Here is a 49,215-nt window from a genome sequence, read left to right on the forward strand (position 1 = left end):
CGGGTACTCCGAGCCACGATGAAGCCACATGCCCGCTGACATTGCTCTTCGGGCATGAAGGCTTCCGGCGGACGTTTGTACGGATGGCGGCGGAGTAAGCCCACAACCCCAGAGAGATCGCCGAGCTGATCCTTGATCTCTTCGTGGCGCGCGCCGTCCCTGTACCGGACTCCGTTCGGGACCGAGTGGAGGCCTGTACGGACCGGGAGCATCTGAAGACCTGGGCCGAGCGGGCGGTCTGCGCGACGCACGCGGGTGACGTGTTTGTGGACGCCGCCGACCGGTACTGAACAGCCGTCGGCGTTCCTTGGGCCGCCTCAGCGGTTGATCGACTGGATCTCCTGGACGTTCATGTCCTGGGTTGTTTCGAGGGCGACGCCGGGGAGGCCGTCGCCGGTGCTGTCGCTGCCCTCCCCGGTGATCCGCCAGGTGATGCTGCCCGAGGTTGTGTGGGGAATGTGACGAGTGTGGCTTGGCGGGTGTGAACGGCGTGGATCCTGCTGAGGCGATCCGTAATGACACAGGCGCAACCCCGGCTTAACAGACAGGTGGTGAGGAAGCGGGCGAGGGCTGGGATCTCGAATCCACTCCGACCTTCGACGTTGTCAGTGGGAGTCCATAAGATCTCTGTAGGCTCAAAAGCTCTCCTCGGACCTCCTCAGACCTCCTCGTCCAACTCCACCCCGCTGCCTCCACCCACAACCCAGGACACCCGCCATGCCGCGACGCACCACCTCCAGCCCGACGGGCCCGCGGAACCGGACGCCGCAGCCCCTGCCTCGGCGTAGGCGTACGTTCGGGGACTTTGTGAAGGCGTTCCTCGCGTTCATCGCCCTTGTGGTGCTGCTCGTCGGGGTGCCGTTGGCGCTGGCGACGCTCGGGTGGCCGTTGCCCAATGGGGCGCCCTCGCTGGACTGGTTGCAGCGGGAGATCAGTGTCGACACGTTTCTCAACACTCTGACCGTCGTCGTCTGGTTCGCCTGGGCGCAGTTCACGGCCTGTGTGCTCGTCGAGATGAAGGCGGCGCTGTCGGGGGTCGGGCTGCCGGGGCGGGTGCCCGGTGCCGGGCCCAGTCAGTTGCTGGCCCGGCAGCTTGTTGCCGCGTTGCTGTTGGTCGGAGCTACGGCTGCCAGCTTCGCGCCCGGGTTGTCGCAGCTCGGACAGTCGCTGGAAGGGAACCAGAAGCCGACCGTCGCCGCGGCCGAGCAGACGCCGGGTGGGCTGTTCAGCCAGCAGCAGGAGGCCGCCGCGCAGACGGCCGCCGCGCTCGCCGAGCAGGCCGCGCAGGCGCAGGCCGACGCGCGGGCCGAGAGCGGTTCGCAGGCCAAGAGCGGGGATACGAAGTACTACCGGATCCAGCCGCCCGAGGGGCGGCACCATGACTCGCTGTGGGAGGTGGCCGAGCGGCATCTCGGGGACGGGCGCCGGTACAAGGAGATCTTCGAGCTCAACAAGGACCGGGTGCAGCCCGACGGTTCACGGCTGTCCGAGGCGAGTCTGATCCGGCCCGGCTGGATCATGGAGATGCCCGGCGACGCTCGTGGCGGCGAGCTCGTCGAGATGCCCGACGAGGCGCCCAAGGTTTCGGAAGAGGTCCGGCAGCAGATCGCCGATTACGCCAGGACCGGGGATCAGCAGCAGGGGAGCGGTGGTCAGCAGGGCGGCGGGTCCGGTCAGCAGGGTGGTGGTGATCGCGACAACGACACCACCCGGATCTCGCTTCCCCAGCAGCGGACCGACGGGGATCAGCGGCAAGGCGGGCACCAGCATCAGCAGGAGTACGTCTCCTCCGGCGCCGATGACCAGGGCTTCTCCTTCGGGCTGCCCGAAGCCCTCGTCGGCGCCCCCCTCCTCGCCGCCGGGCTCCTCGGTGCCCTCGGCCGCCGGCGCCGTCAGGCCCTGTGGCAGTCGGCCCTCGGCTCGGTCGGCGGGCGGCGTGGCATGGAGCCGCCGACGCCCACCGGGCCCGCCGCCGACGCCCAGGACGCGCTGCTGGTCGGGGCCGACCCCGAGGGCGTACGACTGCTGGACCGGTCGCTCCGCGGGCTCGCCGCCGCCCTCGCCGCCGAGTCGCGGCCCTTGCCGACGGTGTACGCGGCCTGGATGAGCAACGGCGACCTGCACCTCCAGCTCGCACAGCCGGCCGGGAAGCCGCCGGCGCCGTGGCAGTTGGGGCAGGACCAGACGTTCTGGATGCTCGCGCGGACCGACGCCGAGCGGTATGAGGACGTCGATACGGCCGCTCCGTACCCGGGGCTCGTCAGCCTCGGCACCATGGAGGAGTCCCGGCTGCTCCTCAACCTCGAAGCCGTGCCCGGCATCGTGTCGCTCAGCGGCAGTGAGCGGGACCGGGCCGGCGTCTTCGCCTCCGTGGCCGCCGAGTTGGCGACCAACGGCTGGTCCGACCGCATGACGATCACGCTCGTCGGCTTCGGACAGGACCTGACCCCGCTCGCGCCGAACCGGCTGCGCCACCTCGACGGCATCGAGGACCTGATCGAGACCATGGAGGCCGAGACCCGGCAGCGGCGCGGAGCGCTGGGGGCCGCCGGGCACGACAGCGTCCTCACGGGCCGTACGGGGCCCGCCCAGCACACCCGCTGGGCCCCGCACCTCGTGCTGCTCGCCGCCCAGCCGTCCGCCGAGGACGCGGTCAAGCTGGCCGAACTCGCCGCCGACGCCGGCCGGTTGGGCATCGGCTACCTCGTCGGCACCGAGACCGGCGATCTGCCGGGCGCCGCCTGGGAGATGGAGATCAGCAGCGACGGCAAGCTCCGCGCGCCGCTGCTCGGCCTCGAACTCGACGCACAGCTCCTGCCCGTCGCCCAACAGCGCGCCGTCGTCGAGCTGTTCGTCCAGGCCGACCCCGAGCGTGACCCCGACGGGCCGACCCACACCCCGCCGTTCCTCGTCGACATCAGCGAGCAGGGGCGCCCGGCGGTGTACGCGCGCCTCGTGGGGCCGTACGAGATCATCGGGCTCGACACGCCCGACGGCGAGCGCAGCCCGCTGATGCACGAGGCGCTGGCGCTGCTGCTCCTGCACCGCGAGGGCGTGCACCCGCGCGTGCTGGCCTCCGCGCTGTGGCCGCGAGGCGTGACCGACGACGTACGGGACGCGCTCGTGGAGCGGTTGCGGCAGTGGCTGGGCAACGACCCGGACGGGACGCCGCGGCTCGGCACCGACGAGACCGGGCGGCTCACCCTCGCCAGGTCGGTCGTGTCCGACCTGGACGTGCTGCGGTCGCTGTACCACGAGGCGACCCAGGGCCGGGGCGTCGACAGCCGTGCCGTACGAGGACGGCTGCTCACCGACGCGCTCGTGCTCGTACGCGGCCCGCTGCTCTCCGACCGGGCCCAGGGCCGCTACACCTGGCTCACGCACGAGATCATCGACGCCCAGCTCCCGCTGCTCGTCGCGGACATCGGGCTCGCGCTGTCGGCCTTCCACCTGGAGAAGAACCGCGCGGAACAGGCCATCGAGGCCCTGAACGCCGCCATGAGCTCCGCCCCCGCCGACGAGCGTCTGTGGAACGAGCTGCTCCGCGCCACCCACGCCACCGGCGACACCGCCCGGCTCCAGCGGCTCGCCGCCGACCTGGTCGCGCGCAGCGGCGCCCGCGGGCTGCCGCCCCGGACCGAGGCCCTCCTCGACGAGCTGCTCCCGGCCTGGCGCAGCGCCGTGGCCGCCACCGGATGAGCGACCTGCTCATCGCGGCCGTCGCCGCCCTGTGGGGCGCAGCCGCGGGCACGCTCGTGCCGAGGGCCGCGTACCGGTTCTCCGTCGAACCGGAGGAGGAGTGGAGGGATGCCTGCCCGAACGGCCACTCGATCACCGGCCGTCCGGTCGAGGGCATCGGTGGTGGCCTCGGTCGCGGCTGGCTCGGGTGGGCGCGGTGCGGGGCCTGTGGGCAGTCGTACGGTCCCGGGACGGCTCCCGTGGCCGTGGCGACCGCCCTCGTCTGCGCTCTCCTCGCCCCCGCCACCGGCCCCCGCCCCGAGCTCGCCGTGTGGCTGCTGCTCGCGCCCGTCGGGGTACTGCTCGCCGTGGTGGACTTCCGGGTGCAGCGCCTGCCGGACGCGCTGACGCTGCCGCTCGCGGGTGCCGCGCTGGCCCTGCTCGGGGTGGTCGCGTTCGTGCCGGAGCACCTGGGGGAGTGGCTCACCGCGCTGCTGGGCGCGTTGGCGCTCGGGGCGGCGTACTTCGTGCTTTTCCTCATCAACCCGAGCGGCATGGGCTTCGGTGATGTGAAGCTCGCGCTCGGGCTCGGGGCCGTGCTCGGGTGGTACGGGTGGGGGACGGTGGTGCTGGGGACGTTCGCCGGGTTCCTGTTCGGGGGGTTGTACGGGCTCGGGCTCGTCGTCGTACGGAAGGCAGGACGGAAGACGTCGATGCCGTTCGGTCCGTTCCTGATCGCAGGGGCGTATGTGGGGCTGCTGTTGGGGGCGTACGCGGCCTGACGTCGGGTGATCGAGTCGCCTGGCGTACGCTGACATGGTCCGTCCACAGCCCTTGTGCGAAACAGCCCTTATGCGAAAGGGAACGCCCGGTGACCGAGAAGGCCGACCTTCAGCCCATCCTCGACCGTGCCGCCGCCGGTGGGCGGATCACCCCCGAAGAGGCGCTCGACCTCTACCGCGACGCGCCCCTGCACGCGCTGGGCGCCGCCGCCGACGCCGTACGACGCCGGAAGTACGCGGGCGTCGAGCACATCGCGACGTACATCATCGAGCGGAACATCAACTACACGAACGTCTGCGTGACGGCGTGCAAGTTCTGCGCCTTCTACGCGGCGCCGAAGGACAAGGCCAAGGGCTGGACGCGGGACCTGGACGACATCCTGCGGCGGTGCGCGGAGACCGTCGAACTCGGCGGTACGCAGATCATGTTCCAGGGAGGCCACCACCCGGACTACGGCGTCGAGTACTACGAGCAGCACTTCGCGGCGATCAAGAAGGAGTTCCCGCAGCTCGTCATCCACTCGCTCGGCGCGTCCGAGGTCGAGCACATGGCGCGGATCTCCAAGGTGAGCGTCGAGGAGGCGATCACCCGCATTCACGCGGCCGGGCTCGACTCCTTCGCCGGTGCCGGCGCCGAACTGCTGCCCGCGCGGCCGCGCAAGGCCATCGCTCCGCTGAAGGAGAGCGGTGAGCGCTGGCTGGAGATCATGGAGACCGCGCACCGGCTGGGTGTGGAGTCCACGTCCACCATGCTCATGGGGACCGGCGAGACCAACGCCGAGCGCATCGAGCACCTGCGGATGATCCGTGACGTGCAGGACCGGACGGGCGGCTTCCGCGCCTTCATCCCGTACACCTACCAGCCCGAGAACAACCACCTCAAGGGCCGTACGCAGGCCACGATCTTCGAATACCTGCGCATGATCGCCCTGGCCCGTCTCTTCTTCGACAACGTCCGGCACATTCAGGGCTCGTGGCTGACGACCGGCAAGGAGATCGGGCAGTTGTCGCTGCATTACGGGGCGGACGACCTCGGGTCGATCATGCTGGAGGAGAACGTCGTCTCCTCCGCCGGCGCCAAGCACCGGTCCAACCGGCTGGAGATCATCGACCTGATCAGGAAGGCCGGTCGGGTCCCGGCCCAGCGGACCACGACGTACGAGCACATCGTCGTCCACGACGACCCGGCGGACGACCCCGTCGACGACCGCGTGGCCTCGCACATCTCGTCGACGGCCATCGAGGGCGGCACCGCCCACCCCGAGCTGCAGATCATCGCCGCCAACTGAGGCCCTTTTGCTGACCGTTCACACAGACGCCCGAGGCTGGGCGTTCGCCGTCGAGGGGGCGTGGATCGCCGCTGTCGGCCCCGTGGACGAAGTGCTCGCCGACCGTCCGCGGGCGCGGGTGCGGAAGTGGCCCGGCATCCTCACGCCCGGACTGGTCAACCTGTACGGGCCCGAGCTGCTGGAGCAGACGTACCATCCGGACCCGCGCGAGGCCGACGAGTTGGGCACCGAGCCGCTGACCGGGGACGCGCTCACGGCGCTCGCCATGGACGACGCCCGCTGGGGCGCGAGCGCCCGGCGCGGGGCGCAGCGGATGCTGGCGCACGGCACGGTCGCGGTGGCCGGTGCGCCCGGTCACCCCGCCGTACAGGACGCCGTACGGCGCTCCGGGCTGGGGATCGTGGGCCGGATCGGGAACCCTGGCGGAGTTCCCGCGCTCGACCCGTACGCCTCGGGTGTGCCGGTGGAGTTCGCGCGGCCGCGCGAGCCCGGCTCGGCGGCCCGGTTCGCCGTGTTCGACGTGCGGGACGAGGCCGGGCTCGCGGAGCGGAGGGCGGGGACGTGCGTGGCCACCGTGCTCGACGGTCGGCTGGTGTACCGGGGTCGGTAGTTCCGGTGGGTTGAGGACCTGGCCGTAGGGAAAATGGGCGGAGGACCTGGCTGTAGGGAAGAGGCGGCGGCTCCGCCCGTCGGGCATCGGCTCATCCGGTCAGGCACCGGCTTCTCCGGTGAGGCCGCGGCTCCTCCCCCGAGGCCGTACTGCCACAATGGGCCCGTGACCCGCGCATCCCTGGACAAGCAGCCGCACGAAGTCGCCTCGATGTTCGACGACGTGGCGGAACGGTACGACCTGACCAACGACGTGCTCTCCCTCGGCCAGGACCGGCGATGGCGCAAGGAGGTCGGCAAGGCGGTCGACGCGCGCCCCGCGCAGCAGATCCTGGACCTCGCGGCCGGTACGGGGACGTCGTCGCTGCCGTTCACGCGGGCGGGCGCGTACGTCGTGCCCTGCGACTTCTCGATCGGGATGCTCCAGGTCGGCAAGAAGCGCCAGAGCTGGATGCCGTTCACCGCCGGTGACGCGACGAGGCTTCCGTTCAAGGACGACACCTTCGACGCGGTGACGATCTCCTTCGGGCTGCGGAACGTGCACGACACGGACACCGCGCTGCGCGAGATGTACCGGGTCACCAGGCCCGGCGGGCGCGTCGTGATCTGCGAGTTCTCGCATCCGACGTGGGCGCCGTTCCGGACCGTCTACACCGAGTACCTGATGCGCGCGCTCCCGCCGGTGGCGCGGGCGGTGTCGTCCAACCCCGACGCGTACGTCTACCTCGCCGAGTCCATCCGCGCCTGGCCCGACCAGCCCGCCCTGGCCGAGCGGCTGCGGAAGGCGGGCTGGGGGAAGGTGGCGTGGCGGAACCTCACGGGCGGGGTGGTGGCCCTCCACCGGGGCTTCAAGGCGAGCTGAGGACGGCGTACGGGTCTTCCGGTGGGTCGAGTTCGCGCTCCAGCCCGCCCGGCGGCGGTCCCGTCCGGCGCGGCTCGCGCACCCCGGAGCCTCCGCCGCCCTCTCCGTCGGGCGGCAGGTCGAACCACACGGTGACGACGGCGCCGCGCGGCACCTCGACGCCGGGCAGCGGGTACTGCCGTACGACGTGGTCGAGCACGACATCGCGGAAGTCGGGCCGGTCGGGCGCGGCCAGCAGCACTCCGCGTGCCGCGGCCGTCTCGCGCGCGTCCATGGCCATCAGTCCGACCAGCCGCGGCACGCGCACTTCGGGTGTCTCGGGTGTCATGCGCACAGACGGTCACCCCCAGCGGTATCGGAAGGGTAACCGTCGGAGGGTGCCGCTCGGAAGCGCTGAGTGGCGATCCGCGGTGAACCGCTACTCAGCGTTACAGATTCAGTCGGTAGCGGTGCCCCACCTGCTGCGAGGTCGGCGTGGTGAACTTCTCCTCGAGCTTCATGCCGAGGCGCCGGGTGACCGCGATGGAGCGTTCGTTGCGGGAGTCGACCATGGCGATGACCGTGCTCACGCCCGCCTGTCTCACCCGGTCGAGGGTCATCAGGGCGGCGGCGGTGACGTACCCCTTGCCCCACTGCGGTCGGGCGAGCCGCCAGCCGATCTCGATCTCGCCCACCGGGCCCCAGTCCTGCGGCCACGGCTGGGCGCCCGTGAAGCCGATGACCTGGTCGTTCTCGTCGAGCATGGTCCACAGGCAGAAACCGCGCTCGGCGTCGTTGCGGCGCTGGCGGGCGGTGAGCTCCTCGTAGACGGACAACTCTGCGGCCTTGCCCCCGTGGAACTCCATGACATCGGGGTCGGCGAATATCCGGTGCCAGGCCAGGGCGTCCTCGTCGGTGGGGACGCGCAGCCGTACGTCGGGGAGAGCTCGGTTCACAGGGGCAGCCCTTCAGCCGGGTGATCGGTACCGCTGAATAGACTGCCCATGTCCCGTGCCCGTCAGCACGTTGATTTCGAGTTTCAGTACGCCTATTTCGAGACTTGGGGAGAACCCGTCGTGACCGAGCCCCAGCCCCTTACCGAACACACCGCCGATGTGATCGTCGTCGGGGCCGGGCCAGCCGGTTCCGCCACCGCGTACTACCTGGCGAAGGCCGGGCTGGACGTACTCCTGCTCGAAAAGACCGCGTTTCCTCGGGAGAAGGTCTGCGGCGACGGCCTCACGCCCCGCGCGACCAAGCAGCTGGTGTCCATGGGCATCGACATCTCCGAGGAGGCCGGCTGGCTCCGGAACAAGGGGCTCCGCATCATCGGCGGCGGTGTACGGCTCCAGCTGGACTGGCCGGATCTCGCCTCCTACCCGGACTACGGACTCGTCCGCAAGCGCGACGACTTCGACGAACAGCTCGCCCGGCAGGCGCAGAAGGCGGGCGCGCGGCTGTACGAGCGCTGCAACGTCGGCGCCCCGGTCGTCGACGACCGCACGGGCCGCATCACGGGCGTCCACGCCAAGCTGGGCGACTCCGGGGACAAACGGGAGGTCACCTTCCACGCGCCCCTCGTCGTCGCGGCCGACGGCAACTCCTCCCGCCTCTCCCTCGCGATGGGCCTGCACCGCCGGGAGGACCGCCCGATGGGCGTCGCGGTGCGTACGTACTTCACCTCGCCCCGCCACGACGACGACTACCTCGAATCCTGGCTGGAGCTGTGGGACCGCCGGGGGCCGGGCGAGGACCGCCTCCTTCCCGGCTACGGCTGGATCTTCGGCATGGGCGACGGCACGTCGAACGTCGGCCTGGGTGTCCTCAACACCTCCGACTCCTTCAAGGAGCTGGACTGGCGCGAGGTCCTGAAGGCCTGGTGCGCGTCGATGCCGGAGGAGTGGGGGTACACGCCGGACAACATGACCGGCCCGATCCGGGGCGCAGCCCTGCCGATGGCCTTCAACCGCCAGCCGCACTACACGAAGGGGCTGCTGCTGGTCGGGGACGCCGGCGGCCTGGTCAACCCCTTCAACGGCGAGGGTATCGCGTACGCCATGGAGTCCGGCCAGATCGCCGCCGACGTCATCGTCCAGGCGCACGCCCGGGCGACTCCGGCCCAGCGGGAGATGGCCCTCCAGCGCTACCCCCGCGTCCTCAAGGACACCTACGGCGGCTACTACACGCTGGGCCGCGCCTTCGTGAAGCTGATCGGCAACCCGAAGGTCATGAGGGTGGCCGCCGAGCGCGGTCTGACCCACCCCATGCTGATGAGGTTCACCCTGAAGCTCCTCGCCAACCTGACGGACCCGACGGGCGGCGACGCGATGGACCGGATCATCAACGGGCTGAGCAGGGTGGCGCCGAAGGCGTGATCGTCAGGGGCCGGTGGTCCTTCCGGGGCAGATGATCCCTCAGGGACCACTGATCCTTCAGGCCGGTGATCCTTCAGTGCCTGGGCACGGGCCTCGTTCCGCGTCGATGGGCGCCGCTTCTTCCTCGGGGAGCGGCGCCCACGGCGCTGCCCGGGGACCCTCAGGCCACGCGACGTCGGGCGCGGCTACCCGCTGAGCTCGGCCTCCTTCGCCACCCGCCGCGCGAACACCCGCTCCCGGCGGTCCTCCACCTGTCGCAACGCGTCCCGCCGTTCGCGCTTGGACAGCCGGTCCAGGTACACATACCCGTTGACGTGGTCCGTCTCGTGCTGGAGGCAGCGGGCGAAGTAGCCGGTGCCCTCGATGACGAGGGGGCTGCCGTCCTTGTCGTACCCGCGGACGACGGCACGGTCGGGGCGCGGCACCTCCATCAACGCCCCCGGGACGGACAGACAGCCCTCGGGCTCGTCGAGCAACCGCCGCCCCGCCACGTCGAGTTGGTCCAGCACCGGGTTGACGATGTGGCCCACGTGCCGGACGCCCTCGTCGTCCGGGCAGTCGTAGACGAAGAGCCGCAGGTCCACGTCCACCTGGTTCGCCGCGAGGCCGGCGCCGTCGGCGACGTACATGGTCAGGAACATGTCGTCGATGAGCGCGGCGAGTTCGGGTCCGAACTCCGTGGCGTCCCGGCACGGCTTGTGCAGCACTTCCTCACCGACTTCCGTGATCCGCCGCACCCTTCCACCCCGGGCCTCCGGCGGCAGCGCGGGGTACGAGTCGACGGGCTTTCCCTGTACGAAGACGGAGGGCATCGCGAATTCCTCACTCACTCTCGGGTGTTCTTGTGGTGTGAGGATGCTGTGGGTGACCGACGTGCAACCTTCCGTACTGTCGTGCACCTTCCTAACCTCACGTAACCATGACAACAGATCACACGAGAGCCACAGGGACCGTTCACGAATCCGAGCGCCCGAACCCCGCCCCCACACGCCGCCGCTTCCTCGCCGGAACCGCCGCGGCCGCCGCCGCCACCGGTCCCCTCGCCTTACTGCCGACCGCCCCCGCGTCCGCTGACGGCAAACGCGTGGCCGTGCTCGGCGGCGGCGTCTCCGGGCTCAGCGCCGCCCACGAACTGGCCGAACGGGGCTACGCCGTCACCGTCTACGAGTACTACGACGTCCTCGGCGGCAAGGCCCGCTCGATGGACGTCCCCGGCACGGGCGAGGGCGGCCGTAAACCCCTCCCCGGCGAACACGGCTTCCGCTTCTTCCCCGGCTTCTACCGGAACCTCCCGGACACGATGCGCCGCATCCCCTTCCCCGGGAACCCGGACGGAGTCCGCGGCAACCTCCGCAGCGGCACCGAGGCCCTGTTCGCCCGCGCATCAGTGAGTGAGGCGCTCCGTAGGCGAACGAACGAAGAAAATGGGGTCGGCCGCCCCGACCTGCACTTCCCCCTCCGCCGCCTGACCACCCCGCCGGCCCCCGGCGACATCACCCCGATCTGGATCCGCGACCAGCTCCTCTCCGTCCTGGACCTGGGCACCCGCCTCCCCGCCCACGAGGCCCTGTACTTCGCGAACCGTCTCCTGGTCCACCTCACCAGCTGCGACGCCCGCCGCGAGGACCAGTGGGAGAAGACCTCCTGGTGGGACTTCATCCGAGCGGAACAGATGAGCGAGGAGTACCGGACGGTCCTCGGCACCGGCCAGACCCGCAATCTCGTCGCCACCCGCGCCGAGGTCGCCTCCACCCGCACCGTCGGCCGCGTCATCATCGAGGCCCTGCTGCTGTGGGGCCTGCTCGGCCGCGGCATGGACGGCCCCGACGCCGACGTCGACCGCGTCCTCAACGCCCCCACCAGCGAGGCCTGGATCGACCCCTGGGCCGCCCACCTGCGCTCCCTGGGCGTGGAGTTCGTGACGAGCACACAGGTGAGGGAGGTCCTGTACGGGGGCGGCCGCGTCACCGGCGTACGGGTCTCCGCGCCCGACGGCAGCGACGTACGCACCATCACGGCCGACCACTACGTCTCCGCGCTGCCCGTCGAGCACGCCCGCACCACCTGGGGCCCGGCCCTGCGCGCCGCCGACCCGCAGCTCGCCAGGTGCGACGCGCTGGAGACGGACTGGATGGTCGGGATCATGTACTACCTGCGCACCCCGACCCCCGTCGTCCACGGCCACATCAACTGTCTCGACTCACCCTGGTCGGTGACCGGCATCGGGCAGGCCCAGTTCTGGGACGTACGGGACTTTCCGGCGGACTACGGCGACGGGCGTGCCCGTGACTGCCTCTCCGTGATCATCTCCGAGTGGGACAAACCCGGGATCCTGTACGGCAAGACAGCCCGTCTGGGGGTACCCCCTCTGGGGGAGCACCAAGGACGAGATCGTCGCCGAGTGCTGGGCCCAGCTGAAGGACGCGCTCAACGACTCCGGCAGAACCACGCTCACCGACGACGACCGCCTCGGCTGGTTCATGGACCCGGCGGTGACCGGCCTGGGCGGCCCGGACCCGCAGAACCGCGAACAGCTCCTCGTCCACCCCACGGGCACGCTCTACAACCGCCCCACGGCGAGGACGGCCGTCCCGAACTTCTTCCTCGCCGGCGACTACGTCCGCACGGATGTGGACCTCGCGACCATGGAGGGCGCCAACGAGTCCGCACGGCTGGCCGTCAACGCGATCCTGGACGTGGACGACTCGGACGCCGAGCGCTGTGAGGTCCGGGAGCTGTTCCGGCCCCCGGAGATGGAGCCCCTGAAGCGCGTCGACGAACTGCGCTACAAGCTCGGCCTGCCGAACACCTTCGACCTGGGGTGAGCCGACGGGGTTGAGTGGCCCGCGCTGAGCGGCCCCGGCTGAGCGGCTCGGGGTGAGTGGCCCGGGCTTGGCTCTCGGGGCTGAGTGGCTCGGGCTGAGCGGCTCGGGTTTGGTCGCCAGGGTCGGGGCACGCCGGAGAGCCGCTGTCCCGCATGGGGGAGCGGCTCTCCGGAAAGCGACCGAGCGACCGAGCGGCCGTGCGTCAGAGCACGCGCACCGCGCCCGAAGCCGGGTAGCCGGAGAGGTCCTGGATCACGACGCCCTTGCCGGGGTTGGCGGCGTCGAGATACTGGCCGGCTCCGATGTAGACACCCGTGTGGTACGCGGAGCCCTTACCGCCCCAGTACAGGATGTCGCCGACCTGGAGGTTGGACAGCGAGACCTCGGTGCCGGCCATCGACTGGTCCTGCGAGACCCGCGGCAGGTCCACCCCGACCTGCTTGAACGCGGCCTGGACGAGGCTGGAGCAGTCCCAGGCGTCGGGACCGGTGGCGCCCAGGACGTAGGCGTCGCCCACCTGCGCCTTGAGGAAGGTGATGACCGTCGCGACGCTGCCGCTGGCCGGGGCGGCCACGGAGGTCGACGTCGATGTCGATGTCGTTGTCGTTGTCGGGGCCGACGTGGAGGTGGAGGTGAGGGTCTCCCGCTCGGCGGCCCGCGCGGCGCGCTCGGCCTCCGCCTTCCGCTCGGCCTCGGCGGCGGCCTTCTTCCGGGCCTCCTCCTTCTTCGCGGCGGCGAGGTCCTTCTCGGCCTGCTTGGCGGCCTCCGCGGCGGCCGCGTCCCGCTCGGCGTCCAGCTGGTACTTGGCCGCCGCCTGCTGCGTGGCGTCCGCGGACTGGGCGGTCTGCGCGGCCAGGTCGGCCGTCAGGGTGGGCAGTTCGAGCGTCTGCGTCACAGGCTCGGCAGCGTTCGCCGAACCGGCCGCCGTGGCCACTGCCAGGGTGCTGAGGACGCCACCGGCAACGCCGGCACGCATCGAGGTGATCGACGCGCTGCGCCGGGGCTTCCGGTGGCTGCGTATGTGAGCGGTGTGGGACATGAGTCCAACCGGTATCAGGGGCTCCTCCATACCTACAAGAAACGTGTGGTGCGCCACAGTTGTTCAACAGGAACCCCAAATCTTGTGTGCGTCACTCTTTATTGACGCCGTAAGGGGCATTGCGGACATTGTCGATCAGGCCTGTGATCACGGTCTTTCGTTATTACGTCCGGATTGCCCCGCGCTTACCACTGGTTGAGACGGGTGGCCAAGCCCGGTTCATATGGTCTCGCTCCGGTGTGGTGCAGGTCACGGAACGGTCACCTTGGTGTGCGCGCGTCGCGTGTGATCCCCGGGGGCTCCTTGCTCGCGGGGCGCTCGTGAATACGTGCACGCGTCCACATCCGCTGTCGCGGCTCCCTCTGATGTGTGAACGCCTCCTGTACCAAGATCCTTTGGCCGGTGCCAATTTGCATGCAGGGGAACCCTCTTGATATTGAGACGCCTCTCCTTGGTGAGCGCTGACCAGCACTGACGAGCGGAAATGTCACTTCTGGTGATCAGTCTGACGCTTCGCGTGCGAAGGTTGCCGCTCATCCGACTTCATGATCCTTCGTCAGGTGGTGGAGATCACAAAGTCCTTGCTGTACCCCGTGTCGCAGATCACAGACCGGCGGGCATAGGATGCGGAGCAGTTGGGCTTGTGACCTGCTTCACATGTTCGCGATCTTCGTCGAGACGGGCGGGGTTCGCGCGACAGGGGGCGGAGCGCGGGCCGGACGCAACCGCCAGCAGTCAGTGCCGACTGAGAGGAGCGAGGAGCGGTGAACGCGTATGTGCCCATCCTCGTACTGGGAGCCCTCGGGGCAGGCTTTGCGATCTTCTCCGTGATCATGGCCACGCTGATCGGCCCGAAGCGATACAACCGGGCCAAACTCGAGGCCTACGAATGCGGTATCGAGCCGACCCCCACGCCGGCCGGCGGCGGGCGCTTCCCCATCAAGTACTACCTGACGGCGATGCTCTTCATCGTCTTCGACATCGAGATCGTCTTCCTCTACCCCTGGGCCGTCTCCTTCGACGCCCTGGGTGTTTTCGGGCTCGTGGAGATGCTGCTCTTCGTGCTCACCGTCTTCGTCGCCTACGCGTATGTCTGGCGACGCGGCGGCCTGGAATGGGACTGAGGGGCCTTTAAGCATGGGACTCGAAGAAAAACTGCCGAGCGGATTCCTGCTGACCACCGTCGAGCAGGCCGCGGGCTGGGTGCGCAAGTCGTCCGTCTTCCCGGCCACCTTCGGCCTCGCCTGCTGTGCCATCGAGATGATGACCACGGGCGCGGGCCGCTACGACATGGCGCGCTTCGGCATGGAGGTCTTCCGCGGCTCACCGCGCCAGGCGGACCTCATGATCGTGGCCGGGCGGGTCAGCCAGAAGATGGCGCCGGTGCTGCGGCAGGTCTACGACCAGATGCCGAACCCCAAGTGGGTGATCTCCATGGGGGTCTGCGCCTCGTCCGGCGGCATGTTCAACAACTACGCCATCGTCCAGGGCGTCGACCACGTCGTCCCGGTCGACATCTATCTCCCCGGCTGCCCGCCGCGGCCCGAGATGCTCCTGGACGCGATCCTCAAGCTCCACCAGAAGATCCAGACCTCGAAGCTCGGCGTGAACGCCGAGGAAGCGGCCCGTGAGGCGGAGGAAGCGGCGCTCAAGGCACTGCCCACCATCGAGATGAAGGGGCTGCTGCAGTGAGCGACGCCAACGGCACCAACGGGCCCAACCCCGAGAAGGACCTCTCCGCCTCCAACCTCCCCGGCCAGCGGGGCGAGGGCGGCGAGGAGATCCGCGTCCAGCGCGGCATGTTCGGCGCCAACAACGGCGGCGACACCTCCGGCTACGGCGGTCTGGTCCGCTCCATCCGGCTCCCCGGAGCGACCAGTCGTCCCTACGGCGGCTGGTTCGACGAGGTCGCCGACGAACTCGAAGGGGCCCTGGAGGAACAGGGACTCGTCCCCGAGAACGTCATCGACAAGACCGTCGTCGACCGCGACGAGCTCACGTTCCACATCGAACGCGAGTACCTGGCCGCCGTCGCCCGGACCCTGCGCGACGACCCGGCCCTGCGCTTCGAGCTGTGCACCGGCGTCTCCGGCGTCCACTACCCGGGCGACAAGGGCCGCGAGCTGCACGCCGTCTACCACCTGCGCTCGATCACCCACAACCGGCTGATCCGCCTCGAAGTCTCCGCCCCCGACGCCGACCCGCACATCCCGTCGCTCGTCCCCGTCTATCCGACGAACGACTGGCACGAGCGCGAGACGTACGACTTCTTCGGCATCGTCTTCGACGGCCACCCGGCGCTGACGCGGATCATGATGCCGGACGACTGGCAGGGCTTCCCGCAGCGCAAGGACTACCCCCTCGGCGGCATCCCCGTCGAATACAAGGGCGCCCAGATCCCGGCTCCGGACCAGCGGAGGTCGTACTCATGACTACATCGCACGCCTCCCCTCGTGAGACCACGGAAGGCACCGTCTACACGGTCACCGGCGGCGACTGGGACGAGGTCGTCGAGTCCGCGGCCCGCGCCGACGACGAGCGCCTGATCGTCAACATGGGCCCGCAGCACCCCTCCACCCATGGTGTGCTCCGGCTCATCCTGGAGATCGACGGCGAGACCGTCACCGAGGCCCGCTGCGGCATCGGCTACCTCCACACCGGCATCGAGAAGAACCTCGAATACCGCACGTGGACCCAGGGCACGACCTTCGTGACCCGCATGGATTACCTCATGCCGTTCTACAACGAGACGGCGTACTGCCTCGCCGTCGAGAAGCTCCTCGGCATCGAGGACCAGATCCCGGACCGCGCCACGATCATGCGCGTGCTCCTGATGGAGCTGAACCGGCTCTCCTCCCATCTGGTCGCCATCGCCACCGGCGGCATGGAGCTGGGCGCCACCACGATCATGATCTACGGCTTCCGTGATCGTGAACTCATTCTCGACATCTTCGAGTTGATCACCGGCCTGCGGATGAACCACGCGTACGTCCGGCCCGGCGGACTCGCCCAGGACCTGCCGCCCGGCGCGGTCGACCAGATCCGCGAGTTCATCAAGAAGATGAAGAAGAACCTCCCCGAGTACGACAAGCTCGCCACCGGGAACCCCATCTTCAAGGCCCGCATGCAGGACATCGGCTACCTCGACCTGGCCGGCTGCATGGCCCTCGGCGCCACCGGCCCGATCCTCCGCGCGACCGGCCTCCCGCACGACCTGCGCAAGACACAGCCGTACTGCGGCTACGAGACGTACGACTTCGACGTCCCGACCGCCGACACCTGTGACTCCTACGGGCGCTTCCTGATCCGCCTGGAGGAGATGCGCCAGTCCCTGCGGATCGTCGAGCAGTGCCTGGACCGGCTGGAGCCCGGCCCGGTCATGGTCGCCGACAAGAAGATCGCGTGGCCCGCCCAGCTCGCCCTGGGACCGGACGGACTGGGCAACTCCCTGGACCACATCAAGAAGATCATGGGCACCTCCATGGAGGCCCTGATCCACCACTTCAAGCTGGTGACCGAGGGCTTCCGCGTCCCGCCGGGACAGGCGTACGCGGCGGTCGAGTCGCCCAAGGGCGAGCTCGGGGTGCACGTCGTGTCCGACGGAGGCACCCGCCCCTTCCGGGTCCACTTCCGCGACCCGTCCTTCACCAACCTGCAGACCATGGCGGCGATGTGCGAGGGCGGCCAGGTCGCCGACGTCATCGTCGCCGTCGCGTCCATCGACCCCGTGATGGGAGGCGTCGACCGGTGACCACCACTCCCGAGGGTGTCAGCCTGGGCATGCCCCAACTGCCCGCGCCCGACTACCCGGACGACGTTCGAGCCCGGCTGGAGAGGGACGCGCGCGAGATCATCGCCCGCTACCCGGACTCCCGCTCGGCCCTGCTGCCGTTGCTGCATCTCGTGCAGTCGGAGGAGGGCCATGTCACCCGCACCGGCATGCAGTTCTGCGCCGATGTGCTCGGCCTGACCACGGCGGAGGTCACCGCGGTCGCCACCTTCTACACCATGTACCGCCGCAAGCCGAGCGGCGACTACCAGGTGGGCGTCTGCACCAACACCCTGTGCGCGGTGATGGGCGGGGACGCGATCTTCGAGGCGCTCCAGGACCACCTGGGCGTCGGCAACGGCGAGACCACCGACGACGGCAAGGTCACCCTGGAGCACATCGAGTGCAACGCGGCCTGCGACTTCGCGCCGGTCGTGATGGTCAACTGGGAGTTCTTCGACAACCAGACCGTGCAGAGCGCGAAGCAGCTCGTCGACGACCTGCGCGCGGGAGCGCAGGTCGAGCCCACACGCGGCGCCCCTTTGTGCACGTTCAAGGACACCGCACGGATCCTGGCGGGCTTCCCCGACGAGCGGGACGGGGCCGTCGAGGCCGGCGGAAGCGCGGGACCCGCCTCGCTGATCGGCCTCCGCCTGGCCAAGGGAGAGACCGCACCCGCGCGCGTGGTGCACCCCAGGGGCGCGGGCGGACCCCAGGACACGCCGCGGGACACGGTGCACGAGCCGTCGCCCGCCGAGCACCTGAGCTCGCACGACGCGCCACAGGACACGTCGGCCTCCGACCCGGCCCACCCGGCGGGTCCCGTCGCCGAGGAGGGGGAGTGATGACCGTGGCAGCCGAGATCAAGAACACCAGCCCCGAGAAGCTGCTCACACCCGTGCTGTCGGCCTTCTGGGACGAGGACAGGTCCTGGACGCTGGACGTCTACAAGAGGCACGAAGGATACGAGGGGCTCCGCAAGGCGCTCGCCATGTCCCCGGACGACGTCATCGCGTACGTCAAGGACTCCGGGCTGCGCGGCCGCGGCGGCGCGGGATTCCCGACGGGAATGAAGTGGCAGTTCATTCCCCAGGGTGATGGAAAACCACACTATCTAGTTGTCAACGCCGACGAGTCGGAGCCCGGAACCTGCAAGGACATTCCGCTCCTCTTCGCGAACCCGCATAGCCTCATCGAGGGCATTGTCATCGCGTGTTATGCCATCAGGTCTTCGCATGCCTTCATCTATCTGCGTGGTGAAGTCGTCCCCGTGCTGCGGCGGTTGCACACGGCCGTGACTGAGGCCTACGCGGCGGGCTACCTCGGCAAGAACATCCTGGGCAGCGGACTCGATCTCGAACTCACCGTGCACGCGGGCGCGGGCGCGTACATCTGCGGTGAGGAGACCGCACTGCTCGACTCGCTCGAAGGCCGCCGTGGTCAACCGCGGCTCCGTCCCCCTTTCCCTGCTGTCGCGGGCCTCTACGCGTGCCCGACTGTGGTGAATAACGTCGAATCGATCGCGTCGGTTCCCGCGATTATGAAGAACGGCAAGGAATGGTTCAGGTCGATGGGAAGCGAGAAGTCGCCCGGCTTCACGCTCTACTCCCTCAGCGGCCATGTCGCCGGCCCCGGCCAGTACGAGGCGCCGCTCGGCGTCACGCTCCGCCAGCTCCTCGACATGAGCGGCGGCATGCGCCCCGGACACCGCCTCAAGTTCTGGACGCCGGGCGGCTCCTCGACCCCGATGTTCACCGACGAGCACCTCGACGTCCCTCTTGACTACGAAGGAGTGGGTGCCGCGGGTTCCATGCTCGGCACCAAGGCGCTCCAGTGCTTCGACGAGACCACCTGCGTCGTACGGGCGGTCACCCGCTGGACCGAGTTCTACGCCCACGAGTCCTGCGGCAAGTGCACGCCCTGCCGTGAAGGGACGTACTGGCTCGTGCAGTTGCTGCGGGACATCGAGGCGGGCAAGGGCGTCATGAGCGACCTCGACAAGCTGAACGACATCGCCGACAACATCAACGGCAAGTCGTTCTGCGCCCTCGGTGACGGCGCCGCCTCGCCGATCTTCTCCTCGCTGAAGTACTTCCGAGAGGAGTACGAGGACCACATCACGGGCCGCGGCTGCCCCTTCGACCCCGCCAAGTCGACGGCTTGGGCGGACAAGCACACGGAGGTGAACGCATGACAGTACAGCAGTCTGACAGCGGCTCCGCCGCGGGCAAGCGCGCCTCCGGAGGTGGGGAGGCGGCGGTTCCGCCGGAAGATCTCGTCTCACTGACGATCGACGGCGCCGAGATCAGCGTGCCCAAGGGCACCCTGGTCATCCGGGCCGCCGAACAACTCGGCATCGAGATCCCCCGGTTCTGCGACCACCCTCTCCTCGACCCGGCCGGCGCCTGCCGCCAGTGCATCGTCGAGGTCGAGGGCCAGCGCAAGCCCATGGCGTCCTGCACGATCACCTGTACGGACGGGATGGTCGTCAAGACTCACCTCACCTCGCCCGTCGCGGAGAAGGCCCAGAAGGGTGTGATGGAGCTTCTGCTCATCAACCACCCGCTGGACTGCCCGGTCTGCGACAAGGGCGGCGAGTGCCCGCTGCAGAACCAGGCCATGTCGCACGGCCACGCCGAGTCCCGCTTCGAGGGCAAGAAGCGGACGTTCGAGAAGCCCGTCCCGATCTCCACGCAGGTGCTGCTCGACCGCGAGCGGTGCGTGCTGTGCGCCCGCTGCACCCGGTTCTCCAACCAGATCGCGGGCGACCCGATGATCGAACTGCTCGAACGGGGTGCGCTCCAGCAGGTCGGCACCGGCGAGGGCGACCCCTTCGAGTCGTACTTCTCCGGGAACACCATCCAGATCTGCCCGGTCGGCGCGCTGACCTCGGCGGCGTATCGCTTCCGCTCCCGCCCCTTCGACCTGGTCTCCTCGCCGTCCGTCTGCGAGCACTGCTCCGGCGGCTGCGCCACGCGCACCGACCACCGGCGCGGCAAGGTCATGCGGCGGCTCGCGGCACACGACCCCGAGGTCAACGAGGAGTGGATCTGCGACAAGGGGCGGTTCGCGTTCCGGTACGCGCAGAAGCCGGACCGGCTGTCGACGCCTCTCGTACGCAATGAGGACGGCGTCCTGGAGCCCGCGTCCTGGCCGGAGGCCCTGGACATCGCCGCCCGGGGGCTCGCCGCGGCCCGCTCCAGGGCCGGTGTCCTGACCGGCGGCCGGCTCACCGTCGAGGACGCCTACGCCTACAGCAAGTTCGCGCGCGTGGCCCTCGACACGAACGACATCGACTTCCGCGCGCGCGTGCACAGCAGCGAGGAGGCCGACTTCCTCGCCGCCCGGGTGGCGGGACACGGACGGGACCTCGACGGTACGGGCGTCACGTACGCCTCCCTCGAGAAGGCGCCCGCGGTCCTGCTGGTCGGCTTCGAGGCCGAGGAGGAGGCGCCCGGCGTCTTCCTGCGGCTGCGCAAGGCGTGGCGTGGGCACGGACAGAAGGTGTTCGCGCTCGCCACGCACGCGACCCGGGGCCTGGAGAAGGCCGGCGGCACGCTGCTGCCCGCCGCGCCCGGCACCGAGACGGAGTGGCTGGACGCCCTCGCGAGCGGGGTCGGCCTGGAGGAGGACGGCGCCAGGGCGTCCGAGGCGCTGCGCACCCAGGGCGCGGTCATCGTCGTCGGGGAGCGGCTGGCCGCCGTGGCGGGCGGGCTCACCGCCGCCGCACGGGCCGCGTCCGCGACCGGGGCAGAGCTGGTGTGGATCCCACGCCGGGCCGGGGAGCGCGGCGCCATCGAGGCGGGCGCGCTGCCGTCGCTGCTGCCGGGCGGGCGCCCGGCCACCGACCCGCGCGCGCGGGAGGAGGTCGCCGCCGCCTGGGGGGTGGCCGAACTCCCGCACCGCTACGGCCGCGACACCGGCCAGATCGTCGAGGCCGCCGCCGGCGGTGAGCTGCGGGCGCTCCTGGTCGCCGGTGTGGAGGTCGCCGACCTTCCCGACCCGGCACGCGCGCGTGAGGCGCTTTCCGAGGTGGGCTTCCTGGTGTCGCTGGAGCTGCGGCCCGGTGAGGTCACCGAGCACGCGGACGTCGTCCTCCCGGTCGCCGCGGTCGCCGAGAAGGCAGGCACCTTCGTCAACTGGGAAGGCCGGGTACGGCTGTTCGAGGCCGCGCTCAAGCCCGACCAGATGACGCGCCGCCTGGCACCCGCCGACGCGCGCGTCCTGCAGATGCTGGCCGACGCGATGGACGTCCACCTGGGGCTGCCCGATCTGCGCACCGCGCGCGTGGAGATGGACCGTCTCGGGGCGTGGGACGGGCCGCGCGCCACCGAGCCCCTGGAGAGCGCGGGACCGCTTCCGCGCCCCGCCGCCGGGGAGGCCGTACTGGCCGGACACCGGCTGCTGCTCGACCAGGGCCGCCTCCAGGAGGGCGACGACGCGCTCGCCGGGACCCGGCACGCCGCACACGCGCGCGTGTCGGCCGCCACGGCCGCCGAGGCGGGCGTCAAGAACGGCGACCTCCTGGCGGTGACCGGGCCCCAGGGGTCCGTTGAACTCCCGTTGCAGATCACCGAGATGCCCGACCGCGTGGTCTGGCTCCCGCTGAACTCCGCGGGAACGGGCGTCGCCTCCGACACCGGGGCGCTGCCCGGCGCCCTCGTCCGCATCGGCCCGGCGACCCTCGCCCCCGAAGCCCAGAAGGAGGTGGAGGCGTGACCATGGAGTACCTCGCCGCTGAAGACCTCTCCATGTTCGGCCGCGACCCGTGGTGGCTGGTCGTCATCAAGGCGGTCTTCTGCTTCGCCTTCCTGATGCTGACCGTGCTCTTCTCCATCGTCTGGGAGCGCAAGGTCGTCGCCTGGATGCAGTTGCGCATCGGCCCCAACCGGCACGGCCCCTGGGGCATGCTCCAGTCGCTCGCCGACGGCGTGAAGCTGATGCTCAAGGAAGACGTCATCGTCAAGCGCGCGGACAAGGTCGTCTACGTCCTCGCACCGATCCTCGCGGCCATCCCGGCCTTCATGGCGATCGCCGTGATCCCCTTCGGCCCGGCCGGCAACGAGGTCTCGATCTTCGGCCAGCGCACCACGATGCAGCTCACCGACCTGCCGGTCGCGATGCTCTACATCCTGGCCATCGGCTCCGTGGGTGTGTACGGGTTCGTCCTGGGAGGCTGGTCCTCGGGATCGACGTACCCGCTGCTCGGCGGCATCCGCTCGTGTGCCCAGATGATCTCGTACGAGATCGCCATGGGCGTGGCCTTCGCCTCGGTGTTCCTCTACACCGGGTCGATGTCGACCTCGGCGATCGTCGAAGCCCAGCAGGACCGCTGGTACATCCTGCTCCTCCCGGTCTCATTCCTCATCTACATGGTGACGATGGTGGGCGAGTCCAGCCGGGCCCCCTTCGACATGCCGGAGTCCGAGGGCGACCTGGTCGGCGGCTTCAACACCGAGTACAGCTCCATCAAGTTCGCGATGTTCATGCTCTCCGAGTACATCCACATGATCACCGTGTCGATGATCGCGGTGACGCTGTTCCTCGGCGGCTGGCGGGCCCCCTGGCCCATCAGCACCTTCTGGGAGGGCGCGAACCACGGCTGGTGGCCGATGCTCTGGTTCGTCGTCAAGCTCCAGCTGCTGGTCTTCTTCTTCATCTGGCTGCGCGGCACGCTCCCGCGCGTCCGCTACGACCAGTTGATGAAGCTCGGCTGGAAGGTCCTCATTCCAGTCTCCGTGGCCTGGCTGATGCTCGTCGCGACCGTACGGGCCATGCGGAACGAGAACTACAACTTCTCCGAGATCGCGCTGTACATCGGCGGCGGCGTCCTCGTCCTGCTCCTCCTCTCCTTCGTGGCGGACATGTTCCGCGAACGTCGAGAAGCGCAGCAGCAGAAGCCCGCCGAGCCCGCCGCCTTCGACCCGACGGCCGGTGGATACCCCGTACCGCCGCTGCCCGGACAGACCCTGCCGCCCGTGCCGCGCAGGCGGCCACGGCGCGAGCGGGAGCTGATTGTCAGTGGTGGGCCCGATACTGACAGTGACGGATCTTCGAGTGGGAGGGAGGCGTCCGATGGCTGATGAGCCGAAGGAGACCAAGCCGGGTTTCCAGAACCCCGTCGCCGGCTTCGGCGTGACCTTCAAGGCCATGTTCAAGAAGCGGCTGACCGAGCAGTACCCGGAGCAGCACAAGACCACCGCACCGCGGTTCCACGGCCGGCACCAGCTCAACCGCCATCCGGACGGCCTGGAGAAGTGCGTCGGCTGCGAGCTGTGCGCCTGGGCCTGCCCCGCCGACGCCATCTACGTGGAGGGCGCGGACAACACGGAGGAGGAGCGCTACTCGCCGGGCGAGCGGTACGGCCGCGTCTACCAGATCAACTACGCCCGCTGCATCCTGTGCGGCCTGTGCATCGAGGCGTGCCCCACGCGCGCGCTCACGATGACCAACGAGTTCGAGCTGGCCGACTCCAGCCGCGCCGACCTCATCTACACCAAGGAGCAGCTGCTCGCCGGACTCGAAGAGGACATGGTCGACACACCCCACGCGATTTACCCCGGCATGGACGAGCAGGACTACTACCGGGGGCTGGTCACCGAGGCCGCGCCCGGCACGGAGCGCCAAGCCGCCGTTTCCAAGGGCGAGATGCCCTTTGAAGAGGGGGTGGAGGCATGAGCGCACAGCTCGCGGCGTACTCCACCTCCACAGGCGAGGCCTTCCAGTTCTGGGTGCTCGGCACTGTCGCCGTGATCGGCGCCCTGGGTACCGTCTTCATGAAGAAGACCGTGCACAGCGCGCTCTGCCTCGCCGGGACCATGATCATTCTGGCGGTGTTCTACCTCGCCAATGGCGCCTACTTCCTCGGCATCGTGCAGATCGTCGTCTATACCGGCGCGATCATGATGCTGTTCCTGTTCGTGGTGATGCTCGTCGGCGTCACCGCGGCGGACTCGCTGAAGGAGACCATCAAGGGGCAGCGCTGGCTGGCCCTGCTGTGCGGTCTCGGCTTCGGCATCCTGCTGACCGCGGGCATCGGCAACGCCTCGCTCGCGGAGTTCAACGGCCTCGCGCAGGCGAACGCGAACGGCAACGTCGAAGGCCTCGCCGCCCTCATCTTCACGAAGTACGTGTTCGCCTTCGAGGTCACCGGCGCCCTGCTCATCACGGCCGCCGTCGGCGCCATGCTGCTCACCCACCGCGAGCGCACCGAGCGCGCCAAGACCCAGCGCGAGCTGTCCGAGCAACGCGTACGGGACGGAAAGCACCTGCCGCCGCTGCCGGCGCCCGGGGTGTACGCGCGGCACAACGCGGTGGACATCGCCGGCCTCCTCCCGGACGGCACCCCGTCCGAGCTCACCGTCAACAAGACGCTGCGGGAGCGCGGCCAGATCCGCGACGTGTCCACCGAGGCGCTGAACGACCTCAAGGCCCTGGAGCAGCGCGCCGAGGACCGCCTGGAGCGGACGAACTCCGGGGAGGGGTCGAAGTGAGTCCCGTCAACTACCTGTATCTCGCCGCCCTGCTGTTCACGATCGGCGCCACCGGCGTACTGATCAGGCGGAACGCGATCGTGGTGTTCATGTGCGTCGAGCTGATGCTCAACGCCTGCAACCTCACGCTCGTCGCCTTCTCCCGGATGCACGGCAACCTCGACGGCCAGATCATCGCCTTCTTCACGATGGTCGTCGCCGCCGCGGAGGTCGTGGTCGGGCTCGCGATCATCGTGTCGCTGTTCCGTTCCCGCCACTCGGCCTCGGTCGACGACGCCAGCCTGATGAAGCTCTGAGGGGTCGCTGAATCGTGGAGAACCTGATTGCGCTGCTGGTGGCGGCGCCTCTGCTCGGAGCGGCCGTCCTGCTGTGCGGCGGACGGCGCCTGGACGCCGTCGGCCACTGGATCGGCACCGCCCTCGCGGCCGTCTCCTTCGTCCTCGGCGTCGTCCTCTTCGCCGACATGCTCGGCAAGGACGCCGAACACCGGGAAATCGGCCAGCACCTGTTCAGCTGGGTGCCGGTCGAGGGCTTCCAGGCGGACGTCGCCTTCCAGCTCGACCAGCTGTCGATGACGTTCGTCCTGCTGATCACCGGCGTCGGCTCGCTCATCCACCTGTACTCGGTCGGGTACATGGAGCACGACGAGCGCCGGCGCCGCTTCTTCGGCTATCTGAACCTGTTCCTCGCGGCGATGCTGCTGCTCGTCCTCGCCGACAACTACCTGCTGCTGTACGTCGGCTGGGAGGGCGTCGGCCTCGCCTCGTACCTGCTGATCGGCTTCTGGCAGCACAAGCCCAGCGCCGCCACCGCCGCGAAGAAGGCCTTCCTGGTCAACCGTGTCGGCGACATGGGTCTGTCGATCGCCATCATGCTGATGTTCACCACCTTCGGGACCTTCGCCTTCGGGCCGGTCCTGGAGTCCACCGGTGAGACCGGCGAGGGCACACTCACCGCGATCGGCCTGATGCTGCTGCTCGCCGCCTGCGGCAAGTCCGCCCAGGTGCCGCTGCAGTCCTGGCTCGGGGACGCGATGGAGGGCCCGACCCCGGTCTCGGCCCTCATCCACGCGGCGACCATGGTGACCGCGGGCGTGTACCTGATCGTCCGCTCCGGGGCGATCTTCAACGCGGCGCCCGACGCGCAGTTGGTCACCACGGTGGTCGGCGCGGTCACGCTGCTCTTCGGTGCGATCGTCGGTTGCGCGAAGGACGACATCAAGAAGGCCCTCGCCGGGTCGACGATGTCGCAGATCGGCTACATGATCCTGGCCGCCGGCCTCGGCCCCATCGGCTATGTCTTCGCGATCATGCACCTGGTGACGCACGGCTTCTTCAAGGCCGGGCTCTTCCTCGGCGCCGGCTCGGTCATGCACGCCATGAACGACGAGGTCGACATGCGGAAGTACGGCGGCCTGCGCAAGTACATGCCGGTCACGTTCGTCACCTTCGGCCTCGGCTACCTCGCCATCATCGGCTTCCCGGGCCTGTCCGGCTTCTTCTCCAAGGACAAGATCATCGAGGCGGCCTTCGCCAAGGGCGGCACCGAGGGCTGGATCCTCGGCGGCGTGGCCCTGCTGGGCGCGGCCATCACGGCGTTCTACATGACGCGCGTGATGCTGATGACGTTCTTCGGAGAGGAGCGCTGGCGAAACCAGCCCACTCCCTCCCCGGCCGAGCCGAGCGTGGAGCCCGCCGCCGAGACGCGCGGTGAGCACGCTGAACCGCACCCGCACGAGTCGCCCAGGGTCATGACGATCCCCATGATCCTGCTGGCCTTCGGGTCGGTGTTCGCCGGCGGCCTGTTCAGCGTCGGCGACCGGTTCATCCACTGGCTGGAGCCCGTCACCGACCACGCGCACGGGCACCCGCCGGTCAGCGCGCTGACGGTCACGCTCTCCACGGTGGCCGTGATGGTCATCGGCGTCGGCCTGGCCTACGTCCAGTACGGGCGCCGTCCCGTACCGGTCGTCGCCCCGCGCGGGTCGCTGCTCACCCGGGCCGCCCGGCGCGACCTCCTCCAGGACGACTTCAACCACGTCGTCCTCGTACGCGGCGGAGAGCACCTCACGCGCTCCCTGGTGTACGTCGACCACACCCTGGTCGACGGGGTCGTCAACGGCACGGCGGCCACGATGGGCGGCCTCTCCGGTCGGCTGCGCAGGCTGCAGAACGGTTACGCGCGCAGTTACGCGGTCTCGATGTTCGGCGGTGCGGCGGTCCTCATCGCCGCGACCCTGCTGATGAGGGCGGTCTGATACCGATGTCCTTTCCTCTGCTGACAGCGACGGCGGCCCTCCCGGCACTCGGGGCGATCGCCACGGCCGCCGTACCGGCCGCGAAGCGCACCGCCGCCAAATGGCTGGCGCTGATCGTCTCGCTGGCCACGCTCGTGCTCGCCGCGATCGTCCTGGTCCGCTTCGACCCGGGCGGCGACCGCTACCAGCTCACCGAATCCCACGCCTGGATCAAGGACTTCGGGGTGCGGTACGAGCTGGGTGTGGACGGCATCGCGGTGGCGCTCATCGCGCTGACCGCCCTGCTGATCCCGTTCATCATCCTCGCGGGCTGGCACGACGCCGACCCGCTGGAGACCGGGCACACGAGGTGGCGGCCCACCCAGGGCTTCTTCGCCCTGATCCTGGCCGTCGAGGCGATGGTGATCATCTCCTTCGAGGCCACCGACATCTTCCTCTTCTACATCTTCTTCGAAGCCATGCTCATCCCGATGTACTTCCTCATCGGAGGCTTCGGGGACCGCGCCCACGAGCACGGCGAGGAGACGGCGTCCACGCAACGGTCGTACGCGGCCGTGAAGTTCCTCCTCTACAACCTGGCCGGCGGTCTCATCATGCTGGCCGCGGTGATCGGCCTCTACGTGGTCGCCGGGAACTTCTCGCTCACGGAGATCGCCGCGGCCCGGGCCAACGGCTCGCTGGACATGGCGACCAGCACGGAGCGGTGGCTGTTCCTCGGGTTCTTCTTCGCGTTCGCGGTGAAGGCGCCCCTGTGGCCGCTGCACACCTGGCTGCCCAACGCCATGGGGGAGGCCACCGCCCCGGTCGCCGTACTGATCACGGCCGTGGTCGACAAGGTGGGCACCTTCGCGATGCTGCGCTTCTGCCTCCAGCTGTTCCCGGAGGCCTCGAAGTGGGCGACGCCGGTCGTCCTCGTACTGGCGCTCGTCAGCATCATCTACGGGGCGCTGCTCGCCGTCGGCCAGCGGGACATCAAGCGGCTGGTGGCGTATGCGTCGATCTCGCACTTCGGGTTCATCATCCTGGGCATCTTCGCGATGACCAGCCAGGGCCAGTCGGGTGCGACGCTCTACATGGTCAACCACGGGATCTCGACCGCCGCGCTGATGCTGGTGGCCGGCTTCCTGATCTCGCGGCGCGGCTCGCGGCTCATCGCCGACTACGGCGGTGTGCAGAAGGTGGCCCCGGTGCTCGCCGGCACGTTCCTGATCGGCGGTCTGGCGACCCTGTCGCTCCCGGGACTCGCGCCGTTCGTGAGTGAGTTCCTGGTCCTGGTCGGCACGTTCGCGCGTTACCCGGTGATCGGGATCATCGCCACCCTCGGCATCGTCCTGGCCGCGCTCTACACCCTCGTCCTCTACCAGAGGACGATGACGGGCCCGGTGAAGGCCGAGGTCGCGTCCATGCCCGACCTCAGGGTGCGGGAACTCGTGGTCGTCGCCCCGCTGATCGCGCTGCTGATCCTCCTGGGCGTCTACCCGAAGCCGGTCACCGACATCGTCAACCCGGCGGTCGAACAGACCATGTCCGATGTACAGAAGCAGGACCCCGAGCCCGAGGTGGAGGCGGCCAAGTGAGCGCATCAGCCGTCCACAGCCTGTGGACAACGGCGGCCGATCCGATCAGCAGGATCGACGCGCCGAAGATCGAATACGGGCAGCTGTCGCCCACCCTCATCGTCATCGGGGCAGCGGTCGTCGGTGTGCTGATCGAGGCGGTCGTACCACGCAAGTCCCGTTACTACGTCCAGGTCTTCGTGTCCGTCGTCGCGCTCGCCGCCGCCTTCGCCGCGGTCATCGCGCTCGCGGTCGGCGGGTACGGCACCACGAAGGCGGGCATCGCGGCCATGGGCGCGATCGCCGTCGACGGACCGGCCCTGTTCCTGCAGGGCACGATTCTCCTGGCCGGCCTGCTCGGCGTGTTCACCTTCGCCGAACGGCGGCTGGACCCGGTGGCGCACGGCAACCGGGTCGACTCGTTCGCCGCGGAGGCCGCGTCCGTGCCCGGCAGCGACGGCGAGAAGGCCGCGGTGAAGGCCGGGTTCGCCACGACGGAGGTGTTCCCGCTACTGCTGTTCGCGATCGCGGGCATGCTGATCTTCCCGTCGGCGAATGATCTGCTGACGCTGTTCATCGCCTTGGAAGTCTTCTCCCTGCCGTTGTATCTGCTGTGCGCCGTGGCCCGCCGCAAGCGGCTCATGTCACAGGAAGCCGCGGTCAAGTACTTCCTGCTGGGAGCCTTCGCCTCCGCGTTCTCGCTCTTCGGCATCGCCCTGCTGTACGGGTACGCGGGCTCCGTGTCGTACGCGACGATCGCGCAGGTCGTCGACGGGACCGTCCAGAACGTGACTCCGGCCCTCGCGGACACCATGGGCAACGACGCGCTGCTGCTCGTCGGCGCGGCGATGCTGGTCATGGGGCTGCTGTTCAAGGTGGGCGCGGTGCCGTTCCACATGTGGACACCGGATGTGTACCAGGGTGCGCCGACTCCGGTCACGGGCTTCATGGCGGCGGCGACGAAGGTGGCGGCGTTCGGTGCGCTGCTGCGTCTGCTGTATGTCGTCCTGCCGGGGCTGCGGTGGGACTGGCGGCCGGTGATGTGGGCAGTCGCGATCGTCACCATGCTGGGCGGCGCGATCGTGGCGATCACTCAGACCGACATCAAGCGGTTGCTGGCGTACTCGTCGATCGCGCACGCGGGGTTCATCCTCGCGGGTGTCATCGCGGCCTCGCCGGACGGTGTCTCGTCGGTGCTGTTCTATCTGGGCGCGTACTCGTTCGTGACGATCGGGGCGTTCGCCGTCGTCACTCTGGTGCGGGACGCGGGTGGCGAGGCCACGCATCTGTCGAAGTGGGCCGGGCTCGGGCGGCGGTCTCCCATGGTGGCGGCCGTGTTCGCGGTCTTCCTGCTGGCGTTCGCCGGTATTCCGCTGACCTCCGGGTTCGCCGGGAAGTTCGCCGTGTTCAAGGCCGCGGCCGAGGGGGGTGCCGGGGAGATCGTGGTCATCGGTGTCATCTCCTCGGCCATCGCCGCGTTCTTCTACATCCGCGTGATCGTGCTCATGTTCTTCAGCGAGCCGCGCCCCGAGGGGCCGACGGTCGCCGTGCCGTCGCCGTTGACCATGACGGCGATCGGGGTGGGCGTGGCGGTCACGCTGGGGCTCGGTGTGGCGCCGCAGTACTTCCTGGATCTGGCGGGGCAGGCGGGGGTCTTCGTCCGCTGACGTGCTCCGCTCGCCTTGTGCGTCCGTGCCGGGACCCGGCCCTCTCAGAGGGGGCCGGGTCCTGTCGTATGTGCCGGGCCTCGCCTGTTCGGTGGGTGCCGGACCTCAGCTGTCCGGGCAGGTCACCTTGGGGTTGAAGGTGGCGAAGAGGCCCTTGGGGTTCTTCTTGTAGAGGTAGGCGTGCAGGTCGTAGTGGACCGGCATGTCGTCGGTGTGACCCGGCATCGGTCCCTCCATGTTCACACCGAAGATCGACGGCCAGACCGCGTTGTGGGTGTTCGGGTCCTGGTCCTCGTCCACCACCAACCACTCGACTCCGACGAGCCTGCGTTGTCCGTCCTTGCCGTCCTCGTAGAGCAGGGCCGCCGGCCTGGCGGGATCGGTCGAATTGATGTTCTGCGGGTTGATGTAGTGGTAACCCATGCCGCCCTCGCCCTCCTCGAAGACACAGACCTCGTCGGGGACGAAGCCGTCCTCGATCGCGAACGGCTCGTACTGGTACTTGCCCGTCGCGGCGTACGTCTTCGCGATGTCCTTCCACGCGGAGGGGGCGGGGTTGACCGGGGTCGGGTCGGCGTGTGCGGGCGCCGCGGTGAGCGAGAACGCGGTGGTCAGGGCGAGGGTGCAGGCGGCCTTGGCGGCGCGTTTGGCCTGGGTGGGGCTGAGGGGGGACATGCTTGCGGGGCTCCTTGAGAGAGGGGCACCGGGGCGCCCGTTCGTGGGGGTGGCGGGCCTCCCCCGTCCCGCGTGAGCAGCTTGGCCCGCGGGGGACAGGGGTGCCAGGCGGGGCGGGCCATTGGGCTGAGGGGGTGCGGTGGGTCAAGGAGGGGGTGGTGGGCTTCGGGCAGCCTGTGGATAACTCTGAGGCTGTCGGTCCGGACCCCTATCGTGGCAAGGGCTGGGAGAGAGACGAGCACGATGTACGGGGGATCGGAGATGACCGGGATGGGCGGGACGGGTGTGATGGCGGCAGAGGGTGCGGCGGTGGACGGCGCGGCGGTGCAGTCAGCTGTGGGGTCGGCCGCAGGGTCGGCCGCGGGTATGGGTATGGGGCGGTCAGGAGTGAGTGAGGCGCTGGCCGTACTGCATCGGGTCTTCGGGTACGAGGCCTTTCGGGGCGAGCAGGAAGCGGTCATCGAGCATGTGGTGGCGGGCGGGGACGCCGTGGTGCTCATGCCGACGGGCGGGGGCAAGTCGCTCTGCTATCAGATTCCGGCTCTGGTCCGGCCGGGAACCGGGGTGGTTGTCTCGCCTCTCATCGCGTTGATGCAGGACCAGGTGGACGCGCTGCGGGCGCTGGGCGTGCGTGCCGGGTTCATGAACTCCACGCAGGACTTCGACGAGCGGCGGGTGGTGGAGGCGGAGTTCCTGGCCGGTGAGCTGGACCTGCTCTATCTCGCGCCGGAGCGGCTGCGGCTGGACTCGACGCTGGATCTGCTCGCCCGGGGGAAGCTGTCCGTCTTCGCGATCGACGAAGCGCACTGTGTGGCCCAGTGGGGGCACGACTTCCGGCCCGACTATCTCGCGCTGTCCCTGCTGGGGGAGCGGTGGCCCGACGTGCCGCGGATCGCGCTGACCGCGACGGCCACGCGGGCGACCCATCGGGAGATCACCGAGCGGCTGGGCATGGGGACGGCCCGGCACTTCGAGGCCAGCTTCGACCGGCCCAATATCCAGTACCGGATCGTGCCCAAGGCCGACCCGAAGAAGCAGTTGCTGGCGTTCCTGAAGCAGGAGCACGAGGGTGACGCGGGGATCGTGTACTGCCTCTCGCGGAACTCGGTGGAGAAGACCGCGGAGTTCCTGAGCCGGAACGGCATCGAGGCCGTGCCGTACCACGCGGGGCTGGACGCGGGGACGCGTGCCGCGCACCAGGCGCGGTTCCTGCGGGAGGAGGGGCTGGTCGTCACGGCGACCATCGCCTTCGGGATGGGCATCGACAAGCCGGACGTACGGTTCGTCGCGCATCTGGATCTGCCCAAGTCGGTGGAGGGGTACTACCAGGAGACCGGGCGTGCGGGGCGTGACGGGCTGCCGTCCACCGCGTGGATGGCGTACGGGCTGAACGACGTCATACAGCAGCGGAAGCTGATCCAGGGCGGGGAGGGCGACGAGGCGTTCCGGCGGCGGGCGGCGATGCATCTCGACGCGATGCTGGCGCTGTGCGAGACGGCTCAGTGCCGGCGGGGGCAGCTGCTCGCGTACTTCGGGCAGGAGCCGCAGGTCGGGGGGTGCGGGAACTGCGATACGTGTCTGACCCCGCCGGAGACGTGGGACGGGACGGTGGCCGCGCAGAAGGTGCTGTCGGCTGTGGTGCGGTTGCAGCGGGAGCGGGGGCAGAAGTTCGGGGCCGTGCAGATCGTGGACATTCTGCTCGGGCGGCGGACGGCCCGGGTGATCCAGTTCGATCACGATCAGTTGTCTGTTTTTGGGATCGGGGAGGAACTGAGTGAGGGGGAGTGGCGGGGGGTTGTGCGGCAGCTGCTGGCGCAGGGGTTGCTGGCGGTGGAGGGGGAGTACGGGACGCTCGTGCTGACCGAGGGCAGTGGGGCGGTGTTGCGGCGGGAGCGGGAGGTTCCGTTGCGCAAGGAGCCGGTCGCTCCGCGGGTTGCGCAGGTTCGGGCTGAACGTAAGCCGAAGGCTGCCGCTGCGGCCGAGTTGGCGCCGGAGTTGGTGCCGGCGTTCGAGGCGCTGCGGGCTTGGCGGGCCGAGCGGGCTCGGGAGCAGGGGGTTCCGGCGTACGTCATCTTCCATGACGCGACGCTTCGGGAGATCGCGACGGTGTGGCCTACGTCGGTGGGGCAGCTGGGTGGGATCAGCGGGGTGGGGGAGAAGAAGTTGGCGACGTATGGGGAGGGGGTGCTTGGGGTGCTTGCCTCGTTGGGTGGGGGGTCTGGTGATGGGCCTGGTGGGGGAGCTGCTGAGGCTTCTGGGGGTGCTGCTGGCGGGGGTGTGGCGTCGGTGGGTGCGGGTGAGGAGGGGCAGGACTTCGACTGGCCGGATGTGGAGCCGGAGCCTGAGCATGACGATTGGGCTTAGGGGCGGGGGTGCGTTCCCGCTGGTGGTCGGCGCCTGCGGTTTGTGAGGGCGGGGCGTGGCGTGGCGCGGCTGCCGCCGGGTGGGTGGGGCGCGTGCGGTTCGTTGGGGTCGAGGGCGTGGGCGGCTGCCGCCGGGTGGGTGGCGCCTGGGGTTCGTCCGGGGGGGCGGGGGCGCCGGGGGTCTCCGTCCTCGGTCCGATGCGACTTGGGTTGGGTGTGTAGGCAGCTTTGGTTGTCGCGACATCCGCTGCGGGCGGACACCCCCCGACACACCCCCTTCCCGCCGTACGCGGCCACCGGGGGGGGTGGGGTGCGCGGCGCGCTTTCCTGCCGTGCGTCGGCTGTCCCGCCGTGGGGCGGTGCGCTCAGGCGGCTGGGGTGATCCTTCCGCTCACCTCGCCCAGGCCGACCTTGGTGTTGTTCGGGCCCGGGGCCCAGGCCGTGAAGGTGACCTCGTCGCCGTCTTCCAGGAAGGTGCGCTTGCCGTTGGGGAGGTCGAGGGGGTCGCGGCCGTTCCAGGTCAGTTCGAGGAGGGAGCCTCGTTGGTCGGCCGAGGGGCCGCTGACCGTGCCTGAGCCGTAGAGGTCTCCGGTGCGGAGGGAGGCGCCGTTGACGGTCAGGTGGGCGAGTTGCTGGGCGGCCGTCCAGTACATGGTGGAGAAGGGGGGCTCGGAGACGACGTGGCCGTTGATGGCGACGGTGATGCGGAGGTCGTAGGCGGTGGGGTCCTCGGAGGAGTCGTCGAGGTAGGGGAGGAGGGGGTGGGAGCGGGGCGGCGGGGGGACGCGGGCCTCGTCCAGGGCGTCGAGCGGGGTGATCCAGGCTGACAGGGAAGTGGCGAAGGACTTGCCCAGGAAGGGGCCCAGGGGGACGTACTCCCAGGCCTGGATGTCCCGGGCGGACCAGTCGTTGAGGAGGCAGAGGCCGAAGACGTGGTCGCGGAAGGCGCTGAGGGGGACGGATGTACCCATGGCAGTGGGGGCGCCGACTACGAAGCCGACCTCCGCTTCGATGTCCAGGCGGACGGAGGGGCCGAAGACCGGGGCGGGGTCCGTGGGGGCTTTGCGTTGGCCGGAGGGGCGGGTCACCTCGGTGCCGGAGACGACGACGGTGCCGGATCTGCCGTGGTAACCGATCGGCAGGTGCTTCCAGTTGGGGGTGAGGGAGTCGGTGGCGTCGGGGCGGAAGATCTGGCCGACGTTCCGGGCGTGGTGCTCGGAGGAGTAGAAGTCGACGTAGTCCGCCACCTCGAAGGGGAGGTGGAGGGTGACCGAGGAGAGGGGGTGGAGGTGGGAGGCGATCGCTTGCTGGTGGGACGGGATCGTCACCCAGGCGGTGAGGGCTCGGCGGACGTCCGACCAGGTGGTGCGGCCCGCGGACAGCAGGGGGTTCAGGGTCGGCCGGGCGAGGAGGGCTGCGTAGGGGGAGCCAAGGGTGTGGGCTGCCGCGCCCGCGTCGAGTACGTGGTCGCCCAGGCGGACGCCGACGGTGCGGTCCGTGGAGCCGGGCAACGAGAAGATGCCGTACGGGAGGTTGTGCGGGCCGAAGGAGTCGCCCTCGGGGACGTCGAAGGGGGGCATCGGGTGGCTGCCTCGCTTTCCGTGCTGTCCGTTGGCCGTCGTGGTTGCGGCACACGTTACGGGGGAGTGACGTGATCCACCCGCTGCGCGACGCCCGGCTTTCGGAGGTGTGCGTCACGATGTCCTCGCCGTGGTCGGGCGGCTCGCGGTGCGGATGACCGTGATGCCCAGTCGTCGTCAACGTCCTCTGGCCGTACGGGATTCGGACAGGTCGGACGGTTCGGGAGCGGGGTGGCGGAGTCGTACTGACGGGATATCGGACGTCGTCCGGTTCGGGTCGAGTCGACGGGCCGATCGATCCGTATTCTCTGATCATGGCCGCACGTACCGCATATGCCCTTATCGCCACCGACCTGGACGGGACGCTGCTACGCGGCGATGACACGCTCTCCGACCGGTCCAGGGATGCTCTGGCGCACGCCGTCGCGTGCGGAGCGCGCCACTTGGTGGTGACAGGGCGGCCCGCGCCGCGCGTGCGCCCTCTGTTGGAGGACCTCGGCGGTGGTGGGCTCGCGGTATGCGGGCAGGGCGCGCAGTTGTACGACGTGGGCGCGGACCGGCTGCTCTGGTCGGTCACGCTGGACCGGGAGCTGGCCGAGACCGCGCTCGGGAAGATCGAGGCGGAGGTCGGGCAGGTGTATGCGGCGGTCGACCAGGACGGGGTCGAGGGGCTCACGCTCGTCGAGCCCGGCTATGTGATGCCGCATCCCACGCTGCCCGCCCTGCGCGTGCCGAGGCGGGACGACCTGTGGTGCGAGCCGATCAGCAAGGTGCTGCTGCGGCATCCCTTTCTGTCGGACGACGAGTTGGCGTCGGCGGCGCGCGGAGCGGTCGGTTCCCTCGCGACGGTCACGATGTCGGGGCCCGGCACCGTCGAACTCCAGCCATGCGGCATCACCAAGGCGACGGGCCTCGCGCTGGCCGCCCAGAATCTGGGGCTGGCCCCGGAGGACACCGTCGCCTTCGGTGACATGCCGAACGACATCCCCATGTTCGACTGGGCCGACCACGGGGTCGCCATGGCCAACGCCCACCCCGAACTCAAGGCCGTCGCCGACGAGGTGACCCTGTCGAACGAGGAGGACGGGATCGCGGTGGTGTTGGAGAGGCTGTTTCCCTAAGAGGAAGGGGGCCTCTCGGCCTCAGTACGGGCCGAACACGTTGTCGATCGAGCCGTACCGTGCGGCGGCGTAGTTGCACGCGGCCGTGATGTTCGCGACCGGGTCGAAGGGGTCGTACACCGTGCCGGGGACGTGGTACGCGGCGAAGGTCGGGTCGATGACCTGGAGGAGGCCCTTGGAGGGGGTGCCGGCGGCGGCGTTGGAGTCCCAGTTGTTGATGGCCTGGGGGTTGCCGGACGACTCGCGCATGATGTTGCGGTAAATGCCGTCGTATGTGCCCGGGATCCCCTTCTGCGCCATGATGTCCAGGGACTGGCGGATCCAGCCGTCGAGGTTGTTCGCGTACGTCGGGGCCGAGGCCTGGGCGGCCTTGGTGGCCCCCGTCGACGTGGACGCCGTGGTCGCCTTCGTGCTCTTCAGGGTCAGCTTCAGACCCGGGTGGATCAGCCCCGGGTTGCCGCCGATGGCCTCGCGGTTGTTCTTGTAGAGCTGCTTCCAGCCGCCGGTCGTGGAGTGCTTCTTCGCGATCTTGGAGAGGGTGTCGCCCTTGACCACCGTGTACGTGGCGGGGGCGGCGGTGACGGTGTGGGTCTGGACCTGGGCCGGCTGTGCCGCGGTCGCGGTCGTCGCGCCCAGGAGGGGGATGGCGAGTGCGGCTCCGCCGGTTCCGGCGGTGAGGATGCCTCGGGTGAGCGTGTTGTTGGTTCTCGGTCGGCGGTGCTTGCCTCGTGCGGACATGGCGCGTTCCTCTCCGGCGCCTGCGAGGTGAGCTGTCGGGTTCGGGCGGGGAGGTGCCCGGCCGTGTGCGGCGACGGATCGCTGCACGTGGCTTCACCCCGAGCCGTTCCGGAGTCCGGACCGGCGACTTGCCTGGGTCCCCCGCTCCTGCCGTGCGTGAGTGAGTGGGTTGGGTGGGGATACCGGACGGCGGCAGGATTCGGCGGTCCGTCCGGATGGGCGTGAACGTATGCGAGCGCACAGGAGGGCGACAAGGGGGGATTTGAGGGGGAGAGCGTATTTGACCTTGCTTTTGGAGGGGTTTAAAGTGATGATTTGTCCGGAGCGAAAAATTCAACTTGCCTTTTGTGAATGGGGGAATGGTTTGCTGGGGGGTAGGGGGAGAGGGCTCGTTCGGCGTGACTCAATTCACGGGAGCGAGTCGGATTTGACTGAAGGTAAGCCGCGATTCGGTCAACTCGGGCGTGTCGTGCGCCCGGTGTTCGGGGAATCTGTGGCGCGGGAGGTCGGGGGTGCGGCTCGAACTGCTGATGCGCGTATGGCCTGTTGATTTGCGGCACGGCCTCTGTTCGTGCGATGCCGAACCGCGCGACCGGCTGAGTCGGTGACCGTCGAGGTCTCCTTCGGCGGCGGTGATCCGCCGCCCCGAGGCCGCCCGTGTTCCCGTCGGTGTCGGTGTCGGTGTCGGTGTCGGTGTCGGTGTCGGTGTCGGCGTCGGTGTCGGCGTCGGCGGGCGCGCGTGCGTCGGCCTCCGCGTGCGTGGCTCCGGCGGGGTGATCGAGGTTCGTGCCGGGCTACGGGGCCCGGGTGACCGGTACGGGACACCGTGGGCTCGACCGGTGGGCGCTCGTGGTGATCGAAACGTGACCGGATACGCTGACTTGAGTGAAGGCAGAGACAGATCGACAAACAGGTCAACAAACCTTGTCGGAGGCGAGTGACCTGCTCGTGAGGTTGACCGCCGCGACCTGAGACCGACAGACCAGACCGACCGTGTGACCGTCAGCAGACGTCAGCAGACAGGAGACCCCTCGTGACCGTCGTCGAGCCGTTCGGGCTGAGCGTGCGGGACCAGGCTCTCGAAGCCGATGTCCAGGCCGGATTGGCGGCTGTCGAGGAAGGCCTGCTCGAAGCGACCAAGAGCGAGGTCGCCTTCATCCAGGAGGCCGCACAGCATCTGCTGAGGGCCGGCGGCAAGCGGTTTCGTCCCCTGCTCGTGATGCTCGCCGCGCAGTTCGGTGACCCGTACGCCCCCGGGGTCGTGCCGTCGGCCGTTGTCGTCGAGCTGACGCATCTCGCCACGCTGTACCACGACGATGTCATGGACGAGGCGGACGTACGGCGCGGGGTGCCCAGCGCGAACGCCCGCTGGGGGAACTCCCTCGCCGTCCTCACCGGGGACTTCCTCTTCGCCCGGGCCTCCCACATCCTCGCCGACCTCGGGCCCGAGGCGGTACGGGTCCAGGCCGAGGCCTTCGAGCGGCTGGTCACCGGGCAGATCCTGGAGACCGCCGGGCCGCAGGGCGGGCGGGACCCCATCGAGCACTACCTCGACGTGCTCGGCGGCAAGACCGGGTCGCTGGTGGCGGTGTCCGGGCGGTTCGGGGCGATGATGTCCGGGGCCGACGAGACGGTCGTGGATGTGCTGACGCAGTACGGGGAGCGGCTGGGGGTCGCCTTCCAACTGGCGGACGACGTGCTGGACATCGCGTCCGACTCGCACGAGTCCGGGAAGACGCCGGGGACGGATTTGCGTGAGGGCGTTCCTACGATGCCGGTGCTGCGGTTGCGGGAGCGGGCGGCCAGGCTGGGGCTGGCCGAGGACGCCGCGCTGTGTGAACTGCTGGAGTCCGACCTGAGTGATGATGCGCGGCTGGGGGAGGCGTTGGGGTTGATGCGGGCGCATCCTGCGCTGGAGCTGGCGCGGCGGGACACCGTGCGGTTCGCGGAGGAGGCGCGGGCTGCGTTGGTGCCGTTGCGTGAGTGTGAGGCCAAGGCTGCGTTGGTGGGGTTGTGCGATGCGGTGGTGCATCGGGCGGGCTGAGTTTTCTCGCCCCCGCCGCCCCTACCCGTCCCATCCTCCAGGGGCTCCGCCCCTTCGACCCCGTCGGGGCTTCGCCCCGGATCCCCGTGAGGGGGTGGGGGTGGGGGTTGTCTGCGGGCTGCGGGTTGGTTGTGGCTGGTCGCGCCGTTCCCCGCGCCCCTAGAGGGCGCGGCTCAGGCTTACCCCTACGGGTCGGGGGAGGTGTCGGCCCTTCGCGTCATACCGCAGCAGTACGCGGAGTTGATCCCGGGGGCTGACGCTTCTGGCTGGCTGATTTGGTCAGATGGTTGGCACCACTCCTCACCGATTCGGGTGAGAATGGCGGCTCGGGGTGGACGACGACGAGTGCGAGGACGACGACAGCAGGCCGCCGCCGACTACGGAGGTAAGGCAGACATGGCACCGTACGAAACCGACGGCAGCGCGCAGGCCGGCGACGAGGTCGACGAGGTTGAGGAGAGGCGCACGGCGCGACGCAGGGCCGCGCGGTACGTCGTTCCGGTCGCGGTCGTGGGGGTCGCGGCGGCGACCATCGGGCTCGTTCCGGCGTTCGCCGGGTCGGGCGACCCGGACCTGCCGGAGATCAGCGCACAGGAACTCATCGAGAAGATCGCCGCGTCGGACGTGCAGCAGCTGTCCGGCACGGTGAAGATCAGCACGGACCTCGGCCTGCCGGACCTGGGCGGTCTGGCGAGCGGCTTCGGGGCGGGAGGAGGCGGCGGTCCCCGCGGTGGCGACGGTGACGGCTCGTCCGCCGACCCCTCGTCCAAGCTGCTCGAACTCGCCTCCGGCACGCACACCCTGCGCATCGCCGCCGACGGACCCGAGAAGCAGAAGCTCTCCCTGCTGGACGACGCCGCCGAGTACAGCCTCATCCACAACGGCGACGACGTATGGGCCTACGACAGCGCCTCGAACGAGGTGTACCACGCCACCGGCGCCGCGGACGAGGCCGAGGGCGACGTTCCCGAGGACGTGCCCGCCACTCCCCAGGAGCTGGCCGAGGAGGCGCTGAAGGCCGTCGACGACACGACGTCGGTGACCGTGGACGGAACCGCGCAGGTCGCCGGGCGGGACGCGTACAAGCTGGTCGTCAAGCCGAAGGCGTCCGCTTCGACGGTCGGCCAGATCTCGATCGCGGTCGACGCGAAGACGGGGCTGCCGCTGAAGTTCACGCTGACCCCGGCGAGCGGCGGCGCGGCCGTCGTCGACGCGGGCTTCACCCAGGTCGACTTCGCCAAGCCGAGCGCCTCGACCTTCGACTTCAAGCCGCCGAAGGGCGCCGAGGTCACCGAGGCCGATGAGATCGAGTCCGAGGGGCACCACGACAGCTCCATCGACGGGTACCGCGACCACGCCACCGACGGGCATCACGACAACTCGGCCGAGCTCGACGGACTCGACGGGCTGAAGGTCATCGGTGAGGGCTGGGACGCCATCGCCGAGTTCGACTCCGGCACGGGAGGTATGCCTTCCGCCGAGACCGGCAACGGTGACTTCGACGGGTTCATCAACTCCCTCGGCGACCAGGTCTCCGGCGAGTTCGGCAAGGGTACGGTCTTCTCCACCCGCCTGATCAACGTGCTCATCACGGACGACGGCAAGGCGTACGCCGGTGCGGTCACCAAGGAGGCGCTGGTGAAGGCGGCCGACGCGGCGCGGTAAGTCCCGTACGGCAGACCGTTACGGCAGATCCGTACGACTGGCCGTTACGGCAGATCCGTACGACAGGCCGTTACGGAGATCCGTACGAAAGTGTCGTGCGACTGTCCCGTACGACGAGCGTGAATCGAGGTAGTCGATGGAGGAGCTGTCCGCCGCGGACACGGACAGGGGCGACGCGGACACGGCCGACTCGGTCGTGATCGCCACCCGTGCGCTGACCAAGCGCTACCGCGGCGGACAGCTCGCCGTGGACGGGCTCGACCTCACCGTCCCGGCGGGCAGTGTTTTCGGCTTCCTCGGCCCGAACGGCTCGGGTAAGACCACCACCATCCGCATGCTGATGGGCCTGATCGAGCCGACCTCCGGCACGGCGCGGGTCCTGGGATGGCCCATGCCCCGTGCCACGCGCACCGTACTGCCGCAGGTCGGCGCCCTCATCGAGGGGCCCGCGCTGTACGGCTTCCTCTCCGGCCGGGACAACCTGACCCGGTACGACTCTGCCGACCCGACCGCCGACCCGCGCACCCGGCGTACGCGGGTCGCCGCCGCGCTGGACCGGGTCGGGCTGACGGCCGCCGCGGGCAAGAAGGCGAAGGCGTACTCGCTCGGGATGAAGCAGCGGCTGGGGCTGGCGGCGGCGCTGCTCCAGCCGCGCAGGCTTCTCGTCCTGGACGAGCCGACGAACGGGCTCGATCCGCAGGGGATGCGCGAAATCCGGGCTCTCGTACGGGAGCTGGCCTCCGACGGCACCACCGTCTTCCTCTCTTCCCACCTCCTCGACGAGATCGAACAGGTGTGCACGCATGTCGCCGTCATGGCGCAGGGGCGGCTGATCACTCAGGGCCCGGTGGCCGAGCTCGCGGCCGGGGCGCGCGGGCGGCTCGTCGTCACCACGCCCGATGTGACGGACGCGGCCCGGGTGCTCAAGGAACAGGGCGTCGGGGATGTCGTCGTAGGGGAGGAGCGGGTGACCGGTGAACCGCCGGACCGCGAACTCGCCGAGGTGAACGCCGCGTTGGTGGGCGCCGGGGTGCGTGTGCGGGGCTTCGGGGTCGAACGGGCCTCCCTGGAGGACGCGTTCGTGGCGCTGACGGGGGAGGGCTTCGATGTCGCAGGTTGAGACACCCGCAGCAGCCGCCCGTACCCCCAGCCGGCTGTGGACCTTCGGCCTCTTCCGCAGCGAACTGCTGACGACCTTCCGCCGCTGGCGCACGCTCGCGCTGCTCGCCGTGCTGGCGGCCGTACCGATCCTCGTGGGCGTGGCCGTCAAGATCGAGACGAGCGACGGTTCGTCCGTCGGAGGCGGTGGCGGAGGCGGCGAGGGACCGGCGTTCATCGCGCAGATCACCAACAACGGACTGTTCCTCGTCTTCACGGCGCTCGCCGCCACCCTCCCCTTCTTTCTCCCGATGGCGATCGGGGTGATCGCGGGGGACGCGATCGCGGGCGAGGCGAACGCCGGCACCCTCCGCTATCTGCTCGTGTCCCCGGCGGGCCGTACGCGACTGCTGCTCACCAAGTACGCGACGACGCTGACGTTCTGCCTGGTGGCCACGCTGGTCGTGGCGGCCTCGGCGCTGGCCGTCGGCGCGCTGCTCTTCCCGCTGGGCGAGCTGACGACGATCTCGGGGACGAGGATCAGCTTCGCGGAGGGGCTGGGCCGGGCGCTGCTGATCGCTCTGGTCGTGGCCGCGTCACTGATCGGGGTGGCGGCGCTGGGCCTGTTCATCTCGACGCTCACCAACAGCGGCATCGCGGCGATGGCGACGACGGTCGGGCTCCTCATCACCATCCAGATCCTCGACCAGATCCCCCAGCTCCACGCCCTCCAGCCGTACTTCTTCTCGCACTACTGGCTGTCGTTCGCCGACCTGATGCGCGAGCCGGTGTACTGGGACGACCTGGTCAAGAACCTCGGCCTGCAGAGCCTGTACGCGGCGGTCTTCGGCTCGGCGGCGTGGGCACGGTTCACGACGAAGGACATCACCGCGTAGCCGGTCGCCATAAAGCCGAGGCCCCCCTGCCCCACACCACCGACACGCCACCGGACCGCTTACGGCGTCCTCCCGGTGAGGCGGGCCAGCGCCGCGGTCTCACGCGGTGGCGGCCCGGTGAGGTCGGCGAGGCGCCAGGCGGGCATCCAGGGCACGCGGTGGACGTCGACGACGGAATCGAACGCCTTGACCCGCTGGGCGAGCGGGCGGGGCAGCCGCCCGGGTGCGTCCGCGACCAGGACGACGGAGTCGAGGTCGAGCCCCGGCGGCGCCTCGCCCCGCCGGAACAGCTCCAGCGTGTACATGACGGCGTCGAGGCCCGTGGCGTGCGTACGCCCCACGAGGAGCACCGACGTCGGCTCCCCGTGCTCGGGCCGGGGCCAGTTCCGCCCCGCGTCGTGTCCGCCGAAGACGGTCGCGAGCGTGGTCGCTCCGGCTCCGCCGTGTGTGGCGACCCAGGCGAACCGCCGCGCGCTCGCGGTGAGCGGTACGGGAGCCGCCCGCTCCGGCCGCTGCTCCGGCTCGGCGACCGGCCCGCGTATCCAGATCTCCGGCCCGCTCACTCCGCGCTGCGCCATCGCCCTCTCCTCCTCGTCGACCCGTCGACCCGTCGATCTTCATGGTGCGGGCGCGGTCACCGGAAGCGGGCTGCCGGCACCTGGGACGAGCTTGTGACGCCGCAGTGACGTGCGCGGCGCGGGTGAACGGCGAGACTGGATCGACGGTCCTCACGGACAGTCCTCAACCGGCAGGAACCGGAGCGGATTTCACCACGTCGTCGCAGAGGGGGGCAGAAGTCCGACGGGGCGGGGGACGCGTGACACACGTGGGCGAACGTCTGTCCGACCGACCCGAGTGAGGGAACGATGTCTCGACTCAGCCGCGAACAGAAGCGGGAACTCAAGCGGACGGGGTCCGAGACGGTGCCCCCGATCGACGTACGGGTCTCCGCCGAGGGCAGCGCGACGGTGGGCGGCGTGCCTGTGCCCGCGGCCGAGCCCCTCCACGCCGCCGTCCTCGACCACCTCCACCGCCTCGCTCTCGCCACGGGCCACCCCGTCCTCGCCACGGTCCACGACGAACGGATCGGGTACGTCGTACCGCTCCAGGTGTACGTCGACGGGTCCAGCCAGTACACAGGTGAGCCGGTCCGGGTGAGCGAGCCGGCGCAAGCCGCGCTCCCGCCCCCGGAGCCCGCCGAGCAGCCGCGACCACAGCCCCCGGCCGATCCTCAGCCGAAGCGCGAGCCCACGACGATGCCGCTCGGCGCCGCACCGCAGCCCGAGCCCTCACACGCCCCAACCCCGTCGACATTCGTCCTGCGCGCGCTCCCGGACCCGCAGCCCGGCCCCCCATCCGGAGAGTTCGGCCCCGCCCCCCTCGTCGAGGAGGAAACCGCCCCCAAGCCCGCCCCCGTACGGGAGTTCGCGGTGGCCGAGGCGGTGGTGGACGCAGTGGAGGCGGAGGACGCGCCGCCGTCGCCCTTCTCCGCGCAGATCACTCACATCAACGCGGCCGTGAAGACGGGCCGTATCGGCGAAGCCGCACAACTGTCCGAGCACACCGTGGCGGAGGCGACCGCGAGGTACGGCCCGGAACACCCGGAGGTCCTGCGCCTGCGCGAACTGACCGCGTACATCGCCTACTTGGCCGGGGACGCCCTCAGGTCCTTCCACCTCTCCCTCGACCTCGCCCGCCTCCGCCGCCACCTCCGCGACCCCCGCGCCGCCTACGGCAATGTCCAGAGCGCCGCTGCGGCCTGGCGCGCCGTTCGCGACCCTCTCCAGGGCCTGAACCTCGGCCACGACCTCATCACCGTATGGACCGAACTGGCCTCCGAACCCGGCCCCGCAGCCGACGACACGGAACAACTCCAGTCCGCCCGCACCCGCATGGGCCGCCTGGCCAACCGCGCCCAAATCCCCAACGACAATCCCTACGCCCGAGGCCAGTAGCCGAACCGCCACCCCCACCACGCCCCTCACGACCCGCAGCCGCGCGACGACGGAAGGGGTGGCGCCGGTACGTCAACGCCCGTCGCATACAGAGGGCTCGACCAACCGGCCTCCTGTCACCCCCGAGCCGTCCGTCCACACGCGACGGGCGTGACCTACCGGCGCCGCCCCGACCCACTCCCCGGCGGCAGGCGACCGGGGCCCCGACCACCCACCGCCAGCAGGCCGACAGGCACCCGGCGGCTACGCCGGCAACTCCCACACCGCATAAGCCAGCGCATCCTTGAAGGTCTTCTCGATCACGGGGTCGTCGTAGACGAAATAACCGGGGTTCGGCGAGCCGATCATGTCGGCGTTCAGATAGCCGCTGACCCGGGCGCGGTTCGCGGCGGAGAGGTTGCTGACGTAGTGGCGCGACCCGACCAGGCCCAGTTCCTCCGCGCCCCACCAGGCGAACCGCAGATGCTTCGTGGGCTGATACCCGGCTCGTGAGACGGCCGGCGCCACTTCCAGGACGGCCACGGACACGGACCCGCTATCGCTGATGCCGGGGCCCGACGTGACGCTGTCCAGGTGTGACCGGGCGCCGCGGTGGCCGCCGCCTCGGGGGTGGCCGCGGCCTCGGGGCGGGGGCCGCCCCGGCTTACGACTTCGTATCCACCGAAGCGCCCTCAGCCCTCACCACCGCCGCAGACACCCCGCCCCCGCCAGCCCTGACCGCCCGCCCCGCTCGCCGAGCCGTACGCAACGCGTCCCAGGTCAGCAGGGACAGGGCCAGCCAGACCAGCGCGAAACCCGCCCAGCGCTCGGGCGGCATGGCCTCGCGGAAGTAGAGGACGCCGAGCAGGAACTGGAACACGGGCGCCAGGTACTGCAGCAGCCCCAGCGTGGACAGCGGCACCCGGATCGCGGCGGCCCCGAAGCAGACGAGCGGAAGCGCGGTCACCACACCGGTCGCGGCGAGGAGGGACGCGTGCCCCAACCCCTCCGTGCCGAAGGTGGACGAGCCCCGCGACCCCAGCCACAGCAGATAGACCAGGGCGGGCAGGAACTGGATCGCGGTCTCCGCGGCGAGCGACTCGATCCCGCCGAGGTCGACCTTCTTCTTCACCAGCCCGTACGTGGCGAACGAGAAGGCGAGGCAGAGGGAGACCCAGGGCGGCTGTCCGTACCCGATGGTGAGGACGAGGACGGCCGCGAAGCCGATGCCGACCGCGGCCCACTGCACGGGCCGGAGCCGCTCCTTCAGCAGCAGGACGCCTATGGCGATGGTGACCAGCGGGTTGATGAAGTACCCGAGGGAGGCCTCCACCACCTGTTCGTTGTTCACGGCCCAGATGTAGACGCCCCAGTTGAGGGTGATGACCGTCGCCGCGACGGCGATCAGACCCAGTCTGCGTGGCTGCCGCAGCAGCGCGGCGGCCCAGGACCAGCGCCGCAGCACGATCAGCGCGACGCCGACGAAGACGAGGGACCACGCCATCCGGTGGGCGAGGATCTCCACAGAGCCGGCGGGTTTGAGCAGCGGCCAGAAGAGCGGGACGAGGCCCCACATCCCGTATGCCGCGAAGCCGTTCAGCAGCCCTATTCGGTGTTCGCCCTTCGACTGCCCGGCCACCGGCCCCCTCCTTCTCCCGCGACCGCGTCCGCGCGGCCTCCAAGAAGGTAACGCCGAGCGCCCTCGCCTGTCATGCCCGTATCGCTATACGGTCATGACAGGCGAGGGTTCCCCGGGGGAGTGGGGCTCGAAGGGCCCTGAGAGGCGGACTCGCGGTCAGTCGCAGCGGACCCGTGATCGGTCGAAGCGGACCCTGATCCGATCAGCCGAAGCGGACCTGGACCCGGGGGCGGGGCGGGGCGGGGCGGGGCGGGGCGGGCCGGGCCGCGCCTCAGGCCTTCAGCGCCGCGGCGATGGAGTCCGCGATCGGCGTGGTCGGGCGGCCGATCAGGCGGGACAGGTCTCCGGGGGTGTCGGCCAGTTCGCCCTTCTCGATGGAGACGTCCACGCCCGCGAGAATCTGGGCGAAGCCCTCGGGCAGCCCGGCGCCGGTCAGGATGCCGACGAAGGCCTCGGCGGGGACGGCGTTGTAGACGATCTCCTTGCCGGTCTGCTTGCTCAGCTCGGCGGCGTACTCGGCGAAGCCCCACGCGACGTCGCCGCTCAGCTCGTACGTCTTGTTCTCGTGGCCCTCGCCGGTGAGTACGGCGACGGCGGCGGCCGCGTAGTCGGCGCGGGAGGCGGAGGCGAGCTTGCCGTCACCGGCCGCCTGTACGACGGCGTTGTACTCCAGTACCGGGGCGAGCTGCTCGGTGTAGTTCTCGTTGTACCAGCTGTTGCGCAGCAGCGCGTAGGGCAGACCGGACGCCAGGAGCGCCTCCTCGGTGCCCCGGTGGTCGTCGGCGAGCGCGGCCGTCAGGGTGCCGGGCGCGCTGGTGTAGGCGAGGAGCGCGACCCCGGCCGCCTTCGCGGCGTCGATCACGACCTGGTGCTGGGCGACCCGGCCCTTGTCGACCTCGCTGCCGGAGATGAGGAGCACCTTGTCGCCGGCGGAGAAGACGTCGCCGAAGGTCTCGGGGGTGTTGTAGTCGGCGACGGCGATCTTCACGCCGCGCGCCGCGTACCCGGCGGCCTTTTCCTCGCTGCGCACGACGGCGGTGATCTGGTCGGCCGGAACCTTCTCCAGCAGACCCTCGATGACGAAACGGCCGAGGTTTCCCGTGGCTCCGGTGACGACGATGCTCATGACTCACTACTCCTTGTGGGGTGTCTGTGGCACTAACCCTAGGGCAGGCACTAACTCTGCGAAAGTACCCACTTTGAAGTAAGGTACTGGCATGGTCGTAAGTAGTGCAGGCAGTGCAGCAGTCACCAAGAGCACAACAGCCGCCCGGACCCCGTTCGACACCGGCGAGGCGATGTGCCCCCACCGGCTGGTCCTGGAGCATGTGACCAGCCGCTGGGGCGTCCTGGTCCTCATCGAGCTCATGGACCGCCCGTACCGCTTCAGCGAGCTGCGCCGGGCGATCGGCAGGGTGAGCGAGAAAATGCTCACCCAGACGCTCCAGACCCTCGAACGCGACGGCCTCGTCCACCGCGAGGCCCAGCCGGTCATCCCACCGCGCGTCGACTACTCCCTCACCGACCTCGGCCGCGAAGCCGCCGAACAGGTGCGCGCGCTGGCCGACTGGACGGCGCGGCGGATGGACGAGGTGCAGAAGGCGCGCGAGATGTACGACGCGGCCAGAGCACAGCTCTGAGCAGGGATGATGCCCCTGTTTGCGGCTGACTGAACGAATGTCCACGGCGCCCGAGGGGCACATACGGGGCAGGGCACTGGCCGACGTACAAGCCACGTCCTTCCATGCGCCCCCTCTCCGCCTCCCGCGCCCGCTTGCGTCGCCGGGCACGCTGGAGGCGGGGTGGTTTCGCCCACCGTGCGCCGGCCCGCCCATGCCACTTGTCGGCGCACGGCCACCGGATCCGAGGGGTTTCCTTGCCATGGCCACACTGACTCCGGCCGTCAGGAGGATCGGTTCGGCGGTGGTGGCGGGGCTTGGCCTGATGCGGGCTCCCTTCGCACGCGACAGCCGCCGCAGGCGTCAGGAGGAACTCACACTGGAACTCCTCGGCAAGGTCACGCTCGTGGCCGAGGGGATCGACCGCTTGGTGGAGGAGATCCATCGCGCGAACCTGATCCAGCACTACCGGCTCACCGCGGATCAGCTGGGGTCGGCGATCGAGGACCCCTCGCTCGCCGCGGCCCTGAGCACGCTGGACGGTCTCTCCGAGGCGAAACGGCGTCAACTGCTCTTCGTCAACCGTCAGTACGGGAGCACGCTGCTGGGCCACCGCGTCGGCGCGCTGGACTGGGGCGAACTGATCGGCACCCTGCGGGTGCTGGCCCGCAACGACGTCTTCGCGGAGTACTGGGACCGGACGGCCGAACACCGCAGGAGCCTGCCGGAGGACTCCCTGGAGGCGCGGGTAGGCCAGGTTCTCGACGCCATCGTCGAGGAACTGGCCGACGACCCCGAGGTGTGGTGGGTGGTGGGACCCGTCCTGGCGCCCGAGCACACGCCCGCGCCCGACCGCGCACCCGGGGCGGCATCCGGGCACGGGCCCGCGTCCGGGGCGGCATCCGGGCACGCGCCCGCGTCCGAAACGGGCACTGCGCCCGACCCTGCCTCCGGAACTCCTGCCGACTGACCTGATTGGACGCGTCCGACAGGCATGTTATGGATCATCTCGGGCGAGAATTTTCCGGGGTCGGCGTGACCCCGGGGTGCGTCACTCGTTATTGGGCGTCACCCCAAGAAGCGGGGCTTCTACAGCTCCGAACGAGAGGGGATCGCCCTGTTGCGCAATGAGCTCTCGTCCATGCGTATCACCCGTCGGCTCGGAGACTCCCCCCGGAAAAGAGGCAGCTATTCGGGGGAGACCTGCCCGGACCTGTTCGAGCTGAGCGACGGCAGTTTCGCCGTCATCGGCACCGAAGCCACCGCCGCCCTCGACCCCCATCTCCCCTCCGACGCCGCACGAGCCGACTACGAACGCATCGTCGTCATTACCCGCGAGACCCTCATCCGCGCCAAGAAGGACATCCCTGACGAGTAAGGAATCCTTGACGAGTAAGGGCATCCCCGACGAGTGACGACGCGCCGGGCCGGGCTTCCGTGCCGGGCCGGACTACCGGACTGTCAGGGCCCGGGTGCCGTACACCTGACAGGTGTACGGCACCCGGGCCCTCAGCAGCTTCTCCTCAGCCCACGACAGTCCACGTATCCCCACCCGCCAGCAGCGCCGCCAGGTCGCCCTTGCCGTTCTGCTCGATGGCCGTGTCGAGCTGCTCGGTCATCTGGGTGTCGTACACCGGACGCTCGGCGGAGCGGAACACGCCGA

The 49,215-nt window shown here is 69.8% G+C and carries 40 protein-coding genes and 3 pseudogenes; 31 read left to right on the forward strand and 12 right to left on the reverse strand.

From position 1 onward, the window contains the following. Positions 1 to 717: 717 nt before the first annotated feature. From ACWD3C_RS24260 to ACWD3C_RS24280, 5 genes are all read left to right on the forward strand, one after another. Positions 718 to 3,699, forward strand: coding sequence for a BTAD domain-containing putative transcriptional regulator (locus ACWD3C_RS24260; RefSeq protein ID WP_451147195.1), 2,982 nt, complete (start codon positions 718 to 720; stop codon positions 3,697 to 3,699). Beyond that, on the forward strand, positions 3,696 to 4,460 hold the full coding sequence (locus ACWD3C_RS24265; RefSeq protein ID WP_451147197.1) for a prepilin peptidase: 765 nt from the start codon (positions 3,696 to 3,698) through the stop codon (positions 4,458 to 4,460). The genes ACWD3C_RS24260 and ACWD3C_RS24265 overlap by 4 nt, the downstream gene beginning before the upstream one ends. Positions 4,461 to 4,549: 89 nt before the next feature. Further along, positions 4,550 to 5,749 carry a cyclic dehypoxanthinyl futalosine synthase gene (mqnC, locus tag ACWD3C_RS24270; RefSeq protein ID WP_451147199.1) on the forward strand — a complete coding sequence of 400 codons (1,200 nt, stop codon included), beginning with the start codon at positions 4,550 to 4,552 and terminating at the stop codon, positions 5,747 to 5,749. Positions 5,750 to 5,756: 7 nt separating this feature from the next. Beyond that, the gene (locus ACWD3C_RS24275) at positions 5,757 to 6,359 is read left to right on the forward strand and encodes a hypothetical protein (RefSeq protein ID WP_451147201.1); all 603 of its coding nucleotides are present in this window, start codon (positions 5,757 to 5,759) and stop codon (positions 6,357 to 6,359) included. A 165-nt stretch (positions 6,360 to 6,524) separates the two neighbouring features. Next, the gene (locus ACWD3C_RS24280) at positions 6,525 to 7,220 is read left to right on the forward strand and encodes a demethylmenaquinone methyltransferase (protein WP_451147203.1); all 696 of its coding nucleotides are present in this window, start codon (positions 6,525 to 6,527) and stop codon (positions 7,218 to 7,220) included. On the opposite strand, the gene ACWD3C_RS24285 is transcribed toward ACWD3C_RS24280, so the two are convergent. Both ACWD3C_RS24285 and ACWD3C_RS24290 read right to left on the reverse strand, forming a co-directional pair. Beyond that, positions 7,207 to 7,554 carry a PASTA domain-containing protein gene (locus tag ACWD3C_RS24285; protein WP_451147205.1) on the reverse strand — a complete coding sequence of 116 codons (348 nt, stop codon included), beginning with the start codon at positions 7,552 to 7,554 and terminating at the stop codon, positions 7,207 to 7,209. The genes ACWD3C_RS24280 and ACWD3C_RS24285 overlap by 14 nt on opposite strands. Before the next feature lie 94 nt (positions 7,555 to 7,648). Then, the gene (locus ACWD3C_RS24290) at positions 7,649 to 8,155 is read right to left on the reverse strand and encodes a GNAT family N-acetyltransferase (protein ID WP_451147207.1); all 507 of its coding nucleotides are present in this window, start codon (positions 8,153 to 8,155) and stop codon (positions 7,649 to 7,651) included. A 120-nt stretch (positions 8,156 to 8,275) separates the two neighbouring features. Here ACWD3C_RS24290 and ACWD3C_RS24295 point away from each other — a divergent pair, with 120 nt between their 5' ends. Then, positions 8,276 to 9,574, forward strand: coding sequence for a geranylgeranyl reductase family protein (locus ACWD3C_RS24295; protein WP_451147209.1), 1,299 nt, complete (start codon positions 8,276 to 8,278; stop codon positions 9,572 to 9,574). A gap of 185 nt (positions 9,575 to 9,759) precedes the next feature. Here ACWD3C_RS24295 and def read toward each other — a convergent pair whose 3' ends face one another. Next, positions 9,760 to 10,386, reverse strand: a complete 627-nt coding sequence (gene def, locus ACWD3C_RS24300; RefSeq protein ID WP_451147273.1) for a peptide deformylase — start codon at positions 10,384 to 10,386, stop codon at positions 9,760 to 9,762. Between the two features lie 107 nt (positions 10,387 to 10,493). Here def and ACWD3C_RS24305 point away from each other — a divergent pair. Then, positions 10,494 to 12,399 (forward strand): annotated as a pseudogene (locus ACWD3C_RS24305) (hydroxysqualene dehydroxylase). 202 nt (positions 12,400 to 12,601) lie between these two features. Here the strand turns inward: ACWD3C_RS24305 and ACWD3C_RS24310 are convergent. Beyond that, positions 12,602 to 13,468, reverse strand: coding sequence for a C40 family peptidase (locus ACWD3C_RS24310; protein ID WP_451147211.1), 867 nt, complete (start codon positions 13,466 to 13,468; stop codon positions 12,602 to 12,604). A 734-nt stretch (positions 13,469 to 14,202) separates the two neighbouring features. Between ACWD3C_RS24310 and ACWD3C_RS24315 the strand changes: the two genes are divergently transcribed. The 14 genes from ACWD3C_RS24315 to nuoN are packed head-to-tail and all read left to right on the forward strand — an operon-like array spanning position 14,203 to position 30,180. Further along, positions 14,203 to 14,562, forward strand: a complete 360-nt coding sequence (locus ACWD3C_RS24315) for an NADH-quinone oxidoreductase subunit A (protein ID WP_451147213.1) — start codon at positions 14,203 to 14,205, stop codon at positions 14,560 to 14,562. A 13-nt stretch (positions 14,563 to 14,575) separates the two neighbouring features. After that, positions 14,576 to 15,130: a NuoB/complex I 20 kDa subunit family protein gene (locus ACWD3C_RS24320; RefSeq protein ID WP_451147215.1), complete on the forward strand. Its 555-nt coding sequence runs from the start codon at positions 14,576 to 14,578 to the stop codon at positions 15,128 to 15,130. Continuing rightward, a complete protein-coding gene (locus ACWD3C_RS24325; RefSeq protein ID WP_451147217.1) occupies positions 15,127 to 15,870 on the forward strand; it encodes an NADH-quinone oxidoreductase subunit C in 744 nt (247 codons plus the stop codon). Before ACWD3C_RS24320 ends, ACWD3C_RS24325 begins: the two co-directional genes overlap by 4 nt. Further along, positions 15,867 to 17,189: an NADH-quinone oxidoreductase subunit D gene (locus ACWD3C_RS24330; protein WP_451147219.1), complete on the forward strand. Its 1,323-nt coding sequence runs from the start codon at positions 15,867 to 15,869 to the stop codon at positions 17,187 to 17,189. Before ACWD3C_RS24325 ends, ACWD3C_RS24330 begins: the two co-directional genes overlap by 4 nt. Positions 17,190 to 17,218: 29 nt before the next feature. Continuing rightward, the gene (gene nuoE / locus ACWD3C_RS24335; RefSeq protein WP_451147275.1) at positions 17,219 to 18,052 is read left to right on the forward strand and encodes an NADH-quinone oxidoreductase subunit NuoE; all 834 of its coding nucleotides are present in this window, start codon (positions 17,219 to 17,221) and stop codon (positions 18,050 to 18,052) included. Beyond that, positions 18,049 to 19,401 (forward strand): NADH-quinone oxidoreductase subunit NuoF, encoded by a 1,353-nt coding sequence (gene nuoF / locus ACWD3C_RS24340; RefSeq protein WP_451147221.1) that lies wholly within the window; start codon positions 18,049 to 18,051, stop codon positions 19,399 to 19,401. Before nuoE ends, nuoF begins: the two co-directional genes overlap by 4 nt. Next, positions 19,398 to 21,926, forward strand: coding sequence for an NADH-quinone oxidoreductase subunit G (locus ACWD3C_RS24345; RefSeq protein ID WP_451147223.1), 2,529 nt, complete (start codon positions 19,398 to 19,400; stop codon positions 21,924 to 21,926). The genes nuoF and ACWD3C_RS24345 overlap by 4 nt, the downstream gene beginning before the upstream one ends. A 2-nt stretch (positions 21,927 to 21,928) precedes the next feature. After that, positions 21,929 to 23,290, forward strand: coding sequence for an NADH-quinone oxidoreductase subunit NuoH (gene nuoH / locus ACWD3C_RS24350; protein WP_451147277.1), 1,362 nt, complete (start codon positions 21,929 to 21,931; stop codon positions 23,288 to 23,290). Beyond that, on the forward strand, positions 23,283 to 23,885 hold the full coding sequence (nuoI, locus tag ACWD3C_RS24355; protein ID WP_451147225.1) for an NADH-quinone oxidoreductase subunit NuoI: 603 nt from the start codon (positions 23,283 to 23,285) through the stop codon (positions 23,883 to 23,885). The genes nuoH and nuoI overlap by 8 nt, the downstream gene beginning before the upstream one ends. After that, positions 23,882 to 24,700, forward strand: coding sequence for an NADH-quinone oxidoreductase subunit J (locus tag ACWD3C_RS24360; protein WP_451147227.1), 819 nt, complete (start codon positions 23,882 to 23,884; stop codon positions 24,698 to 24,700). Before nuoI ends, ACWD3C_RS24360 begins: the two co-directional genes overlap by 4 nt. Further along, positions 24,697 to 24,996, forward strand: a complete 300-nt coding sequence (gene nuoK / locus ACWD3C_RS24365) for an NADH-quinone oxidoreductase subunit NuoK (protein WP_451147229.1) — start codon at positions 24,697 to 24,699, stop codon at positions 24,994 to 24,996. The genes ACWD3C_RS24360 and nuoK overlap by 4 nt, the downstream gene beginning before the upstream one ends. A gap of 14 nt (positions 24,997 to 25,010) precedes the next feature. Further along, positions 25,011 to 26,957 (forward strand): NADH-quinone oxidoreductase subunit L, encoded by a 1,947-nt coding sequence (nuoL, locus tag ACWD3C_RS24370; RefSeq protein ID WP_451147231.1) that lies wholly within the window; start codon positions 25,011 to 25,013, stop codon positions 26,955 to 26,957. Between the two features lie 5 nt (positions 26,958 to 26,962). Beyond that, positions 26,963 to 28,534, forward strand: coding sequence for an NADH-quinone oxidoreductase subunit M (locus ACWD3C_RS24375; RefSeq protein ID WP_451147233.1), 1,572 nt, complete (start codon positions 26,963 to 26,965; stop codon positions 28,532 to 28,534). Further along, a complete protein-coding gene (gene nuoN / locus ACWD3C_RS24380) occupies positions 28,531 to 30,180 on the forward strand; it encodes an NADH-quinone oxidoreductase subunit NuoN (RefSeq protein ID WP_451147235.1) in 1,650 nt (549 codons plus the stop codon). The genes ACWD3C_RS24375 and nuoN overlap by 4 nt, the downstream gene beginning before the upstream one ends. 105 nt (positions 30,181 to 30,285) lie before the next feature. Here nuoN and ACWD3C_RS24385 read toward each other — a convergent pair whose 3' ends face one another. After that, positions 30,286 to 30,855 carry a hypothetical protein gene (locus ACWD3C_RS24385; protein ID WP_451147237.1) on the reverse strand — a complete coding sequence of 190 codons (570 nt, stop codon included), beginning with the start codon at positions 30,853 to 30,855 and terminating at the stop codon, positions 30,286 to 30,288. 366 nt (positions 30,856 to 31,221) lie between these two features. On the opposite strand from ACWD3C_RS24385, the gene recQ reads away from it, so the two are divergent. Continuing rightward, positions 31,222 to 33,219, forward strand: a complete 1,998-nt coding sequence (gene recQ, locus ACWD3C_RS24390; RefSeq protein ID WP_451147296.1) for a DNA helicase RecQ — start codon at positions 31,222 to 31,224, stop codon at positions 33,217 to 33,219. 364 nt (positions 33,220 to 33,583) lie between these two features. Here recQ and fahA read toward each other — a convergent pair whose 3' ends face one another. Continuing rightward, positions 33,584 to 34,798, reverse strand: a complete 1,215-nt coding sequence (gene fahA / locus ACWD3C_RS24395) for a fumarylacetoacetase (RefSeq protein WP_451147239.1) — start codon at positions 34,796 to 34,798, stop codon at positions 33,584 to 33,586. A 314-nt stretch (positions 34,799 to 35,112) separates the two neighbouring features. Between fahA and ACWD3C_RS24400 the strand changes: the two genes are divergently transcribed. Then, positions 35,113 to 35,919 carry an HAD family hydrolase gene (locus ACWD3C_RS24400; protein ID WP_451147241.1) on the forward strand — a complete coding sequence of 269 codons (807 nt, stop codon included), beginning with the start codon at positions 35,113 to 35,115 and terminating at the stop codon, positions 35,917 to 35,919. A 21-nt stretch (positions 35,920 to 35,940) separates the two neighbouring features. On the opposite strand, the gene ACWD3C_RS24405 is transcribed toward ACWD3C_RS24400, so the two are convergent. Continuing rightward, positions 35,941 to 36,657 carry a transglycosylase SLT domain-containing protein gene (locus tag ACWD3C_RS24405; RefSeq protein WP_451147243.1) on the reverse strand — a complete coding sequence of 239 codons (717 nt, stop codon included), beginning with the start codon at positions 36,655 to 36,657 and terminating at the stop codon, positions 35,941 to 35,943. A gap of 1,033 nt (positions 36,658 to 37,690) precedes the next feature. On the opposite strand from ACWD3C_RS24405, the gene ACWD3C_RS24410 reads away from it, so the two are divergent. From ACWD3C_RS24410 to ACWD3C_RS24425, 4 genes are all read left to right on the forward strand, one after another. Further along, positions 37,691 to 38,701, forward strand: a complete 1,011-nt coding sequence (locus ACWD3C_RS24410) for a polyprenyl synthetase family protein (protein ID WP_451147245.1) — start codon at positions 37,691 to 37,693, stop codon at positions 38,699 to 38,701. Between the two features lie 396 nt (positions 38,702 to 39,097). Continuing rightward, entirely contained in the window at positions 39,098 to 40,366 is a 1,269-nt protein-coding gene (locus tag ACWD3C_RS24415; protein WP_451147247.1) for a LolA family protein, read from the forward strand. 136 nt (positions 40,367 to 40,502) lie between these two features. After that, positions 40,503 to 41,486 (forward strand): ABC transporter ATP-binding protein, encoded by a 984-nt coding sequence (locus ACWD3C_RS24420; RefSeq protein ID WP_451147249.1) that lies wholly within the window; start codon positions 40,503 to 40,505, stop codon positions 41,484 to 41,486. Further along, positions 41,473 to 42,360, forward strand: a complete 888-nt coding sequence (locus tag ACWD3C_RS24425) for an ABC transporter permease (RefSeq protein ID WP_451147251.1) — start codon at positions 41,473 to 41,475, stop codon at positions 42,358 to 42,360. Before ACWD3C_RS24420 ends, ACWD3C_RS24425 begins: the two co-directional genes overlap by 14 nt. A 59-nt stretch (positions 42,361 to 42,419) precedes the next feature. Here ACWD3C_RS24425 and ACWD3C_RS24430 read toward each other — a convergent pair whose 3' ends face one another. Next, positions 42,420 to 42,938 (reverse strand): DUF6668 family protein, encoded by a 519-nt coding sequence (locus tag ACWD3C_RS24430; RefSeq protein WP_451147253.1) that lies wholly within the window; start codon positions 42,936 to 42,938, stop codon positions 42,420 to 42,422. A 288-nt stretch (positions 42,939 to 43,226) separates the two neighbouring features. Between ACWD3C_RS24430 and ACWD3C_RS24435 the strand changes: the two genes are divergently transcribed. Next, on the forward strand, positions 43,227 to 44,315 hold the full coding sequence (locus tag ACWD3C_RS24435) for a tetratricopeptide repeat protein (protein ID WP_451147255.1): 1,089 nt from the start codon (positions 43,227 to 43,229) through the stop codon (positions 44,313 to 44,315). Positions 44,316 to 44,594: 279 nt separating this feature from the next. Here ACWD3C_RS24435 and ACWD3C_RS24440 read toward each other — a convergent pair. From ACWD3C_RS24440 to ACWD3C_RS24450, 3 genes and pseudogenes are all read right to left on the reverse strand, one after another. Then, positions 44,595 to 44,900, reverse strand: a pseudogene (locus ACWD3C_RS24440) (M20/M25/M40 family metallo-hydrolase); the annotation flags it as partial. A 58-nt stretch (positions 44,901 to 44,958) separates the two neighbouring features. Further along, entirely contained in the window at positions 44,959 to 45,933 is a 975-nt protein-coding gene (gene rarD / locus ACWD3C_RS24445) for an EamA family transporter RarD (protein ID WP_451147257.1), read from the reverse strand. Between the two features lie 271 nt (positions 45,934 to 46,204). Beyond that, positions 46,205 to 47,059: an SDR family oxidoreductase gene (locus tag ACWD3C_RS24450; RefSeq protein ID WP_451147259.1), complete on the reverse strand. Its 855-nt coding sequence runs from the start codon at positions 47,057 to 47,059 to the stop codon at positions 46,205 to 46,207. Between the two features lie 172 nt (positions 47,060 to 47,231). Between ACWD3C_RS24450 and ACWD3C_RS24455 the strand changes: the two genes are divergently transcribed. The 3 genes from ACWD3C_RS24455 (at position 47,232) to ACWD3C_RS24465 (ending at position 48,930) form a co-directional block, all read left to right on the forward strand. Continuing rightward, complete coding sequence (locus ACWD3C_RS24455; protein WP_451147298.1) at positions 47,232 to 47,573, forward strand: winged helix-turn-helix transcriptional regulator; 342 nt, start codon at positions 47,232 to 47,234, stop codon at positions 47,571 to 47,573. A gap of 241 nt (positions 47,574 to 47,814) precedes the next feature. Beyond that, complete coding sequence (locus ACWD3C_RS24460) at positions 47,815 to 48,522, forward strand: DUF6082 family protein (protein WP_451147261.1); 708 nt, start codon at positions 47,815 to 47,817, stop codon at positions 48,520 to 48,522. 171 nt (positions 48,523 to 48,693) lie between these two features. After that, the gene (locus tag ACWD3C_RS24465) at positions 48,694 to 48,930 is read left to right on the forward strand and encodes a hypothetical protein (protein ID WP_451147263.1); all 237 of its coding nucleotides are present in this window, start codon (positions 48,694 to 48,696) and stop codon (positions 48,928 to 48,930) included. A gap of 145 nt (positions 48,931 to 49,075) precedes the next feature. Here ACWD3C_RS24465 and ACWD3C_RS24470 read toward each other — a convergent pair. After that, positions 49,076 to 49,215 (reverse strand): annotated as a pseudogene (locus ACWD3C_RS24470) (2-oxoacid:ferredoxin oxidoreductase subunit beta); the annotation flags it as partial.

The organism is Streptomyces sp. NPDC002845 (genome assembly GCF_053591955.1).

Bases quoted from the DNA above. Each gene is read 5' to 3' on its own strand.
- ACWD3C_RS24260 (WP_451147195.1), top strand. From the start codon at position 718: ATGCCGCGACGCACCACCTCCAGCCCGACGGGCCCGCGGAACCGGACG.
- ACWD3C_RS24265 (WP_451147197.1), top strand. From the start codon at position 3,696: ATGAGCGACCTGCTCATCGCGGCCGTCGCCGCCCTGTGGGGCGCAGCC.
- def (WP_451147273.1), bottom strand. From the start codon at position 10,386: ATGCCCTCCGTCTTCGTACAGGGAAAGCCCGTCGACTCGTACCCCGCG.
- ACWD3C_RS24310 (WP_451147211.1), bottom strand. From the start codon at position 13,468: ATGGAGGAGCCCCTGATACCGGTTGGACTCATGTCCCACACCGCTCAC.
- ACWD3C_RS24320 (WP_451147215.1), top strand. From the start codon at position 14,576: ATGGGACTCGAAGAAAAACTGCCGAGCGGATTCCTGCTGACCACCGTC.
- ACWD3C_RS24330 (WP_451147219.1), top strand. From the start codon at position 15,867: ATGACTACATCGCACGCCTCCCCTCGTGAGACCACGGAAGGCACCGTC.
- nuoE (WP_451147275.1), top strand. From the start codon at position 17,219: ATGCCCCAACTGCCCGCGCCCGACTACCCGGACGACGTTCGAGCCCGG.
- ACWD3C_RS24345 (WP_451147223.1), top strand. From the start codon at position 19,398: ATGACAGTACAGCAGTCTGACAGCGGCTCCGCCGCGGGCAAGCGCGCC.
- nuoH (WP_451147277.1), top strand. From the start codon at position 21,929: ATGGAGTACCTCGCCGCTGAAGACCTCTCCATGTTCGGCCGCGACCCG.
- nuoI (WP_451147225.1), top strand. From the start codon at position 23,283: ATGGCTGATGAGCCGAAGGAGACCAAGCCGGGTTTCCAGAACCCCGTC.
- ACWD3C_RS24360 (WP_451147227.1), top strand. From the start codon at position 23,882: ATGAGCGCACAGCTCGCGGCGTACTCCACCTCCACAGGCGAGGCCTTC.
- ACWD3C_RS24375 (WP_451147233.1), top strand. From the start codon at position 26,963: ATGTCCTTTCCTCTGCTGACAGCGACGGCGGCCCTCCCGGCACTCGGG.
- ACWD3C_RS24385 (WP_451147237.1), bottom strand. From the start codon at position 30,855: ATGTCCCCCCTCAGCCCCACCCAGGCCAAACGCGCCGCCAAGGCCGCC.
- recQ (WP_451147296.1), top strand. From the start codon at position 31,222: ATGGGTATGGGGCGGTCAGGAGTGAGTGAGGCGCTGGCCGTACTGCAT.
- fahA (WP_451147239.1), bottom strand. From the start codon at position 34,798: ATGCCCCCCTTCGACGTCCCCGAGGGCGACTCCTTCGGCCCGCACAAC.
- ACWD3C_RS24400 (WP_451147241.1), top strand. From the start codon at position 35,113: ATGGCCGCACGTACCGCATATGCCCTTATCGCCACCGACCTGGACGGG.
- ACWD3C_RS24405 (WP_451147243.1), bottom strand. From the start codon at position 36,657: ATGTCCGCACGAGGCAAGCACCGCCGACCGAGAACCAACAACACGCTC.
- ACWD3C_RS24415 (WP_451147247.1), top strand. From the start codon at position 39,098: ATGGCACCGTACGAAACCGACGGCAGCGCGCAGGCCGGCGACGAGGTC.
- ACWD3C_RS24420 (WP_451147249.1), top strand. From the start codon at position 40,503: ATGGAGGAGCTGTCCGCCGCGGACACGGACAGGGGCGACGCGGACACG.
- ACWD3C_RS24425 (WP_451147251.1), top strand. From the start codon at position 41,473: ATGTCGCAGGTTGAGACACCCGCAGCAGCCGCCCGTACCCCCAGCCGG.
- ACWD3C_RS24430 (WP_451147253.1), bottom strand. From the start codon at position 42,938: ATGGCGCAGCGCGGAGTGAGCGGGCCGGAGATCTGGATACGCGGGCCG.
- ACWD3C_RS24435 (WP_451147255.1), top strand. From the start codon at position 43,227: ATGTCTCGACTCAGCCGCGAACAGAAGCGGGAACTCAAGCGGACGGGG.
- ACWD3C_RS24450 (WP_451147259.1), bottom strand. From the start codon at position 47,059: ATGAGCATCGTCGTCACCGGAGCCACGGGAAACCTCGGCCGTTTCGTC.
- ACWD3C_RS24455 (WP_451147298.1), top strand. From the start codon at position 47,232: ATGTGCCCCCACCGGCTGGTCCTGGAGCATGTGACCAGCCGCTGGGGC.
- ACWD3C_RS24460 (WP_451147261.1), top strand. From the start codon at position 47,815: ATGGCCACACTGACTCCGGCCGTCAGGAGGATCGGTTCGGCGGTGGTG.
- ACWD3C_RS24465 (WP_451147263.1), top strand. From the start codon at position 48,694: ATGCGTATCACCCGTCGGCTCGGAGACTCCCCCCGGAAAAGAGGCAGC.